This is a genomic window from Streptomyces sp. PA03-6a (assembly GCF_033792765.1).
In the GTDB taxonomy this organism is placed as follows: domain Bacteria; phylum Actinomycetota; class Actinomycetes; order Streptomycetales; family Streptomycetaceae; genus Actinacidiphila.
In genome coordinates, this window is sequence record NZ_JARAVK010000028.1 from 1 (window position 1) to 54,982 (window position 54,982).

At 71.7% G+C, this 54,982-nt stretch carries 56 protein-coding genes and 1 pseudogene; 48 read left to right on the top strand and 9 right to left on the bottom strand.

Annotation, left to right across the window (positions count from 1 at the left end; all coding sequences use genetic code 11):
* Positions 1-236: 236 nt before the first annotated feature.
* Genes PV350_RS09700 through PV350_RS09710 form a run of 3 tightly spaced genes read left to right on the top strand, consistent with a single transcriptional unit; the run spans position 237 to position 3,124 of the window.
* Complete coding sequence (locus PV350_RS09700) at positions 237-962, top strand: lysophospholipid acyltransferase family protein (RefSeq protein ID WP_499514194.1); 726 nt, start codon at positions 237-239, stop codon at positions 960-962.
* Between the two features lie 50 nt (positions 963-1,012).
* Positions 1,013-1,960, top strand: a complete 948-nt coding sequence (locus PV350_RS09705) for an NAD(P)H-dependent glycerol-3-phosphate dehydrogenase (protein WP_500325860.1) — start codon at positions 1,013-1,015, stop codon at positions 1,958-1,960.
* Positions 1,961-1,987: 27 nt separating this feature from the next.
* Complete coding sequence (locus PV350_RS09710) at positions 1,988-3,124, top strand: D-alanine--D-alanine ligase family protein (protein ID WP_500333379.1); 1,137 nt, start codon at positions 1,988-1,990, stop codon at positions 3,122-3,124.
* A gap of 34 nt (positions 3,125-3,158) precedes the next feature.
* Here the strand turns inward: PV350_RS09710 and PV350_RS09715 are convergent, their stop codons facing one another.
* Entirely contained in the window at positions 3,159-3,650 is a 492-nt protein-coding gene (locus PV350_RS09715) for a DUF3515 domain-containing protein (protein WP_500333398.1), read from the bottom strand.
* 23 nt (positions 3,651-3,673) lie between these two features.
* Positions 3,674-3,907: an Lrp/AsnC family transcriptional regulator gene (locus tag PV350_RS09720; protein WP_018562083.1), complete on the bottom strand. Its 234-nt coding sequence runs from the start codon at positions 3,905-3,907 to the stop codon at positions 3,674-3,676.
* 155 nt (positions 3,908-4,062) lie between these two features.
* Here PV350_RS09720 and PV350_RS09725 point away from each other — a divergent pair, with 155 nt between their 5' ends.
* Positions 4,063-5,022 carry a thiamine-monophosphate kinase gene (locus PV350_RS09725; RefSeq protein ID WP_499514196.1) on the top strand — a complete coding sequence of 320 codons (960 nt, stop codon included), beginning with the start codon at positions 4,063-4,065 and terminating at the stop codon, positions 5,020-5,022.
* Between the two features lie 22 nt (positions 5,023-5,044).
* Positions 5,045-5,833: a bifunctional hydroxymethylpyrimidine kinase/phosphomethylpyrimidine kinase gene (gene thiD / locus PV350_RS09730; RefSeq protein ID WP_499514197.1), complete on the top strand. Its 789-nt coding sequence runs from the start codon at positions 5,045-5,047 to the stop codon at positions 5,831-5,833.
* Between the two features lie 94 nt (positions 5,834-5,927).
* Here the strand turns inward: thiD and rpmB are convergent, their stop codons facing one another.
* The gene (gene rpmB, locus PV350_RS09735; protein WP_014628431.1) at positions 5,928-6,113 is read right to left on the bottom strand and encodes a 50S ribosomal protein L28; all 186 of its coding nucleotides are present in this window, start codon (positions 6,111-6,113) and stop codon (positions 5,928-5,930) included.
* 268 nt (positions 6,114-6,381) lie between these two features.
* Between rpmB and PV350_RS09740 the strand changes: the two genes are divergently transcribed.
* The 10 genes from PV350_RS09740 to mutM all read left to right on the top strand — a co-directional run bounded on the left by PV350_RS09740 (position 6,382) and on the right by mutM (position 15,929).
* Complete coding sequence (locus PV350_RS09740; RefSeq protein ID WP_499514198.1) at positions 6,382-8,058, top strand: DAK2 domain-containing protein; 1,677 nt, start codon at positions 6,382-6,384, stop codon at positions 8,056-8,058.
* Positions 8,059-8,214: 156 nt separating this feature from the next.
* Positions 8,215-10,413 carry an ATP-dependent DNA helicase RecG gene (recG, locus tag PV350_RS09745; RefSeq protein ID WP_499514199.1) on the top strand — a complete coding sequence of 733 codons (2,199 nt, stop codon included), beginning with the start codon at positions 8,215-8,217 and terminating at the stop codon, positions 10,411-10,413.
* 95 nt (positions 10,414-10,508) lie between these two features.
* Positions 10,509-11,027 carry a hypothetical protein gene (locus PV350_RS09750; protein WP_499514200.1) on the top strand — a complete coding sequence of 173 codons (519 nt, stop codon included), beginning with the start codon at positions 10,509-10,511 and terminating at the stop codon, positions 11,025-11,027.
* A 70-nt stretch (positions 11,028-11,097) separates the two neighbouring features.
* Complete coding sequence (gene rsmD, locus PV350_RS09755) at positions 11,098-11,679, top strand: 16S rRNA (guanine(966)-N(2))-methyltransferase RsmD (RefSeq protein WP_499514201.1); 582 nt, start codon at positions 11,098-11,100, stop codon at positions 11,677-11,679.
* Between the two features lie 35 nt (positions 11,680-11,714).
* The gene (gene coaD, locus PV350_RS09760; RefSeq protein WP_499514202.1) at positions 11,715-12,194 is read left to right on the top strand and encodes a pantetheine-phosphate adenylyltransferase; all 480 of its coding nucleotides are present in this window, start codon (positions 11,715-11,717) and stop codon (positions 12,192-12,194) included.
* 10 nt (positions 12,195-12,204) lie between these two features.
* Positions 12,205-13,272: an ATP synthase subunit B family protein gene (locus tag PV350_RS09765; protein WP_500333380.1), complete on the top strand. Its 1,068-nt coding sequence runs from the start codon at positions 12,205-12,207 to the stop codon at positions 13,270-13,272.
* A gap of 178 nt (positions 13,273-13,450) precedes the next feature.
* Positions 13,451-13,990, top strand: a complete 540-nt coding sequence (locus PV350_RS09770) for a YceD family protein (protein WP_500333381.1) — start codon at positions 13,451-13,453, stop codon at positions 13,988-13,990.
* A 2-nt stretch (positions 13,991-13,992) separates the two neighbouring features.
* Positions 13,993-14,166: a 50S ribosomal protein L32 gene (rpmF, locus tag PV350_RS09775; RefSeq protein WP_026251550.1), complete on the top strand. Its 174-nt coding sequence runs from the start codon at positions 13,993-13,995 to the stop codon at positions 14,164-14,166.
* A 19-nt stretch (positions 14,167-14,185) separates the two neighbouring features.
* Positions 14,186-14,935 carry a ribonuclease III family protein gene (gene rnc / locus PV350_RS09780; RefSeq protein ID WP_499514205.1) on the top strand — a complete coding sequence of 250 codons (750 nt, stop codon included), beginning with the start codon at positions 14,186-14,188 and terminating at the stop codon, positions 14,933-14,935.
* A 94-nt stretch (positions 14,936-15,029) separates the two neighbouring features.
* Positions 15,030-15,929: a bifunctional DNA-formamidopyrimidine glycosylase/DNA-(apurinic or apyrimidinic site) lyase gene (gene mutM / locus PV350_RS09785; protein WP_499514206.1), complete on the top strand. Its 900-nt coding sequence runs from the start codon at positions 15,030-15,032 to the stop codon at positions 15,927-15,929.
* Here the strand turns inward: mutM and PV350_RS09790 are convergent.
* The gene (locus PV350_RS09790) at positions 15,872-16,330 is read right to left on the bottom strand and encodes a winged helix-turn-helix transcriptional regulator (protein ID WP_499514207.1); all 459 of its coding nucleotides are present in this window, start codon (positions 16,328-16,330) and stop codon (positions 15,872-15,874) included. The two genes, mutM and PV350_RS09790, sit on opposite strands and share 58 nt — an antisense overlap.
* A gap of 111 nt (positions 16,331-16,441) precedes the next feature.
* Here PV350_RS09790 and PV350_RS09795 point away from each other — a divergent pair, with 111 nt between their 5' ends.
* A complete protein-coding gene (locus PV350_RS09795) occupies positions 16,442-17,320 on the top strand; it encodes a phosphotransferase (protein ID WP_500333382.1) in 879 nt (292 codons plus the stop codon).
* Positions 17,321-17,465: 145 nt separating this feature from the next.
* Here the strand turns inward: PV350_RS09795 and PV350_RS09800 are convergent, their stop codons facing one another.
* Positions 17,466-18,377 carry a CAP domain-containing protein gene (locus PV350_RS09800; protein ID WP_499514209.1) on the bottom strand — a complete coding sequence of 304 codons (912 nt, stop codon included), beginning with the start codon at positions 18,375-18,377 and terminating at the stop codon, positions 17,466-17,468.
* A 124-nt stretch (positions 18,378-18,501) separates the two neighbouring features.
* Here PV350_RS09800 and PV350_RS09805 point away from each other — a divergent pair, with 124 nt between their 5' ends.
* The 4 genes from PV350_RS09805 to PV350_RS09820 all read left to right on the top strand — a co-directional run bounded on the left by PV350_RS09805 (position 18,502) and on the right by PV350_RS09820 (position 24,753).
* Positions 18,502-18,783: an acylphosphatase gene (locus tag PV350_RS09805; protein WP_499514210.1), complete on the top strand. Its 282-nt coding sequence runs from the start codon at positions 18,502-18,504 to the stop codon at positions 18,781-18,783.
* A gap of 412 nt (positions 18,784-19,195) precedes the next feature.
* A complete protein-coding gene (locus PV350_RS09810; protein ID WP_319131640.1) occupies positions 19,196-19,384 on the top strand; it encodes a hypothetical protein in 189 nt (62 codons plus the stop codon).
* Positions 19,385-19,559: 175 nt separating this feature from the next.
* Positions 19,560-23,117 (top strand): chromosome segregation protein SMC, encoded by a 3,558-nt coding sequence (smc, locus tag PV350_RS09815; RefSeq protein ID WP_500333383.1) that lies wholly within the window; start codon positions 19,560-19,562, stop codon positions 23,115-23,117.
* Positions 23,118-23,298: 181 nt separating this feature from the next.
* A complete protein-coding gene (locus PV350_RS09820) occupies positions 23,299-24,753 on the top strand; it encodes a sugar porter family MFS transporter (RefSeq protein WP_499514212.1) in 1,455 nt (484 codons plus the stop codon).
* A gap of 93 nt (positions 24,754-24,846) precedes the next feature.
* Here the strand turns inward: PV350_RS09820 and PV350_RS09825 are convergent, their stop codons facing one another.
* Positions 24,847-25,836 (bottom strand): LLM class flavin-dependent oxidoreductase, encoded by a 990-nt coding sequence (locus PV350_RS09825; protein WP_499514213.1) that lies wholly within the window; start codon positions 25,834-25,836, stop codon positions 24,847-24,849.
* A 100-nt stretch (positions 25,837-25,936) separates the two neighbouring features.
* On the opposite strand from PV350_RS09825, the gene ftsY reads away from it, so the two are divergent.
* Positions 25,937-27,163 carry a signal recognition particle-docking protein FtsY gene (gene ftsY, locus PV350_RS09830; protein WP_499514214.1) on the top strand — a complete coding sequence of 409 codons (1,227 nt, stop codon included), beginning with the start codon at positions 25,937-25,939 and terminating at the stop codon, positions 27,161-27,163.
* 73 nt (positions 27,164-27,236) lie between these two features.
* Here the strand turns inward: ftsY and PV350_RS09835 are convergent, their stop codons facing one another.
* Entirely contained in the window at positions 27,237-27,911 is a 675-nt protein-coding gene (locus tag PV350_RS09835; RefSeq protein WP_500333384.1) for a bifunctional DNA primase/polymerase, read from the bottom strand.
* Between the two features lie 233 nt (positions 27,912-28,144).
* Here PV350_RS09835 and nsdA point away from each other — a divergent pair, with 233 nt between their 5' ends.
* From nsdA to ftsH, 7 genes are all read left to right on the top strand, one after another.
* Positions 28,145-29,659 carry a transcriptional repressor NsdA gene (gene nsdA / locus PV350_RS09840; RefSeq protein ID WP_500333385.1) on the top strand — a complete coding sequence of 505 codons (1,515 nt, stop codon included), beginning with the start codon at positions 28,145-28,147 and terminating at the stop codon, positions 29,657-29,659.
* 393 nt (positions 29,660-30,052) lie between these two features.
* A complete protein-coding gene (locus PV350_RS09845; RefSeq protein ID WP_499514217.1) occupies positions 30,053-31,411 on the top strand; it encodes an ammonium transporter in 1,359 nt (452 codons plus the stop codon).
* Positions 31,408-31,746 carry a P-II family nitrogen regulator gene (locus PV350_RS09850; protein WP_018562967.1) on the top strand — a complete coding sequence of 113 codons (339 nt, stop codon included), beginning with the start codon at positions 31,408-31,410 and terminating at the stop codon, positions 31,744-31,746. Before PV350_RS09845 ends, PV350_RS09850 begins: the two co-directional genes overlap by 4 nt.
* 91 nt (positions 31,747-31,837) lie before the next feature.
* Positions 31,838-34,315, top strand: a complete 2,478-nt coding sequence (locus PV350_RS09855; protein ID WP_500333386.1) for a [protein-PII] uridylyltransferase — start codon at positions 31,838-31,840, stop codon at positions 34,313-34,315.
* An 84-nt stretch (positions 34,316-34,399) separates the two neighbouring features.
* The gene (gene ffh / locus PV350_RS09860; RefSeq protein WP_499514219.1) at positions 34,400-35,941 is read left to right on the top strand and encodes a signal recognition particle protein; all 1,542 of its coding nucleotides are present in this window, start codon (positions 34,400-34,402) and stop codon (positions 35,939-35,941) included.
* 74 nt (positions 35,942-36,015) lie between these two features.
* Complete coding sequence (locus PV350_RS09865; protein ID WP_500333387.1) at positions 36,016-36,531, top strand: GNAT family N-acetyltransferase; 516 nt, start codon at positions 36,016-36,018, stop codon at positions 36,529-36,531.
* A 36-nt stretch (positions 36,532-36,567) separates the two neighbouring features.
* The gene (gene ftsH, locus PV350_RS09870) at positions 36,568-38,502 is read left to right on the top strand and encodes an ATP-dependent metallopeptidase FtsH/Yme1/Tma family protein (RefSeq protein ID WP_499514221.1); all 1,935 of its coding nucleotides are present in this window, start codon (positions 36,568-36,570) and stop codon (positions 38,500-38,502) included.
* Positions 38,503-38,532: 30 nt separating this feature from the next.
* On the opposite strand, the gene PV350_RS09875 is transcribed toward ftsH, so the two are convergent.
* The gene (locus PV350_RS09875) at positions 38,533-39,363 is read right to left on the bottom strand and encodes a class I SAM-dependent methyltransferase (protein WP_500333388.1); all 831 of its coding nucleotides are present in this window, start codon (positions 39,361-39,363) and stop codon (positions 38,533-38,535) included.
* Positions 39,364-39,579: 216 nt separating this feature from the next.
* Here PV350_RS09875 and proS point away from each other — a divergent pair, with 216 nt between their 5' ends.
* The 16 genes and pseudogenes from proS to PV350_RS09955 all read left to right on the top strand — a co-directional run bounded on the left by proS (position 39,580) and on the right by PV350_RS09955 (position 51,099).
* Entirely contained in the window at positions 39,580-40,992 is a 1,413-nt protein-coding gene (proS, locus tag PV350_RS09880; RefSeq protein ID WP_499514223.1) for a proline--tRNA ligase, read from the top strand.
* Between the two features lie 190 nt (positions 40,993-41,182).
* Positions 41,183-41,773: a hypothetical protein gene (locus tag PV350_RS09885; protein WP_499514224.1), complete on the top strand. Its 591-nt coding sequence runs from the start codon at positions 41,183-41,185 to the stop codon at positions 41,771-41,773.
* A 225-nt stretch (positions 41,774-41,998) separates the two neighbouring features.
* On the top strand, positions 41,999-42,430 hold the full coding sequence (rpsP, locus tag PV350_RS09890) for a 30S ribosomal protein S16 (protein WP_499514225.1): 432 nt from the start codon (positions 41,999-42,001) through the stop codon (positions 42,428-42,430).
* Between the two features lie 2 nt (positions 42,431-42,432).
* On the top strand, positions 42,433-42,672 hold the full coding sequence (locus PV350_RS09895) for an RNA-binding protein (protein ID WP_450395265.1): 240 nt from the start codon (positions 42,433-42,435) through the stop codon (positions 42,670-42,672).
* A gap of 91 nt (positions 42,673-42,763) precedes the next feature.
* A complete protein-coding gene (gene rimM / locus PV350_RS09900; protein ID WP_499514226.1) occupies positions 42,764-43,288 on the top strand; it encodes a ribosome maturation factor RimM in 525 nt (174 codons plus the stop codon).
* A 4-nt stretch (positions 43,289-43,292) separates the two neighbouring features.
* The gene (gene trmD / locus PV350_RS09905; RefSeq protein WP_500333389.1) at positions 43,293-44,102 is read left to right on the top strand and encodes a tRNA (guanosine(37)-N1)-methyltransferase TrmD; all 810 of its coding nucleotides are present in this window, start codon (positions 43,293-43,295) and stop codon (positions 44,100-44,102) included.
* 133 nt (positions 44,103-44,235) lie between these two features.
* Positions 44,236-44,586 carry a 50S ribosomal protein L19 gene (gene rplS / locus PV350_RS09910; protein WP_105869103.1) on the top strand — a complete coding sequence of 117 codons (351 nt, stop codon included), beginning with the start codon at positions 44,236-44,238 and terminating at the stop codon, positions 44,584-44,586.
* 41 nt (positions 44,587-44,627) lie between these two features.
* Positions 44,628-45,266, top strand: coding sequence for a signal peptidase I (gene lepB, locus PV350_RS09915; protein ID WP_500333390.1), 639 nt, complete (start codon positions 44,628-44,630; stop codon positions 45,264-45,266).
* Positions 45,259-46,383, top strand: a complete 1,125-nt coding sequence (gene lepB / locus PV350_RS09920) for a signal peptidase I (protein WP_499514229.1) — start codon at positions 45,259-45,261, stop codon at positions 46,381-46,383. Before lepB (PV350_RS09915) ends, lepB (PV350_RS09920) begins: the two co-directional genes overlap by 8 nt.
* 61 nt (positions 46,384-46,444) lie before the next feature.
* Positions 46,445-47,197 carry a signal peptidase I gene (gene lepB / locus PV350_RS09925; protein ID WP_500333399.1) on the top strand — a complete coding sequence of 251 codons (753 nt, stop codon included), beginning with the start codon at positions 46,445-46,447 and terminating at the stop codon, positions 47,195-47,197.
* Between the two features lie 43 nt (positions 47,198-47,240).
* Positions 47,241-48,005 carry a signal peptidase I gene (lepB, locus tag PV350_RS09930; protein WP_500333391.1) on the top strand — a complete coding sequence of 255 codons (765 nt, stop codon included), beginning with the start codon at positions 47,241-47,243 and terminating at the stop codon, positions 48,003-48,005.
* Positions 48,006-48,007: 2 nt separating this feature from the next.
* Positions 48,008-48,487, top strand: a complete 480-nt coding sequence (locus PV350_RS09935; RefSeq protein ID WP_499514231.1) for an NUDIX hydrolase — start codon at positions 48,008-48,010, stop codon at positions 48,485-48,487.
* Between the two features lie 39 nt (positions 48,488-48,526).
* Positions 48,527-48,853, top strand: a complete 327-nt coding sequence (locus PV350_RS09940) for a DUF2469 domain-containing protein (RefSeq protein ID WP_018562949.1) — start codon at positions 48,527-48,529, stop codon at positions 48,851-48,853.
* Positions 48,854-48,945: 92 nt separating this feature from the next.
* Complete coding sequence (locus PV350_RS09945) at positions 48,946-49,317, top strand: YraN family protein (RefSeq protein ID WP_499514232.1); 372 nt, start codon at positions 48,946-48,948, stop codon at positions 49,315-49,317.
* Positions 49,317-49,568, top strand: a pseudogene (locus tag PV350_RS09950) (magnesium chelatase domain-containing protein); the annotation flags it as partial. The gene PV350_RS09945 and the pseudogene PV350_RS09950, both read left to right, overlap by 1 nt.
* 40 nt (positions 49,569-49,608) lie before the next feature.
* Positions 49,609-51,099 carry a recombinase family protein gene (locus tag PV350_RS09955; RefSeq protein WP_500333392.1) on the top strand — a complete coding sequence of 497 codons (1,491 nt, stop codon included), beginning with the start codon at positions 49,609-49,611 and terminating at the stop codon, positions 51,097-51,099.
* Between the two features lie 43 nt (positions 51,100-51,142).
* Here the strand turns inward: PV350_RS09955 and PV350_RS09960 are convergent, their stop codons facing one another.
* The gene (locus PV350_RS09960) at positions 51,143-51,724 is read right to left on the bottom strand and encodes a helix-turn-helix domain-containing protein (protein WP_500333393.1); all 582 of its coding nucleotides are present in this window, start codon (positions 51,722-51,724) and stop codon (positions 51,143-51,145) included.
* A 121-nt stretch (positions 51,725-51,845) separates the two neighbouring features.
* Here PV350_RS09960 and PV350_RS09965 point away from each other — a divergent pair, with 121 nt between their 5' ends.
* The 4 genes from PV350_RS09965 (at position 51,846) to PV350_RS09980 (ending at position 54,950) form a co-directional block, all read left to right on the top strand.
* Positions 51,846-52,088, top strand: coding sequence for a helix-turn-helix domain-containing protein (locus PV350_RS09965; RefSeq protein WP_500333394.1), 243 nt, complete (start codon positions 51,846-51,848; stop codon positions 52,086-52,088).
* Complete coding sequence (locus PV350_RS09970; protein ID WP_500333395.1) at positions 52,085-52,282, top strand: hypothetical protein; 198 nt, start codon at positions 52,085-52,087, stop codon at positions 52,280-52,282. Before PV350_RS09965 ends, PV350_RS09970 begins: the two co-directional genes overlap by 4 nt.
* 368 nt (positions 52,283-52,650) lie before the next feature.
* Complete coding sequence (locus tag PV350_RS09975; RefSeq protein WP_500333396.1) at positions 52,651-53,517, top strand: bifunctional DNA primase/polymerase; 867 nt, start codon at positions 52,651-52,653, stop codon at positions 53,515-53,517.
* Positions 53,514-54,950, top strand: coding sequence for a DNA primase family protein (locus PV350_RS09980; RefSeq protein ID WP_500333397.1), 1,437 nt, complete (start codon positions 53,514-53,516; stop codon positions 54,948-54,950). Before PV350_RS09975 ends, PV350_RS09980 begins: the two co-directional genes overlap by 4 nt.
* Positions 54,951-54,982: the final 32 nt, after the last annotated feature.

The following is a 54,982-nucleotide window of genomic DNA, read 5'->3' on the forward strand; positions in this document are numbered from 1 at the left end:
GCCCCCAACCCCCCTTCCCGGCGGCCCGCCTCCGGGTGCACGATCTCCCTGGTACGTGCCCGGGCCCCCTGGCCTCGGTGCTTCCGCCGGGGAGCACCCCGAGGGCCTTTCGCCCTGGCGTTACGGTGGCCCTACCGGCGACACTTGTGCGGCCGCACCGGCCGTACGGTGCCGCCGACCACAGCAGGCCGCGGTCCGGTGATCCCGGGTCGGCGGCGGAACGAGGAGGAGTTCTGGTGTCCCGCCGCAGAATCGGCTTCTGGTACCGGCTCGCAGCCGTCATCGCCAAACCGCCGCTTGTCGTTCTTTTCAAGCGGGACTGGCGCGGAATGGATCACATTCCGGTCGAGGGCGGATTCATCACGGCGGTCAACCACAACTCGTACCTCGACCCGCTGTCGTACGCGCATTTCCAGTACAACAGCGGCCGGGTCCCCCGCTTCCTCGCGAAGGCGCCGCTGTTCAAGCCCGCCTTCGTCGGCGCGATCCTGCGCGGCACCGGCCAGATCCCCGTCTACCGGGAGAGCACCGACGCCGCCAACGCCTTCCGGGCCGCGGTGGACGCCATCAACTCCGGCGAGTGCGTCGCCTTCTACCCGGAGGGCACGCTGACCCGCGACCCCGAGATGTGGCCGATGGTGGGCAAGACGGGCGTCGCCCGGGTCGCGCTGATGACCAAGGCCCCCGTGATCCCCGTCGCCCAGTGGGGCGCCAACGAGGTCATGCCGCCGTACGCGAAGGAGAAGAAGCTCCGCCTCTTCCCGCGCAAGACGCTGCGGGTCGTCGCCGGGCCGCCGGTGGACCTGTCGGCCTTCTACGGACAGGAGGCCAGCGTCGAGGTGCTCAAGGACGCCACCGACACCATCATGGCCGCGGTCAGCGAGCTGCTGGGCGAACTGCGCGGTCAGACCCCGCCCGCCGAGCGCTTCGACCCGCGCAAGCAGAAGGGCGGCACCAAGTGACGACGCGCTGCGCGGTCTACGGCACGGGCTCCTGGGGCACCGCCTTCGCGATGGTCCTCGCCGACGCGGGTGCCCAGGTCACCATGTGGGGGCGCCGCCCCGAGGTGATCGAGGCCGTCAACAGCACGCGCAGCAACCCGTACTACCTGCCCGGGACCGAGCTGCCGGAGTCGATCCGGGCCACCACCGACCCCGCCGAGGCCGCCCGGGACGCGGAGTTCGTGATCCTCGCCGTACCGTCGCAGACGCTGCGCGGCAACCTGGCCGAGTGGCAGTCGCTGCTGCCCCGCGACTCCGTGCTGGTCAGCCTGATGAAGGGCGTCGAACTCGGCACGGCCAAGCGGATGAGCGAGGTCATCGAGGAGGTCGCCAAGGCGGGCCCGGAGCGCGTCGCCGTGCTGTCCGGCCCCAACCTCGCCAAGGAGATCGCCGCGCGGCAGCCCGCCGCGAGCGTGGTCGCCTGCCGTGACGAGTCCGTCGCCAAGCGGCTGCAGGCCGCCAGCCACACCGCGTACTTCCGCCCGTACACCAACACCGACGTCGTCGGCTGCGAACTCGGCGGCGCGGTGAAGAACGTGATCGGCCTGGCGGTCGGCATCGCCGACGGCATGGGCCTGGGCGACAACACCAAGGGCTCGCTGATCACCCGCGGACTGGCGGAGACCACCCGGCTCGGCATCGCGCTCGGCGCCGACCCGCTGACCTTCTCCGGCCTGGCGGGTCTGGGCGACCTGGTCGCGACCTGCTCCTCGCCGTTGTCGCGCAACCACACCTTCGGCTTCAACCTGGGCAAGGGCATGACGCTGGAGGAGACCATCGCGGTCACCCGGCAGACCGCCGAGGGCGTCAAGTCCTGCGAGTCGGTGCTCGACCTGGCGCGCCGGCACGGCGTCGACATGCCCATCACCGAGACCGTCGTCGACATCGTGCACAACGGGAAGCAGCCCGTCGTCGCGGTCAAGGAGCTGATGTCGCGCTCCGCGAAGTCGGAACGCTGACGTCCGGAACGGTAAGGTCAACGCGACATGAGCATTCAGCCTTCTTCCCGCAAGCCGCGCGTCGCCGTCGTCTTCGGCGGACGCAGCTCCGAGCACGCCATCTCGGTCGTCACCGCAGGCGCGGTGCTGAGCGCGATCGACCGCGACAAGTACGACGTGCTGCCGATCGGCATCACCACCGACGGCCGTTGGGCGCTCACCGCCGACGACCCGTCCCGGATGGCGATCGCCGACCGCACGCTGCCCAGCGTCGCGCAGCTCACCGAGTCCTCCGACGGCACGGTGCTGCTGCCGGTGGACCCGGCCAGCCGTGAGGTCGTCTACAGCGAGCCCGGCTCGGTGCCCAAGGTCCTGGGCGACGTCGACGTCGTCTTCCCCATGCTGCACGGCCCGTACGGAGAGGACGGCACCCTCCAGGGCCTGCTGGAGCTCTCCGGCGTGCCCTACGTCGGCTCCGGAGTGCTCTCCTCGGCCGTGGGCATGGACAAGGAGTACATGAAGCGGGTCTTCACCTCCTTCGGCCTGCCCGTCGGCCCGTACGTCGTGATCCGCCCGCGCGAGTGGGAGAACGACCCGGCCGCGGCCCGCAAGAAGGTCGTGGACTTCGCCGCCGACCACGGCTGGCCGGTCTTCGTCAAGCCCGCCCGTGCCGGGTCCTCCATGGGCATCAGCAAGGTGGACGACCTCGCCGGCCTGGACGAGGCGATCGAGGAGGCCCGCCGGCACGACCCCAAGGTGCTCGTGGAGTCGCTGCTGCGGGGCCGCGAGATCGAATGCGGCGTCCTGGAGTTCGAGGACGGCCCGCGCGCCTCGGTCCCCGCGGAGATCCCCCCGGTCACCGCGCACGACTTCTACGACTTCGAGGCGAAGTACATCGACTCCGCCGAGGGCGTCGTCCCCGCGCCGCTGACCGCGGAGCAGACCGCGCAGGTGCAGCGGCTCGCCGTGGCCGCCTTCGACGCGGCCTCCTGCGAGGGCCTGGTCCGCGCGGACTTCTTCCTGCAGGACGACGGCGAGTTCGTGATCAACGAGATCAACACGATGCCCGGCTTCACGCCGATCTCCATGTACCCGCGCATGTGGCAGGAGAGCGGCGTCGGCTACGCGGAACTGGTGGACCGGCTGATCCAGGCCGCGCTGCGGCGCTCCACCGGCCTGCGCTGAGCCGCGAGCAGCCGGGAGCGGTCCGCCGGACCCTTCAGAGTTCGGAGGGGATCGTCGTCTCCACGGCGCGTCCGAGGTCGGTCAGCGGATCGACCTCGGGCGCGTAATCGGCCGGCACCGTCACCTCGACGAAGGTCCTGCGGCCCGTCGTCGTGAAGCGGTAGCCGTCGTCGGTCTTCTCGATGAGCCAGCTCACGCCGTTGACCTCCACCGCGTCCGCGGTGGGGTTGTACGCCGCGCTGCCCGGGGTCAGCATCTCGGGTCGCGGCACGCCGCAGCGCAGCACCACCGTAGGATCCCCCCATCCGGCGGTGAGGTCGGAGACCGGGCTCACCGACCGCTTCGACAGACCGTCGACCTTCGGCGGCAGCGCGTCGTGGAGGGCGCCGCACATCCGGGCGGCGGAGGCGGAGGGCGACGGGACGGCGACCCCGCCCGCGGCACCGCCGGAAGCGGAAATCCAGACCGCCGCCGCGGACGAGCACGCGACGGCGGACAGGGAGACGAGCGCGACCCGGCGGTACATCACCCGCCGAGCCTACAGGGGGCCTACAGATGGACGACCGGACAGGTCAGGGTGCGGGTGATGCCCTCCACCTGCTGCACCTTCGCCACCACGAGGCGCCCCAGGTCGTCGACCGTGTCGGCCTGGGCACGCACGATCACGTCGTACGGACCGGTGACGTCCTCGGCCTGGATGACCCCGGAAATCTTGGAGATCACCTCCGCTACTGCCGAGGCCTTCCCGACCTCGGTCTGGATCAGAATGTACGCCTGTACCACGGAACCTCCAGGGCGGCTACGAGGATCATGTGGGAGGGAACGTCACGGTACCGCGTCGCCGCATGCCGCGGGGAGACCCGCGCGGTACCGGCCGTGCCGAAGCCGTCGCGCAAGCGCACACAGAAGGGGACCGGCCAGGTGAAGGGGACAGTCAGATGAAGGGCACCGTGGGCGAACTGGGGGAGTTCGGGCTCATCAGGGAGTTGACCGCCCGGCTCACCTCCAGCCCCGCCGTCCGGCTCGGACCGGGTGACGACGCCGCCGTGGTCGCCGCCCCGGACCGGCGGGTGGTGGCCACCACCGACGCGCTGGTGGAGGGGCGGCACTTCCGCCGCGACTGGTCCACCGCCTACGACGTGGGCCGCAAGGCCGCCGCGCAGAACCTCGCCGACATCGCCGCCATGGGTGCCGTCCCGACCGCGGTGCTGCTCGCCCTGGTCGTCCCGGCCGACCTGCCGGTGACCTGGCCGGTCGAGCTGATGGACGGCATCCGGGACGAGTGCCAGGTGGCCGGCGCGGCCGTGGTCGGCGGCGACGTCGTCCGCGGTGACACGATCATGGTCTCCATCACCGCACTGGGTGACCTGCGCGACCGCGAACCCGTCACCCGATCCGGTGCCCGCCCCGGCGACGTCGTCGCCGTCACCGGCTGGCTGGGCTGGTCCGCGGCGGGACTCGCCGTCCTCTCCCGGGGATTCCGCTCGCCGCGGGCCTTCGTCGAGGCCCACCGCCGTCCCGAACCGCCGTACCACGCCGGTCCCGCCGCCGCGGAACTCGGCGCGACGGCCATGACCGACGTGAGCGACGGGCTCGTCGCCGACCTCGGCCACATCGCCGCCGCCAGTGGCGTCGCCATAGACCTGTCCTCCGCCGACATCGACATCCCCGCGCAGATGGCCGACATCGGCCAGGCCGTCGGGGTCGACCCGCTGCACTGGGTGCTGACCGGGGGAGAGGACCACGCGATAGTCGCCGCCTTCCCCCCGGACACGAAGCTGCCCGCCCGCTGGCGGGTCATCGGCCGGGTGGTGAAGGCCACCACGGCACCCCAGGTCACCGTGGACGGCGCCCCCTGGGACAAGGCGGGCGGCTGGGACCACTTCGGATCCGAGTAGCGACGGCGACTAGATTCGCCGTATGACGATCCCACCGCGTGTGCTCACCGTCGCCGGCTCCGACTCCGGCGGCGGCGCGGGCATCCAGGCCGACCTGAAGACCATGCTCGCCCTCGGCGTCCACGGGATGAGCGTGGTCACGGCCGTCACGGCGCAGAACTCACTGGGCGTCCAGGGCGCCTGGGACCTGCCGGTGGACGCCGTACGGGCCCAGTTCCGCAGCGTCGTGGACGACATCGGCGTCCAGGCCGTCAAGACCGGGATGCTCTCCTCGGCGGAACTCGTCACCGCCGTCGCCGAACTCCTCGCCCCGCTCGACGTCCCCGTGGTCGTCGACCCCGTCGGCGTCTCCAAGCACGGCGACCCGCTGCTCGCCGCCGACGCCGTCGACGTCGTACGGACCCGCCTGCTGCCGCTCGCCACCGTCGCCACCCCCAACCTGGACGAGGTGCGCCAGATCACAGGAGTCGTCGTGGACGGCGAGCCCGCCATGCGCGAGGCCGCGGCGGCCGTCCTCAAGTGCGGCCCCCGCTGGGTCCTGATCAAGGGCGGCCACCTCAGCGGCGCCGCCGTCGACCTGCTCACCGACGGCAGCCGCGAGCACTGGCTGCGCGCCACGCGCCACGACAACCGGCACACCCACGGCACCGGCTGCACCCTGGCGTCCGCCGTCGCCTCGTTCCTGGCACTGGGCCTGGACGTCCCCGAGGCGGCCCACGCCGCCAAGGAGTACGTCACCGGCGCCATCGCGGCGGGCTTCCCCCTGGGCGGCGGCATCGGCCCCGTGGACCACGCCTGGCGGCAGCGCTGAGGTGAACCGGCGGGAGGGCACAGCAGAAAGCCGGTCCACCACGAGGGTGGACCGGCTCCGGTAGCCGCAAGGCTGCGCTACGACGTCCTATGCGTCAGCGCGCGACCTTGCCGGCCTTGATGCACGAGGTGCAGACGTTGAGGCGCTTCGGCGTCCGACCGACCACAGCACGCACCGTCTGGATGTTGGGGTTCCAACGACGGCGAGTACGGCGGTGCGAGTGCGAGATGTTGTTGCCGAAGCCCGGCCCCTTGCCGCAGACGTCGCAGTTGGCAGCCACGGGTCACTCCAAAGACTTCAGATGCACTAACGGATAAATCCCGGCGGCATCCGGCATCCGTCAAAATGATTGAAGGAAGACCAGTGATGCCGAGGGACGGCCCGGGACAGCCCCAGGCAACCGGAGCAGCATACTACGTCCGCTCCTGTCCCTCGAAATTACCATGGTCAGCGGTACGGGCGGTCGCCCGGAGGGCCCCGGCGCTCAGTACGCTGCGTGCGGACACCTCCCCACCCCAGGTCCCCGGCCGCCCCCGCAGGAGGAACACGTGCCGCCGACGCTCGACCCTCCCGCGGTGCGCGCATGGTGCCGGCTGTCCCTCCAGGCGCTCGGGCGGGCACGCGAGGAGATCGACGCGATCAACGTCTACCCCGTCGCCGACGGGGACACCGGCACGAACCTGTTCCTGACCGTGGAGTCCGCCGCCCAGTCCGTGGACGCCGTCTTCGAGGGCCACGCCGCCTCGGGCGGCGTCCCGGACCTCACCTCGTGCCTGCGCTCCATGGCGCACGGCGCGCTCATAGGAGCACGCGGCAACTCCGGGACGATCCTCGCCCAACTGCTGCGCGGCATGGCCGAGGTCCTCGCCGAGGACGCCGGAGACCTGCGGCCGGCGCTGCGCCGGGCCGCGGAGTCCGCCTACCAGGCCGTCGCGCATCCGGTCGAGGGCACGATGCTCACCGTCGCCACGGCCGCCGCGGAGGCGGCCGCCGCCGTGACCGGCGACGTCCACGAGGTCTCCCGGGCCGCGTACGAGGCCGCCCGCCTCGCGCTGGCGGCAACTCCTCGGCAGCTGGCCGTCCTCGGCGACGCCGGTGTCGTCGACGCCGGCGGCCGCGGCCTCGTCGCCGTCCTGGGCGCCCTCGCGGACGCGGTCTCCGGACAGGCCCCGATGGGCCCGCTCGACGACGCCCTGCGGGTGCCGTTGCCCAGGGGCGCGTCCCAGGTCGTGCCCTACGGCTGCGCCACGACCGGCGGGGACGGCGCGGACCCGCACGCGGTGCCCGGCGGGCCGGACTTCGAGGTCATCTACCTCCTGGAGGCACCCGACCGCGCCGTCCCCGCGCTGCGCACCCGGCTGGACCGGCTCGGCGACTCCCTCGTCGTCGTCGGCGGGGACGGACTGTGGAACGTCCACGTCCACGTCGACGACGTGGGCGCCGCCATCGAGGCCGGGATCGAGGCGGGACGGCCGTACCGCATCAAGGTGACGCACTTCGGCGACCAGGCCCGCGCGCTCGAGCAGGGCCGCCGAGGGGCCACCGGCGGGCGGGGCGAGCGCACGCTCCGGGCCGTCGTCGCCGTGGTGCGCGGTGACGGCCTCGCCGAGCTGTGCGCCCAGGCCGGGGCCACCGTGGTCGCCGTACGGCCAGGGGAGCCGCCCGCGAGCGGCGACATCGCGGAGGCCATCCGCCGCGCACACGCCCGCGAGGTCGTCCTGCTGCCCAACGACGTCGAACTGCGGCACGCGGTGGGCGCCGCGGCCGAACAGGCGCGCACGGAGGGCGTCCGCGTGGCGCTCATCCCCACCCGGTCCGCGGTGCAGGGCATCGCCGCCCTCGCCGTCCACGAGCCCACCCGGCGCTTCGACGAGGACGTCGTCGCCATGACCTCCGCGGCCGGCGCCACGCGCTACGCCGAGCTCGCCGTCGCGGAGGCCCAGTCCTGGACCATGGCCGGCGTCTGCCAGGCCGGGGACGTCCTCGGCCTCATCGACGGGGACGTCGCGGTGATCGGCGGCAACCTCGTCGAGACCGGGATCATCGTCCTGGACCGCATGCTCGCCGCGGGCGGGGAGATGGTCACGCTCGTCATCGGGTCCGACGCGCCCGCGGACCTGGCGGACCGGCTCGAGGCGCACGTCCGTGACAGCCACCTCGCGGTCGACACGGTCGTCTACGACGGCGGCCAGGAAACGTGCCCCCTCCTCATCGGCGTCGAGTAGCCGACCCCGCGTCGCCGCGTGCGGCGCCGTTGCGTGTTGCGGTTGGGGGTTTCCCCGCCGCAGGCGCAAACAACCGGCACACAAACACCCGGGCAGCCCGGCGCAGCCGCCGCCCCCCGGGCCGCAACACAAACTTTGTCGGCCCCGTGCGCAAAGATGGACGCGATGTCTGCTGCCCTTGACGAACCGCTCGCAAAATCCGTCGGCGGCCGCACCGCAAAGGTGTTCGCCGACCACCTCGACCTGCGCACCGTCGGCGACCTGCTGCACCACTACCCACGCCGCTACGCGGAACGCGGCGAGCTGACGCGCCTGTCCGACCTCCCGCTGGACGAACACGTCACCGTCGTCGCGCGCGTCGCCAAGGCGACGAAGAAGACCTACGGCCCGGGCAAGTCGCGCCTCGAGGTGGTCGTCACGGACGGCAGCGGCTCGCTGACCCTGGTCTTCTTCGGCCGGGGGGTGTTCAAGCCGGAGCACGACCTCCTCCCGGGCCGCCGCGGCATGTTCGCCGGCAAGGTGTCGGTGTTCAACCGGGCCCTGCAGCTGGCGCACCCCGAGTACCAGTTGCTGGACGCCGAGGACGGCAAGGAGGCCGTGGACGCCTTCGCCGGCCGGCTGATCCCGATCTACCCGGCGTGCAAGCAGGTCAACTCGTGGACGATCGCGAAGACCGTGGACACCGTGCTGACCTCCCTCGGCGCCACGCAGTGGTCCGGCACGGGCGAGCCGCTGCCCGCCGCGCTGCGGGAGTCGCGCGGGCTCGTGGCGCTGCCGGAGGCGCTGGAGAAGATCCACCGCCCGCGGTCCAAGGCCGACATCATGATCGCCAAGGAGCGCCTGAAGTGGGACGAGGCGTTCGTTTTGCAGGTGGCCCTCGCGCGGCGCCGGGCGGCGGACGACGCGCTGCCCGCCGTGCCGCGCGTGCCGGCCGAGGACGGTCTGCTGAAGGCCTTCGACGCGCGGCTGCCGTTCACGCTCACCGAGGGCCAGGAGCAGGTGTCGGCCGAGATCTTCGCGGACCTGGCGACGGACCACCCGATGCACCGGCTGCTCCAGGGCGAGGTGGGTTCCGGCAAGACGATGGTGGCGCTGCGCGCCATGCTCGGCGTGGTCGACACCGGAGGCCAGGCCGCGATGCTGGCGCCGACGGAGGTGCTGGCGCAGCAGCACCACCGGTCGATCACGGAGATGATGGGCGACCTCGCCGAGGGCGGCATGCTCGGCGGCTCGGACCTGGGCACGAAGGTCGTGCTGCTGACCGGTTCCATGGGGGCCGCCGCCCGCCGCCAGGCGCTGCTGGACCTGGTGACCGGCGAGGCCGGGATCGTCGTGGGCACGCACGCGCTGATCGAGGACAAGGTGGGGTTCCACGACCTGGGGCTGGTTGTGGTCGACGAGCAGCACCGCTTCGGTGTCGAGCAGCGCGACGCGCTGCGGGGCAAGGCCAAGCAGCCGCCGCACCTGCTGGTGATGACGGCGACGCCGATCCCGCGCACCGTCGCGATGACGGTCTTCGGCGACCTGGAGACCTCCGTGCTGGACCAGTTGCCGGCCGGCCGTTCGCCGATCGCCACGCACGTCGTGCCGGCGAAGGACAAGCCGCACTTCCTGTCGCGCGCCTGGGAGCGGGTGCGCGAGGAGGTCGAGAACGGGCACCAGGCGTACGTGGTGTGCCCGCGGATCGGTGACGAGGAGCCGGACCCGAAGAAGAAGTCCGCGGAGGACGAGGCGGAGCGGCGGCCGCCGCTGGCGGTGCTGGAGATCGCCGAGCAGCTGGTCAAGGGGCCGCTGGCGGGGCTGCGTGTGGAGGTGCTGCACGGGCGGATGCAGGCGGAGGCGAAGGACGACGTGATGCGCCGCTTCGCCGCCGGCGAGGTCGACGTGCTGGTGGCGACCACGGTGATCGAGGTCGGCGTCAACGTGCCGAACGCCACCGCCATGGTGATCATGGACGCGGACCGCTTCGGCGTCTCGCAGCTGCACCAGTTGCGAGGCCGGGTCGGGCGTGGTGCGGCGGCCGGTCTGTGCCTGCTGGTGTCCGAGATGCCGGAGGCGACCTCGGCCCGCGCCCGGCTCGACGCCGTGGCCGGGACGCTGGACGGCTTCGAGCTGTCCCGTATCGACCTGGAACAGCGGCGTGAGGGCGACGTCCTCGGGCAGGCCCAGTCCGGCACGCGTTCGTCGCTGCGCATGCTGACGGTGATCGACGACGAGGACGTGATCGCGGCGGCCCGGGAGGAGGCCACCTCGCTGGTCGCCGCGGACCCCGGACTGGAGGGTCAGCCGGACCTGCGCAGCGCGCTGGAGAGCCTGGTCGACGCGGACCGCGAGCAGTACCTCGACAAGGGCTGACGGACCGTCATTGTCAGTGCCCCCTGGGAGAATGGACACAGTCCGCGCCGATCCGCTCGGGAATAGGCGTAGTTGGACCTTTGGGGGCTGATTTCATGTCGTTCCGTCATCTCAACGAACTGCCGCTCGGTGAGAAGGTCTTCCGGATCGAGCTCTCCAGCGACGACGACACCACCGTCACCCTGACCCTGGCCGGCTGGTCCGAGGACGACCCGGACACCCTCCTCGCCTCCGGCACGCTCACGCTGCCGCTGACCGACGTCCCGTCCCTGCGCATCGCCCTCAACCGCGCCCTGCGGGCCCTCGCCCTCGTGGCCGACGTCGCCGAGCCCATACCCGACCGCGACGTGCTGCGCGAGCTGTTCCCGGGGCACGGCGCGCCCTGGGTGCCGCAGCACGAGGAGGAGCTGGTCCGCCGGTTCCACGACGGCGAGTCCATCGCCCGCGTGGCCGCGCGCTTCGGCCGCACGCCCGACTCCGTCCGGACGAAGCTGCGTGAGCTCGGTCACGACCCGCGCCGCCCCGAGCACTGCCCGCCCGACGGCTGCCTGTCCTGGTCGCGCTACGCCTCGCCGGCGCTCGTCGGGGCGGTGGAGGAGCAGGGCCGGGACTGACCTACGTATCGTGGGGGAGCGGCGCCGCGACGGCGCCGTTCCCCCCGCCCACGAGACGAATGAGCCGCAGATGACCCGCGTGATCGCCGGAGCCGCCGGTGGCCGCCGCCTGGCCGTGCCGCCGGGCAACGGAACCCGACCCACCTCGGACCGGGCGAAGGAGGGGCTGTTCTCCACCTGGGAGTCGCTGCGCGGCGTTCTGCACGGGGCGCGGGTCATCGACCTGTACGGGGGATCGGGCGCCGTCGGCCTGGAGGCGCTCTCACGCGGCGCGGCGCACGTGCTGCTGGTCGAGTCCGACCCCCGCGCCGCCCGCGTCATCCGGGAGAACGTCCGCGTCCTCGGGCTGCCCGGCGCCGAGGTGCGGGCCGGCAAGGCCGAGAAGGTGGTCGCGGGACCGTCTCCGGCGGACCCGTACGACCTGGTGTTCCTGGACCCGCCGTACGCCGTCACCGACGACGAGCTGCGCGAGATCCTGCTCACACTCCGTACGCAGGGCTGGCTCGACGCGGACGCCGTCGCCACCGTGGAGAGGAGCACCCGAGGCGGGGAATTCCGCTGGCCCGAGGGGTACGAAGGGATCAGGGCCCGGCGGTACGGCGAAGGGACGCTTTGGTACGGTCGCGCCGCCGACGTCACCGACGCGTCATGAACCACCCGCAGAACCCTCAGAGCGAGGAGTCACCGTTGCGCCGCGCAGTCTGTCCGGGGTCCTTCGACCCCGTCACCAATGGACACCTCGACATCATCGCCCGAGCCTCGCGCCTGTACGACGAGGTCTACGTGGCCGTGATGATCAACAAGTCGAAGAAGGGCCTCTTCTCGATCGAGGAGCGCATCGCCCTCATCGAGGAGGTCACCGCCGGGTACGGCAACGTGCGCGTGGAGGCCTTCCACGGCCTGCTGGTGGACTTCTGCAAGCAGCGCGACATCCCCGCCATCGTGAAGGGCCTGCGCGCGGTCAGCGACTTCGACTACGAGCTGCAGATGGCCCAGATGAACAACGGGCTGTCCGGCGTGGAGACCCTTTTCGTCCCCACCAACCCCACCTACAGCTTCCTGTCCTCCAGCCTCGTCAAGGAGGTGGCGCAATGGGGCGGCGACGTCGCGCACTTGCTGCCCCCCGTCGTGCTGGAGGCCCTCAAGAAGAAGCTCGCGCAGCAGTAGAGTCTGGAAGGTGGACGTCCAGAAGAAGCTCGACGAGATCGTGGCCGCCGTGGAGGCCGCCCGGTCCATGCCGATGTCGGCCTCCTGCGTGGTCAACCGTGCCGAGTTGCTCGCCATGCTCGAAGACGTACGGTCGGCGCTGCCCGACTCGCTCTCCCAGGCCCAGCAGTTGCTGGGCGGGCGGGAGCAGATGGTCGAGGAGGCCCGGGCCGAGGCCGGCCGGATCATCGGCGCCGCGCACGCGGAACGGGGTTCGCTGATCTCCGACACCGAGATCGCCCGCCGCTCGCAGCAGGAGGCCGAGCGCATCGTCACGGAGGCGCAACGCGAGGCCACCGAGATCCGGGCCGAGGCCGACGACTACGTCGACAGCAAGCTCGCCAACTTCGAGGTCGTGCTGACCAAGACCATCGGCTCGGTGGACCGCGGCCGCGAGAAGCTGCTGGGCCACGGCCCGGCCCTCGACGAGAACGGCTACCCATACGCGGACGAGGACGACGCGCCGGAGCGCAGCGGCGACCCCGAGACGCTGCGCCGCCGCGCGGACGAGTACGTGGACGCCAAGCTGGGCGCCTTCGAGGCGGTGCTCAGCAAGACCCTGGAGGCCGTCGGACGGGGCCGCCTGAAGCTGACCGGCCACCGCCCCATGGACGAGCTGGGCGCCCACGACGCGGACTCCGAGGGCCAGGTCCCCGGGCAGTCCGACGCCGAGTACCTCGCGGGCCTGGCCGCCCCCGTGGCCCCCGGCGACTACCAGTACGACCCGAACGCGGTCCAGCAGCCCGACTACGGCTACCAGCAGCCGGACCCGTACCAGCAGCAGGTCCAGCAGCCGGACCCGTACCAGCAGCAGGGCCAGTACGCCGACCCGTACGCCGCCCAGCCGCAGCAGGCCTACTACGACCCGAACTACGGCTGGCAGCAGCCGCAGCAGACCGGTTACGAGCAGCAGCAGTACATCCCGCAGCAGCACCAGCAGGGTCAGGGCGCGGCGCTGGACGAGACGAGCTTCTTCGACACCAGCATGATCGACCTGAACCGGCTGCGTGAGCTGGAGCAGGAGCGCGGTTTGGGCTGAGCCCGGGGGACCGGTATCCTGATCCCTCAGCCGTGTGATCCCCGGCGCTTTGGCGTGCCCGCCGTCGTGACGACGGGCACGCGCCGAACCGAAGAAAGCAGGAGCCCTGAACACCCGCCTCGACCACCGCAACCCGCTCGTGTTCGACACGCACGAGCTGGGTCGTCGTCCTGGGGCGATGAAGAAGGTCTCCCGCTCGGTGCCGGCCCCCAAGGACATGGGCATCGAGGTCATCGGTGTCCGCGAGGGCACGGAGATCGAGCTGGACCTCCGCCTGGAGTCGGTGATGGAGGGGGTGCTCGTCACGGGCACCGTCCGTGCACCGCTCTCGGGGGAGTGCGTAAGGTGTCTGGAGCCGCTCGAGCGCGAGCTCGAGACGGAGTTCCAGGAGTTGTACTCCTACCCCGACGCCGACACCCGGACCGGTGGGCACCACGGTGCCGCCGACGCCGGTGACGACGCCGAGGAGGAGGACACTCTCTTCCTCGAGGGCGACTTGTTCGACCTCGAGCCCGTGCTGCGCGACGCGGTGGTTCTCGAACTGCCGCTGCAGCCGGTGTGCCAGGACGACTGTCCCGGTCTGTGCTCCGATTGCGGGGCGCGGCTGGCGGACGACCCGGACCACCACCACGAGGTCACCGACATCCGTTGGGCGGCCCTGCAGGAAATCCAGCTGAGCGGTGCCGAGGACGGCGCCGACGAGAACCAGGAGAAGTAGCCGTGGCTGTTCCCAAGCGGAAGATGTCGCGCAGCAACACGCGCCACCGCCGTTCGCAGTGGAAGGCTGCGCCCGTGAGCCTGGTGGCGTGCGAGCGCTGCCACGAGCCGAAGCAGCAGCACATCGCGTGCCCGAGCTGCGGCACCTACAACCGTCGTCAGGTCCTCGAGGTCTGATCGGCGGGTGAGGGGCTCCATGTCGTCAGACGGCGCAACGTCGACGGACGCCGGTAAGGCAGCCTCGTCCCCCGCGGTTCTGGAAGGGCGGCTCGGGTACACACTCGAACCCGCCCTTCTGGTGCGTGCGCTGACCCATCGCTCGTACGCGTACGAGAACGGCGGTCTGCCCACCAACGAGCGCCTGGAGTTCCTCGGGGACTCCGTGCTCGGCCTGGTGGTCACGGACACGCTCTACCGCACCCACCCGGACCTCCCGGAGGGCACGCTCGCCAAACTGCGGGCCGCGGTGGTCAACTCCCGAGCCCTGGCCGACGTCGGCCGTGGCCTCGACCTGGGCAGCTTCGTCCGCCTCGGCCGGGGCGAGGAGGGCACGGGAGGCCGGGACAAGGCGTCGATCCTCGCGGACACCCTCGAGGCGGTGATCGGGGCGGTCTACCTGGACCAGGGCCTGGACGCCGCGTCGGAGCTGGTGCACCGGCTCTTCGATCCACTGATCGAGAAGTCCTCCAACCTCGGGGCGGGACTGGACTGGAAGACCAGCCTCCAGGAACTCACCGCGGGCGAGGGCCTCGGTGTCCCGGAGTACGTGGTCTCCGAGACCGGACCGGACCACGAGAAGACCTTCACGGCTGCCGCCCGCGTCGGTGGTGTCGAGTACGGCACCGGCACCGGCCGCAGCAAGAAGGAAGCAGAGCAGCAGGCCGCCGAGGCCGCTTGGCGCGGGATCCGCGCCAAGCGCGACGCGAACGGCACTGTCGCGAGCTGAACCCGTCAGGCCCGTCCGGCCGGCCCCCGAGGCCGACCGGGCGGGCCTTCCGGTTCCCCGGACGGGGAACCGCCTTCCGAGAGGAGCGCACCGCGTGCCGGAGCTGCCCGAGGTCGAAGTCGTACGCCGCGGTCTGGACCGCTGGGTCAGCGGCCGCACCGTCGCCCGGGCCGAGGTGCTGCACGCCCGGGCCGTGCGCCGCCACCTCGCCGGCGGCGCGGACTTCGCCGACCGGCTGGAGGCGCAGACCTTCGGTCCCGCCCTGCGCCGCGGCAAGTACCTGTGGCTGCCGCTCCAGGACTCCCCGCTCGCGCTCCTCGGACACCTCGGCATGAGCGGCCAGCTGCTCGTCCAGCCCGAGGACGCGCCCGCCGAGACCCACCTGCGGATCCGGATCCGCTTCGAGGACGACCTCGGCACGGAGCTGCGTTTCGTCGACCAGCGCACCTTCGGCGGCCTGTCGCTGCACGAGTGCGTGCCCGGCGACCCCGAGCGGCTGCCGGTCCCCCTGTCGCACATCGCCCGCGACCCGCTCGACCCCCGCTTCGACGACGCGGCCTTCCACACCGCGCTGCGCCGCCGCCGCACCACGATCAAGCGGGCGCTGCTCGACCAGTCGCTGATCAGCGGGGTCGGCAACATCTACGCGGACGAGGCGCTGTGGCGCACCAGGCTGCACTACGAGCGGCCGACCGCGACCCTGACCCGGCCGGTCACCACCGAACTGCTCACCCACATCCGCGAGGTCATGACCGACGCCCTCGCCGCCGGCGGCACGAGCTTCGACAGCCTGTACGTCAACGTCAACGGGGAGTCCGGCTACTTCGACCGCTCCCTGGACGCCTACGGCCGCGAGGACGAGCCCTGCCGCCGCTGCGGCACCCCGATCCGCCGCCGTCCCTGGATGAACCGGTCGAGCTACTTCTGCCCGCGCTGTCAGCGACCGCCGCGCGGGCCGGGCGGCACGTCCGCCGTCATCGTCCGCCCGTCGTAGCGCCGCTGCGCCGCCAGCACCTCCGGCATCCGCGACTCCACGAGGCCGATCAGGGCGAGCAGCCGCTCGGCCGTGTCCCGGCCCAGCGGTGTGAGGCTGTAGTCGACCCGCGGCGGGTTGGTGGGCCGCGCCTCGCGGTGCACCAGCCCGTCCCGTTCCAGCGCGTGCAGGGTCTGGGAGAGCATCTTCTCGCTCACTCCGTCGACGCGGCGGCGCAGCTCGTTGAACCGCAGTGCCCCGTGGACCAGCGCGCCCAGCGTCAGCGAGCCCCAGCGGCCGGTCACGTGTTCCAGCGTGGGGCGCGACGGGCACGAGCGGGCGAACACGTCGAACTCCGGGTTCGCCGCCCCGGCACCACCGCTGCCGCCGGTGGCGTCGCCGGCCCGTACGGACGTCTCCATGGGCGTGAGCGTACTCGTCCACAGCGCCACCCGTGGGGTTGCGCTTCCCCTCGGTGAGTTACGGCCCCGAACCCCCGGCGTGGCCGGGGCCGTACGGCGCACAATGGGCGGATGCTTCCCGACGGCCCGCCCGCTCCGCCCGCCCCTGCCGCCACCTACGCCGAGACCGCCGAGCCGCAGCCGGAGATCCCCCTGATCGGCGGTGACGTGACCGAGGGCGTCGTCCGCGTCGGCGACACCGTCCGCCGTCCGACCGGCGCCCACAGCCCGCTGGTGCACGCCCTGCTCCGTCACCTGGAGGACGTCGGTTTCCCCGGCGCGCCGCGCCTCCTCGGCATCGATGCCGCCGGCCGGGAGGTGCTGACCTACGTGGCGGGGGAGGTCTCCGGACGGCCGCGGCCGTCCTGGATCGCCGACGAGGACCGCCTCGTCTCGGTCGGCCGCCTGGTCCGCGCCTACGACGACGCGGTAGCCGGCTTCAGCCCACCCAGCGGCGTCCAGGCCCCTGCCGGTCCCGCCCCGCACCCGGACATGCCTCCCGCGCCCGCGCATCCCGCCGAGGTGATCGGGCACATGGACTTCACGCCCGACAACATCGTCTTCCGGGCCGGCCGGGCCGCCGCGCTCATCGACTTCGACCTGGCCAGGCCGGTTCCCAGGGTCGAGGAGATCCACAACGCGATGCTCTACTGGGCCCCCATCGGCGACCCCGCCGACGCCGACCCCCACCTGCGCGACGTGGACGCCCCCCGCCGCTGCCGCCTCCTCGCCGACGCGTACGGCATGTCCGGCAGGGACCGCGGCCGCTTGCTGGAGGTCGCCGTGCTCCGCACCCGCCGCGCGTGGTTCTCCATGAAGCGGATGGCCGAGACCGAGGGCGGCGGCTGGGCCCGCATGTGGCACGAGGGGGTCGGCGACCAGATCAAACGCCGCGAGGCCTGGCTGGAACGCCACGGCTTCTCGATCGAGGCGGCACTCACCGCTCCATAGGGCACGACGCACACCGCGCCCGAATCCCGGGCGCCATCTGCTCCGGGAGGCTGCCGGGCCGTCCTCCGGCGGCGTCTCCTTCTCGACCACGCCCACCTGTACGTGCCCGGAGCCGTCGGCGCTCAACGGAGCGCCGACGGCCGGCTCAGTAGCCGAAGTCCTGCGTCCACCAGGGGCCGCCGTCGCCGAAGACGGCGCCGACACCGATCGTCTTGTAGTCGCAGTTGAGGATGTTGGCGCGGTGCCCCTCGCTGTTCATCCAGGCGTCCATGACCTCCTGGGCCGTGGCCTGGCCGCGGGCGATGTTCTCGCCGCCGAGGTCCTTGACGCCGGCCTGCGCGGCGCGGTCCCAGGGGTCGTCGCCGTCGGGGTCGGTGTGGTCGAAGAAGGCCCGGGCGGCCATGTCGGCGCTGAAGTCGGAGGCGAGCTCGGAGAGCTTCTTGTTGTCGCGCAGCGGCTGGCAGCCGGCGGTGGCGCGGACGGTGTTCACCAGGGCGAGGACGGAGACCTCGGCGACGCTCTGGTCGCCGTCCTGCGCCTCGTCGCCGCCGCCCGGCACGAGGGTGGCCGCGGGCGGAGAGGGGACGGTGGCCGGCGCGGAGGACGCGGAGGGCTGCGGAGCGGTGGGGGTCGCGGCGCCGTCGTCCGGGGCGGAAGTGGAGGCGGAGGGGGTCGGCGTCGCGGTGGTCGCCGGTGCCGACGGGGCGGCGGGGGGCGCGGTTGTACGGGCGTTGCCGCGGCTGGCGGGTGCGGAGGTGTCCCGGTCGGCGGGGATGGCGCCGACGTCCTGGGGGCTCGCGGTGTTCGGCAGCCCGGCGGCCTGGACCTGGCCGGGAGCGTCGTCGTGGTACGAGAACCCGCCGGAGCCGTCCGGCGAGGGCAGCAGCCCGCTGGAGACGCCGATCGCACCCACGGCCAGCGCGGCGGACGAGGCCAGCAGCCCGGTCCGCACCGGGTTCTGCTTGCGCCGCCGGGCCCTGCTGCTCTGCCCGCGGTGGCGCGGCGCCTCCTCCGAGAACGGCGCCGGCTCAAAGGCTTTACGGCTGTGGCGGCCCATCCGGTGCAGTCCTTTATGTCGACGGTGTTCACCCGAACGGGTGAGTCCTGTTGCGGCGCGACTGTACCGAAAGACAGGCGGGGCAGGTGTGAACCCTGGGCAACTGGCGGGTTAGCGTGCTTTTATGAACGACGCTGTCCGACTCACCGCCTGGGTGCGAGGCCGCGTGCACCAAGTGGGTTTCCGCTGGTGGACGCGGGTGAACGCACTGGAGATCGGCGGACTCGACGGGTATGTGAGCAATCTCTCGGACGGCCGTGTGCAAGTCGTGGCCGAAGGCGAGCGGTCGCGCTGCGACGGTCTGCTCGACTGGCTGCGGACCGGCGACACGCCCGGACGCGTCGACGGCGTCACCGAAATCTGGGGCGAGCCGCGCGGCGGTTACGACGGCTTCGCGATCCGCTGACCCACCGACCCGCACACCGCCCCGTCCTCGCAGGTGAGGGGTGAGGTGACAGATCAACGGCAATCTCACGTGGCAAGAGCGACAAGGAGGTTGCCATTTCGCGCACCGCGTGCGAGGCTGCCGACATCGAGGACGCGGTGATCTTCGGGGAGCGGTCAACGGCCCTGTCCTCCACGCCACGCGGGACGCCCGCGGCGCCCTCTCGCGCCGTGTTTTCTTAGGCGCACCCGACGCCCGGGCTGTGATCGTGTTGACCGTCTAACTATTTGGTGAGACGCTGGAAGCCCCGCGCACCGCAGCTGTAGGCATGGCAAAGGGCAGCTTCGGCGCACACGGCGCGGGTGCCTATAACCCCTCACTCACGACCCACACCGCTCCCCGGTCGGTCACTCAGCGTGGAGGACCATCCATCATGGCAAAGGCGCTTCTCGGTTACGTCGGCGGCCCCGACCCTCGACTCCTCGCCGAGATGCGAAGGCTGCAGCAGCGTGTCCAGGACCTGGAAACCGAGCTCGTACGGATCCAGGCCGAGAACGATGCGCTGGCCGCTGCCTCGCACGAGCTCGTCGACGTACCTCACGCGGAGCCGGTTCTCGCCTGACCCGGCCTTTCGGCCGGTCAGGGGAAACGACTCCGTTTGGGAATGTGCAAGGGACGCCCCGGCGTCCCTTCGTCGTTTGCCGCCCCGTTCGCCCTCCCATGATCTCCGCCCTTGCATTGCATGTGCCCCCCGCATTCCTCGGTGAAACCGGGAGCGGGAGGTAGAGTCCAGCGGCGTGCACCTCAAGAGCCTGACCCTGCGCGGGTTCAAGTCATTCGCCTCGGCGACGACCCTGCGATTCGAACCCGGAATCACCTGTGTCGTCGGCCCGAACGGTTCCGGCAAGTCCAACGTCGTGGACGCGCTGTCCTGGGTCATGGGCGAACAGGGCGCCAAGTCGCTGCGCGGCGGCAAGATGGAGGACGTCATCTTCGCCGGCACGACGGGACGGCCGCCGCTCGGCCGGGCCGAGGTGTCGCTCACGATCGACAACAGCGACGGTGCCCTCCCGATCGATTACGCCGAGGTCACCATCACGCGGATCATGTTCCGCAACGGCGGCAGCGAATACCAGATCAACGGCGACACCTGCCGGTTGCTGGACATCCAGGAACTGCTCTCCGACTCCGGTATCGGCCGCGAAATGCACGTCATCGTCGGCCAGGGACAACTGGATTCGGTGCTGCACGCCGATCCGATGGGCCGCCGCGCCTTCATCGAGGAGGCGGCCGGGGTCCTCAAGCACCGCAAGCGCAAGGAAAAGGCGCTGCGCAAGCTGGACGCCATGCAGGCGAACCTGGCCCGCGTCCAGGACCTGACCGGTGAGCTGCGCCGTCAGCTCAAACCGCTGGGCCGGCAGGCACAAGTCGCCCGCCGGGCGGTGGTCATCCAGGCCGACCTGCGCGACGCCCGGCTGCGACTGCTCGCCGACGACCTGGTCACCCTGCGGAAGGCCTTGCACGCCGAGGTCGCCGACGAGGCCGCGCTCAAGGAGCGCCGCGACGCCGTCGAGGCGGAGCTGGCGGCCGCGGTACAACGCGAGGCGCGGCTGGAGGAGCAGGTCAGGGCCCTCGCGCCGCGGCTCGCCGACGCCCGGGCCACCTGGTACGGGCTGTCGCAACTGGCCGAGCGGGTGCGCGGCACCATCGGCCTGGCCGAGCAGCGCGTACGTCATGCCACGGCGCAGCCCGCCGAGGAGCGGCGCGGCCGCGATCCGGAGGACATGGAGCGCGAGGCCGCCCGCATCCGCGAACAGGAGGCGGAACTCACCGACGCCCTGGAGGCCGCCCAGCGCGCCCTGGACGACACGGTCGACCACCGGGCCGAGCTGGAACGCCGCCTCGCGGAGGAGGACAAGGCGCTCAAGGCCGCCGCCCGCGCCATCGCCGACCGCCGCGAGGGTCTGGCCCGGCTGCAGGGTCAGGTCAACGCCGCCCGTTCCAAGGCCGGATCCGCCGAGGCCGAGATCGGCCGGCTGACCGCCGCCCGCGACGAGGCGCGCGAGCGTGCCGAGTCCGCGCAGGAGGAGTACGAGGAACTCCGCACCCGGGTCGAGGACCTGGACGCCGACGACTCCGAGCTCGACGAGCGCCTCGAAGCGGCCAAGGACGAGCAGGCCGGCGCCGACGAGGCCCACTCCGCCGCCCGCGAGGCCGCCACGACCGCCGAACGCCGGCGGGCCGCCCTCGCCGCGCGCCACGACGCACTCGCCCTCGGCCTGCGCCGCAAGGACGGCACCGGCGCCCTGCTCGCCGCGGGCGACCGCCTGGCCGGGCTGCTCGGCCCCGCCGCCGAACTCCTCGCCGTCGCCCCGGGCCACGAGGTAGCGGTCGCGGCCGCGCTGGGCGCCGCCGCCGACGCCGTCGCCGTCTCGGGACCGTCCGCCGCCGCCGAGGCGCTGCGGCTGCTGCGCAAGGACGACGCGGGACGCGCGACGCTGCTCCTCGCCGGTGACGCCGCCCCGCAGGAGTCCGCCGAGGTGCCCCCGGGCGCGCGTGCGGCGGCCGCGCTCGTCGGCGGTCCCGACGAACTGCTCCCGGCCGTGCGCCGTCTGCTGCGGGACCACGTCGTCGTGGAGAGCCTCGCCGACGCCGAGTCACTGGTCGCCGCCAACCCGCGGTTGACCGCGGTGACGGCGGAAGGCGATGTCCTCGGCGCCCACTTCGCCCACGGCGGCTCGGCCGGTGCCCCCAGCCTGCTGGAGGTGCAGGTAGCCGTCGACGAGGCCGCCGCGGAGCTGGAGGCACTGGCCGGGCGCTGCGAGGCGCTCGCGCAGGAGCAGGCCGCCGCCAAGGAACGCCGGTCGGCCGCCGCCCGGGTGGTCGACGAGCTGACGCAGCGTCGGCGGGCCGCGGAGAAGGAGAAGTCGGCCGTGGCCCAGCAACTGGGCCGGCTGGGCGGCCAGGCACGCGCCGCGGCGGGGGAGGCGGAACGTTCTGCCGCCGCCGTGGGCCGCGCCGAGGAGTCCCTGGCGGCCGCCATAGAGGAGTTCGAGGAGCTCTCCTTCCGGCTGAGCGAGGCGGAGGCCGCCCCCGCCGAGGAGGAGCCGGACACCTCCGTGCGGGACCGGCTGGCCGCCGACGGCGCCAACGCCCGTCAGACCGAGATGGAGGCGCGGCTCCAGGTCCGTACCCACGAGGAGCGGGTCAAGGGCTTGGCCGGCCGCGCCGACGGCCTGGACCGCGCCGCCCGCGCCGAGCGCGAGGCCAGGCAGCGGGCCGCCCGGCGCAAGGCGCGTCTGGAGTACGAGGCGCAGGTCGCCTCGGCGGTGCTGAAGGGCGCGCACGGCCTGCTGGCCTGCGTCCAGGTCTCGCTGGGGCGCGCGGACGAGGAACGCGGCGCGGCCGAGCGTGCCAAGGCCGAGCGCGAGGCGGAGCTGGACACCGCGCGCCGCCAGGGCCGGGAGCTGAAGTCCGAACGGGACCGGCTGACCGACTCCGTCCACAAGGGCGAGGTGCTGGGCGCCGAGAAGCGGATGCGGGTCGAGCAGCTGGAGGGCAAGGCGCTGGAGGAGTACGGCGTCGAGCCCGAGGGCCTGGTCGCGGAGTACGGGCCGGACCAGCTCGTGCCGCCGTCCCCGCCCGCCGAGGGCGAGGTGCTGCCGGAGGACCCGGAGCACCCGCGCAACACGCCGCGCCCGTACCACCGGGGCGAGCAGGAGAAGCGGCTGAAGGCGGCGGAGAGGGCGTACCAGCAGCTGGGCAAGGTCAACCCGCTGGCGCTGGAGGAGTTCGCGGCGCTGGAGGAGCGGCACAAGTTCCTCTCGGAACAGCTGGAGGACCTGAGGAAGACCCGGGCCGACCTGCTCCAGGTGGTGAAGGAGGTGGACGAGCGGGTCGAGCAGGTCTTCACCTCCGCGTACCACGACACGGCGCGCGAGTTCGAGGGCGTGTTCTCCCGGCTCTTCCCCGGCGGCGAGGGCCGGCTGATCCTCACCGACCCCGAGAACATGCTCACCACCGGTGTGGAGGTGGAGGCCCGGCCGCCGGGCAAGAAGGTCAAGCGGCTGTCGCTGCTGTCGGGCGGCGAGCGCTCGCTGACCGCCGTGGCGCTGCTGGTGTCGATCTTCAAGGCCCGGCCGAGCCCGTTCTACGTGATGGACGAGGTCGAGGCCGCGCTGGACGACACCAACCTGCAGCGGCTCATCCGCATCATGCGTGAGCTGCAGGAGAGCTCGCAGCTGATCGTCATCACCCACCAGAAGCGGACCATGGAGGTCGCCGACGCGCTGTACGGCGTGTCCATGCGGGGCGACGGCGTGTCGAAGGTCATCAGTCAGCGCCTCAAGGACTGACTTCACGTTGTGAACGAATGCAGGGGATCTCTGGGAGATCCTCTGCTTCGTTGCGTCGAAATGGGCGGGTTTGACTTTGAAGATTGTAGGAATAAGGTCTGCAATGTTGTTTTAGCGTTCGAGTGATGGTGACTTGGGGAGTCCCGGCACTCGTTGCTCCTGCCCCCCACCTGAGGGCTCAATGCAGAGTCCGGGAGATTCACCAGTGACCACCACCGCACCGAAGTCCCAGGCGGCCGGCCGCTCCGGCGGCCATGCCGACCACCTCGGGCACGTCATCTTCATCACCGCGGCCGCCGCCATGGGCGGCTTCCTCTTCGGCTACGACAGCTCCGTCATCAACGGGGCCGTCGAGGGCATCCGCGGGAAGTACGACATCGGCTCGGCCGCGCTCGCCCAGGTCGTCGCCATCGCGCTGATCGGCTGTGCGATCGGCGCCGCCACCGCGGGCCGCGTCGCCGACCGCATCGGGCGCATCCGCGTCATGCGGATCGCCGCCGCGCTCTTCACGGTCAGCGCCGTGGGCTCCGCCCTTCCCTTCAGCCTCTGGGACCTGGCGCTGTGGCGCGTGGTCGGCGGCTTCGCCATCGGCATGGCGTCGGTGATCGGCCCCGCCTACATCGCCGAGGTCGCGCCCGCCGCGTACCGCGGCCGGCTCGGTTCCTTCCAGCAGGCCGCGATCGTGATCGGCATCGCCGTCTCCCAGCTCGTCAACTGGGGCCTGCTCCAGGCCGCCGACGGTGACCAGCGCGGTGACCTGCTGGGCGTCGAGGCGTGGCAGGTCATGCTCGGCGTGATGGTCGTGCCCGCCGTCCTGTACGGCCTGCTGTCCTTCGCGATCCCCGAGTCGCCCCGCTTCCTGATCTCCGCCGGCCGGACCGCCGACGCCGAGAAGGTGCTGCGCGACGTCGAGGGCGAGCACACCGACACGGGCGCACGGGTCGCCGAGATCCGCGAGCACATGCGCAGCGAGCACCGCTCCCGCTTCAAGGACCTGCTCGGCGGGCGCTTCGGCTTCGCCCCGATCGTGTGGGTCGGCATCGGGCTGTCGGTGTTCCAGCAGCTCGTCGGCATCAACGTGATCTTCTACTACTCGGCCACCCTCTGGCAGTCCGTGGGTGTCGACCCGAGCAGCTCGTTCTTCTACTCCTTCACCACGTCGATCATCAACATCATCGGCACCGTGATCGCGATGCTGTTCGTCGACCGGATCGGCCGCAAGCCGCTCGCCCTCATCGGTTCCGTCGGCATGGCGGTCTCGCTGGGCCTGGTCGCCTGGGCCTTCTCCCACAAGACCGGCACCGGCGGCCACATCAGCCTCCCCGGCACCGAGGGCGCCGTGGCACTCGTCGGCGCGCACGCCTTCGTGCTCTTCTTCGCCCTGTCGTGGGGCGTCGTGGTGTGGGTCTTCCTCGGCGAGATGTTCCCGAACCGGATCCGCGCCGCCGCGCTCGGCGTCGCCGCCTGCGCGCAGTGGATCGCCAACTGGGTGATCACGGCCAGTTTCCCCAGCCTGTCGGACTGGAACCTGTCGCTGACCTACGTGATCTACACGGCCTTCGCCGCGCTCTCCATCCCCTTCGTCGTCAAGTTCGTCCCGGAGACGAAGGGCAAGACCCTGGAGGAGATGGGCTGACCGGCCCCGCCCGCTTCCGCCGCGCCGCCCCCCTGGTGCCCCTCCGGGCCCGGGGGCGGCGCCGTGCGCCGGGCCGCTCGCGGCCGGGCCCGGTCAGTCCTTGAGCCGGGGCAGTACCTGCTCCGCGAACAGGCGCAGGCTCCGCCAGCCCTCCTCGACCGGCATGCCCCCGCACAACGGGTGCAGCACGAGGGCGGCGGCCGGGTCGGTGCTCGCCTCCGCGAAGGCGACGCACTCGTCGGGGGTGACCACGCGGTAGACGCCCTCGCGGCGCAGTTCCTCCGGGGAGGCCGCGCTGGAGCGCACCGCCGAGCGGATGCCGGCGGACTGCCAGGAGGCGTAGGTGGCGGCCTCGTGGAACAGGTGCCGCCCGTACTCGGCCCAGGTGCGGTCGGGGTCCTCGGACAGGTGGAGCAGCGGCACCTGCGGCGGGGGCATCAGGCACCAGCCCTCGGTGCGGTGCTCGGCGAGCTGCTCCCGGTAGTACGTCTCCAGCTCCGGGAGGTGGGCGCTGGGGAAGAACGGCAGGCCGAACCGTGCCGCCCGGCGCGCCGCGGCACGCGAGCTGCCGCCGACGATCAGCAGCGGGTGCGGGGAGCTGTGGGGGCGGGGCGTGACCCGGACGGTCCGGCCGCGGAAGACGAAGGGCTCACCGGTCCACGCCGTGAGCAGCGTCTCCAGCAGCTCGTCCTGGAGGGCGCCGCGCCGGTGCCAGTCCACCCCGAGGGCCTCGTACTCCTCCGGGCGGTAGCCGATGCCGGCGACGGTGACCAGCCGGCCGCCGCCGACGTGGTCGAGCACCGCGAGGTCCTCCGCCAGCCGCAGCGGGTCGTACAGCGGTCCGATCAGCGCGGAGACGGTGACCGCGATCCGGCGGGTCGCGCCGAGGACCGCCCCCGCGAAGGTCAGGGGCGAGGGCAGCCAGCCGTCGGGGGAGCCGTGGTGCTCCTCGGTCTGGAGGGTGGCGACGCCGTGTTCGTCGGCGTACGCGGCCATCTCCAGGGCGGCCCGGTAGCGGTGGCTCAGCGCCCCGGGCGCGGCCGCGGGGTCGACGAGGTTGAAACGTACGACAGTGGCGGGCATGCGCCGACGTTAGCTGACGAACCGTCAGATGAACAGAGTCACGGACGCCCGCCGGGTGGCTCCCGGGAGGGCGCGCCGCGTGACCGATACTGGACGGGTTATGGAAACCGTCATTCTTGCCGTAGTCATCGCCCTGGTCGTGATCCTGGCGGCCGGCGGGCTGGTGGTGGGCAGCCGCCGCAGGAAGCAGCTGCCCCCCGCACCGCCCACCGAGCAGCCGACGATCACCGCGCCCCCCGCCGAACCGCAGATCGGCGACGAGGCGGAGGCCCCGCGGGACGAACCCCGCCGGACCATCGAAGAGGTCGAGCTCCCCGAGTCGGAAGACGCCTCCGCCGGCGGCGTCCTCGTCGAGGAGCGCCCGGCCGCCCCCGAGATCGAGCGGCCCGAGCCCACCGCCGGCCGTCTGGTGCGGCTGCGCTCCCGGCTCTCGCGCTCGCAGAACGCGCTCGGCAAGGGGCTGCTCACGCTGCTCGCGCGCGAGCACCTCGACGAGGACACGTGGGAGGAGGTCGAGGACACCCTGCTCACCGCGGACGTCGGGGTCGCCCCCACCCAGGAACTCGTGGAGCGGCTGCGCACCCGGGTGAAGGTGCTCGGCACCCGCACCCCCGCCGACCTGCGGCAGCTGCTGCGCGAGGAACTGCTGACCCTGATCGGCACGGATCTGGACCGCACGCTCCACACGGACGGGCTGCCGAACGGGGACGGGGCCGACCAGCCGGCCGTGCTGATGGTCGTCGGCGTCAACGGCACCGGCAAGACCACCACCACCGGCAAGCTCGCCCGGGTCCTGGTGGCCGACGGCCGCAGCGTCGTGCTGGGCGCCGCCGACACCTTCCGTGCCGCCGCCGCGGACCAGCTGCAGACCTGGGGCGAGCGCGTCGGCGCCCGCACCGTGCGCGGTCCCGAGGGCGGCGACCCGGCGTCGGTCGCCTTCGACGCGGTGAAGGAGGGCATCGCCGAGGGTGCGGACGTCGTGCTCATCGACACCGCGGGCCGGCTGCACACCAAGACCGGCCTGATGGACGAGCTCGGCAAGGTCAAGCGCGTCGTGGAGAAGCACGGCCCGGTGGACGAGGTCCTGCTGGTCCTGGACGCCACGACGGGTCAGAACGGACTGGTGCAGGCCCGGGTCTTCGCCGAGGTCGTCGACATCACCGGCATCGTGCTCACCAAGCTCGACGGCACCGCCAAGGGCGGCATCGTCGTCGCCGTCCAGCGCGAGCTGGGCGTTCCGGTCAAGCTGATCGGCCTGGGCGAGGGGGCGGACGACCTCGCGCCGTTCGAGCCCGAGGCCTTCGTGGACGCGCTGATCGGCTCGTAGCCGGCGGCGTCCGCGGACGAGCGGACATGTGGACAAGGGGCGCACTCCCACGAGTGCGCCCCTTGCTCGTTGTTCACGCGTACGCGCGGTCCCGGTGGCAGACGTACGCCAGCGTGCCGAGCAGCAGCCGGGCCTCCGGCGGCTGGCGGGCGGCGTCCAGCGCCGGCGGCCGCACCCAGCGGACCGGGCCGAGGCCGCCGAGGTCGGAGGGCGGGGCGGTCACGTGGTCGCCCGGCCCGAGGCAGCGCAGGTCGAGGTCGGCGTCGTCCCAGCCCATGCGGTACAGCAGGTGCGGGAGCTCGGCGGCGGCCCCCGGCGCGACGAAGAACTGCGCCCGGCCGTCCGGGGTGGCGATGACCGGGCCGAGACGCAGCCCCATGCGCTCCAGGCGCACCACGGCGCGTACGCCGGATCGTTCCGCCACGTCGATCACGTCGAAGGCGCGTCCCACGGGGAGCATCAGCGCCGCGCCCGGCACGCGCTCCCAGGCGGCCACGGCCTCCTCGAGGGTGGCCCCGGCCGGCACCTCGTCGGCGAACTCCAGTGCGTGGGCGCCCGGTGCCTTGCACCCCGGGTCACCGCAGGAGCACTGCCCGCCCCCGCGCGTGGCGCGCGCACCCGGCGCCACCGCCCATCCGCACAACCCGGTGTACTCCGCCACGGTGGTGCACGCCGAGGCGTGCGTCCGGCGGCGCGCGCCGGAGCGGATGTGTCGCATCTCCCGCATGCTGCCGATCGTGAAGCCCATGACACCCCCAACGGGTCGCAGTTGCCGATGGTTACGCCCGTGCCTGATCGGCATGTGTCAAGTGAATCGCGCCGTGTGCACATGTAGTTCATTCGAAGGGGTGGCGAATGGTGGCGTTTTCGCTGGAGGCATCGCCGGATGGGTGATCGTAGGATTACTTTCGGTTTGCAAGCCCCGGAAGTGTGCGGGCCGGCGGGTATGCCGGAGGCAAGACTCGTAGGACACTGAGGCACATGGGGGCCAGGCAGGCAACGGCCCTCATCCCCGGAGGTGTTGGGCGACGGAATGGGGGCGTCACGGTGGGCGGCACACAGGACAAGCAGCCCAACGCGCAGTTGACCTCTTGGTTTGTGCGCAGCGGCTGGTCCAAGGGCGAACTCGCCCGTCAGGTGAACCGCAGAGCACGCCAGATGGGCGCGCTGCACGTCAGCACGGACACCTCACGGGTGCGCCGCTGGCTGGACGGCGAACAGCCGCGCGAACCCATCCCGCGCATCCTGTCCGAGCTGTTCTCCGAACGCTTCGGCACCGTCGTCCCGGTGGAGGACCTCGGCCTGCGCCCCGCCCACCAGCCGCCCGCCGCGACCGGCGTGGACCTGCCGTGGGCCGGGCCGCAGACGGTCCAGCTGATCAACGAGTTCTCCCGCAGCGACCTGATGCTCGGCCGCCGCGGCTTCCTCGGGACCTCCCTGGCGCTGGCCGCCGGCCCCGCCCTCGTCGAGCCGATGCAGCGCTGGCTGGTGCCCACCCCCGCGTCCGGCGCCGACGTCCCCCCGCCGCGCGAGTCCGGCGGCAGGGTCCGGCTCTCCGAGCCCGAGCTGGAGCTGCTGGAGGCCACCACGGTGATGTTCCGGCAGTGGGACAACCAGTGCGGCGGCGGCCTGCGCCGCAAGGCCGTGGTGGGCCAGCTGCACGAGGTCACCGACCTGCTCCAGGAGTCCCATCCGCAGTCCGTCGCCAAGCGGCTCTACCGCGTCACCGCGGAGCTCGCCGCGCTCGCCGGCTGGATGTCCTACGACGTCGGCCTGCACCCCACGGCGCAGAAGTACCTGGTCCTGGCCCTGCACGCGGCCAAGGAGGCGGACGACCGCCCGCTGGGTGCCTTCGTCCTGTCCAGCATGAGCCGCCAGATGATCCACCTGGACCGGCCCGACGACGCACTGGAACTCATCCACCTGGCGCAGTACGGCAGCAGGGACAGCGCGACCGCCACCACCCAGGCGATGCTGTACGCGATGGAGGCCCGCGCCTACGCCAACATGGGCCAGGTCAGCAAGTGCCACCGCGCCGTGCGGATGGCCGAGGACTCCTACACCGACTCCCGCCCCACCGAGGACCCGGACTGGATCAGCTTCTTCAACGAGGCCGAGCTCAACGCCGAGAACGCCCACTCCTACCGTGACCTGGCGTACGTGGCCGGCCGCAGCCCCACGTACGCCTCGCTGGCCCACCCGGTGATGCAGCGGGCCGTCGAGCTCTTCTCCCAGGACACCGTCCACCAGCGCGCCTACGCCCTCAATCTGATCGGCATGGCCACCGTGCACCTGCTCCAGCGGAGCCCGGAGGAGGCCGCCGGCCTCACCGTCCAGGCCATCGACGTCGCCAAGCACGTGCGCTCCGAGCGGGTGAACACCCGCATCCGCAAGACCGCCGACACCGCGCTGCGCGACTACGGCAAGATCGCCGAGGTCGCCCAGCTCAGCGAGCGCCTGGCGTCCGACCTCCCCGAGGTCGCCGGGACCGCCTGACCCGGCGGTCCACCCCGAACCCCGGCCGCGGCCGGCCATCCCGACAGCCCGACTCGGCTCCCCCATGCCAGGTCAACCGGGTGGCCCGCCGCGGCCGGTCCTCGTTCACCGACCCGTCCGTTCGACGGCGTGGCGAGGTTTGTACACCCCGGCCCGCGCGGCACGTATACAGCTCGTCGGCCCGCCCGAGGGGTCACGGAGTCGTGACGGCGTCGTCATGGCGGCGCCCGCTGGGGTGGCGGTTCATCCCGACGTAACACGGACGACTTCTTCGTCACGGTTCCGAAACACCCGATGGCGTCGACGGAAACCCGGCTGGGACAACCTCATGGCGAAAACCGGCCCATCGAGCCCACTTCCCGCACGGGCCGTTCGGATGACGAGGAGACGCCGATGGCAGCAGGCTTCTTGACGCTTGCCGCAGATACGCCCACGCTCGACAGCGGTAGCACGGCGTTCATGCTGCTGAGCGCAGCGCTGGTGCTCGTGATGACCCCCGGTCTCGCCTTCTTCTACGGCGGCATGGTGCGGGTCAAGAGCGTGCTGAACATGCTGATGATGAGCTTCATCGCCATCGGCATCGTCACCGTGCTGTGGACGCTCTACGGTTTCACCGTCGCATTCGACTCCGGCAACGCCTTCTTCGGCGGCTTCGACTGGGCCGGCATGCGCAACATCGGGATCTCCCAGCTGTGGGACGGCTACACCATCCCGGTCTACGTCTTCGCCGTCTTCCAGCTGATGTTCGCGATCATCACGCCCGCCCTGATCAGCGGCGCCCTCGCGGACCGGGTGAAGTTCACCGCCTGGTCGCTCTTCGTGGCCCTGTGGGCGACGGTCGTGTACTTCCCGGTCGCCCACATGGTCTGGGCGTCGGACGGCTTCCTCTTCACCCGCGGCGTGATCGACTTCGCCGGCGGTACGGCGGTGCACATCAACGCCGGTGCCGCGGCGCTCGGCGTGATCCTCGTCATCCGCAAGCGCGTGGGCTTCAAGAAGGACCCGTTCCGCCCGCACAACCTGCCGCTGGTCATGCTCGGCGCCGGCCTGCTGTGGTTCGGCTGGTTCGGGTTCAACGCCGGCTCGTGGCTCGCCTCCGACGGCGTCGCGGCCGTGGCCTTCACCAACACCCAGGTCGCCACCGCCTCCGCGATGCTCGGCTGGCTCGCCTACGAGAAGATCAAGCACGGCTCCTTCACCACCCTGGGCGCCGCCTCCGGCGCGGTCGCCGGTCTGGTCGCCATCACCCCGGCCTGCGGCTCGGTCAGCCCGCTCGGCGCGATCGCGGTCGGTGTCATCGCCGGTGTGGCCTGCGCCGCCGCGGTCGGCCTGAAGTACAAGTTCGGCTACGACGACTCCCTCGACGTGGTCGGCGTCCACATGGTCGGCGGCATCGTCGGCTCCCTGCTCATCGGCTTCTTCGCCACCGGCGGGGTCGGCCAGACCGCCAAGGGCGTCTTCTACGGCGGCGGCTTCGACCAGCTGTGGAAGCAGTTCCTGGGTGTCGGCGTGGTCCTGTTCTACTCGCTGATCGCCTCGGCGATCCTTGCCAAGCTCATCGACCTGGTGATCGGATTCACCGTCAGCGAGGACACCGAGGTCGCGGGCATCGACCAGGCCGAGCACGCGGAGACCGGCTACGACTTCGCGGGCGTGGCCGGCGCGGTCCGCTCCGCCCTCTCCTCCCTGGACAGCAGCAGCGGCAGCGGCACCCAGGTGACCGACGCCCCGTCGAAGAAGGTGGACGCGTGAAGCTCATCACCGCGGTCGTGAAGCCGCACCGGCTGGACGAGATCAAGGAGGCGCTCCAGGCCTTCGGCGTCCAGGGCCTGACGGTCACCGAGGCCAGTGGCTACGGCCGCCAGCGGGGCCACACCGAGGTCTACCGTGGTGCCGAGTACACCGTGGACCTGGTGCCCAAGATCCGCATCGAGGTGCTCGTCGAGGACGGCGACGCCGACCAGCTGATCGACGTCATCGTCAAGGCCGCCCGCACCGGCAAGATCGGTGACGGCAAGGTCTGGAGCATCCCGGTCGAGACCGCCGTACGGGTCCGGACCGGGGAGCGCGGTCCGGACGCGCTCTGAGGACGCGGGGGCGCGGCCGGGACTCCGGCCGCGCCCTTTCGCACCACCGAACCCGAGCAGTTCCACCGCACGGCCTGCGACTGGAGACAGTGTGACGGAGAACGTCGACGCGAAAGCCCACGACGGACACGCCCCTGCAGGCTATGCGGCGGCCCGGCTGGCCCTCCTGAACGGCGAGGGCCCGTCCGGGCCGCCGCGGCGCAAGGCGCTGGCCTCCCTGACCGACGCCTGGCTCGCCGACCTCGCCCGCGGCGCGGCCGACCGGACCGGGGCGCGGGGCTGGTCGCTGGTCGCCGTCGGCGGCTACGGCAGGGGGGAGCTCTCCCCGCGCAGCGACCTCGACCTGCTGCTGCTCCACGACGGCTCCGCCGGGCCCGCGGACGTCGCCGGCCTCGCCGACGGGATCTGGTACCCGGTCTGGGACCTGGGCGTCGCCCTCGACCACTCCGTCCGCACCCCCGCCGAGGCCCGCAAGACCGCCGCCGAGGACCTCAAGGTCCAGCTCGGCCTCCTCGACGCCCGCCACATCGCGGGCGACGCCGCCCTCACGGCCTCCCTGCGCACCGCGGTGCTCGCCGACTGGCGCAACCAGGCGCCCAAGCGGCTCCCCGCGCTCCACGAGCTGTGCCTGGAGCGCGCCGAACGCCACGGCGAGCTCTCGTACCTGCTGGAGCCCGACCTCAAGGAGGCCCGCGGCGGGCTGCGCGACGCCACCGCCCTGCGCGCCGTCGCCGCCTCCTGGCTCGCCGACGCGCCCCGCGAGGGCCTGGAGGACGCCCGGACCCGGCTGCTCGACGCCCGGGACGCCCTCCACCTGGTGACCGGCCGCGCCACCGACCGGCTGGCCCTGCAGGAGCAGGACCAGGTGGCCGGCGCACTCGGCCTGCTCGACGCCGACGCGCTCCTGCGCCAGGTGTACGAGGCCGCCCGGACCGTCGGCTACGCCTTTGACGTCACCTGGCGCGAGGTCGGCCGGGTCCTGCGCTCCCGCCAGATGCGGCCCCGCCGCCGCGGGCTGCTCGGCCGCTCCCGTCCCGAACAGAGCACGAACGGGCCCGAGCGCACCCCGCTGGCCGACGGCGTCGTGGAGCACGAGGGCGAGGCCGTCCTCGCGCTCACGGCCAGGCCCGAGCGCGACCCGGTGCTGCCGCTGCGCGCCGCCGCGGCCGCCGCCGAGCACGGCGTACCGCTGTCGCTGCACGCGGTCCGCCGGCTGAGCGTGGCCCAGGCCACCCGGCCGCTGCCGGTGCCGTGGCCCGCCGAGGCCCGCGAACAGCTCGTGACGCTGCTCGGCGCGGGGGAGTCCACCGTCCAGGTGTGGGAGGCACTGGAGGCCGCGGGCATGATCACGCGGCTGCTCCCCGACTGGGAACGGGTCCGCTGCCGCCCGCAGCGCAACGCGGTGCACATCTGGACCGTCGACCGGCACCTCATCGAGTGCGCGGTGCGCGCCTCGCGCCTGACCCGCCGGGTGGGCCGCCCCGACCTGCTGCTCATCGCCGCCCTGCTGCACGACATCGGCAAGGGCTGGCCAGGCGACCACTCCGAGGCCGGCGAGGTCATCGCCCGCGACGTGGCGGCCCGCTTCGGCTTCGGCCGCGCCGACGTGGAGACGCTGGCCCTGCTGGTCCGCCACCACCTGCTGCTGATCGAGACCGCGACCCGGCGCGACCTGGACGACCCTGCCACCGTGCAGAGCGTCGCCGAGGCCGTCCGAGACTCCGAGACGCTGGAGCTGCTCCACGCGCTGACCGAGGCGGACGCCCTCGCCACCGGGCCGGCCGCCTGGAGCGCCTGGCGGTCCTCACTCGTCGGCGACCTGGTCAAGCGGGTCGCCGCCGTGCTGGTGAGCGGGGCGGTGCCCGGGCCCGCCGACCCCGAGCCCACCGCGGAGGAGGAGCGCCTGGCGGTCGAGGCGGCGCGCACCGGGGGCCCGGTCATCGCGCTGCACGCCCACGCCGAGCCCGACCCCGACGGGGTCCCGCGGACCGCGGACGGCGAACCCGAGCCCGTCGGCGTGGAGCTGCTGCTCGCCGTCCCCGACCGGCCCGGGCTGCTGGCGGCGGCGGCGGGCGTGCTCGCCCTGCACCGGCTCACCGTCCGGGCCGCCGACCTGCGCGCGGTCGACCCCATCCACCAGGGCCCGGTGACCCTCCTGCGCTGGCGGGTGGCCGCCGAGTACGGCTCGCTGCCCGAGGCGGCACGGCTGCGCAACGACTTCGCCCGGGCCTTCGCGGGCTCCCTCGACATCGAGGCACGGCTGGCGGAGCGGGAGTCCGCGTACCCCCGCCGTCGCGGGGTCACGCCCCCTCCGCCCCGCGTCACCGTCGCCCCCGGCAGCTCCAGCGCCGCGACCGTCATCGAGGTCCGCGCCCACGACGCCCCGGGGCTGCTGCACCGCATCGGCCGGGCCCTGGAGTCCACCGGCGTGAACGTCAGGTCCGCCCGGATCAGTACGCTCGGCGCCAACGCGGTGGACGCGTTCTACGTCACGGACACCGAGGGCGATCCGCTTCCCGACGTACGGGCGGCCGAGGTCGCCGACGAGGTGGAGCGGGCCCTGCGCTGACGCGGTGGAGACCATTCGCGGCCCGGGCGGATACCCTTGAGGACGACCTATCACCCGCCCCCGACCTGAGGATCCGCGACCGACGTGTTCGACACCCTTTCCGACCGCCTCGCAGCGACGTTCAAGAACCTCCGGGGCAAGGGCCGCCTTTCCGAGGCGGACATCGACGCCACCGCGCGCGAGATCCGCATCGCGCTGCTGGAGGCGGACGTCGCGCTGCCGGTGGTGCGCGCCTTCATCAAGCAGGTCAAGGAGCGGGCGACCGGGGCCGAGGTCTCCCAGGCGCTGAACCCCGCCCAGCAGGTCATCAAGATCGTCAACGACGAGCTCGTGGGCATCCTCGGCGGTGAGACCCGCCGGCTGCGGTTCGCCAAGCAGCCGCCGACCGTGATCATGCTGGCCGGTCTGCAGGGTGCGGGCAAGACGACGCTGGCCGGCAAGCTCGGCCGCTGGCTGCAGGGCCAGGGCCACGCCCCGCTGCTGGTCGCCGCGGACCTCCAGCGTCCCAACGCCGTCAACCAGCTCCAGGTCGTCGCGGAGCGGGCGGGCGTCGCGGTCTTCGCGCCGGAGCCCGGCAACGGTGTGGGCGATCCGGTCCAGGTCGCCAAGGACTCCCTCGACCACGCCCGCACCAAGCAGTACGACGTCGTCATCGTCGACACCGCCGGCCGCCTCGGCATCGACGCCGAGATGATGCAGCAGGCCGCGGACATCCGCGACGCCGTGCAGCCCGACGAGATCCTCTTCGTCGTCGACGCCATGATCGGACAGGACGCGGTCAACACCGCCGAGGCCTTCCGTGACGGCGTCGGCTTCGACGGCGTGGTGCTCTCCAAGCTCGACGGCGACGCCCGCGGTGGTGCGGCGCTCTCCATCGCGCACGTCACCGGCCGCCAGATCATGTTCGCCTCCAACGGCGAGAAGCTGGACGACTTCGACGCCTTCCACCCCGACCGGATGGCCTCGCGCATCCTGGGCATGGGTGACGTCCTCAGCCTGATCGAGAAGGCCGAGCAGACCTTCAGCCAGGCCGAGGCCCAGAAGATGGCCGAGAAGCTGGCCAAGGGTCCCAAGGAGTTCACCCTCGACGACTTCCTCCAGCAGATGGAGCAGGTCCGCAAGATGGGCTCGATCTCCAAGCTGCTCGGCATGCTCCCGGGCATGGGCCAGATCAAGGACCAGATCAACAACCTCGACGAGCGCGACGTGGACCGCACGGCCGCGATCATCAAGTCGATGACCCCGGGTGAGCGCCAGGACCCCACGATCATCAACGGCTCCCGCCGCGCCCGCATCGCCCGCGGTTCGGGTGTGGACGTCAGCGCCGTGAAGAGCCTGGTGGAGCGGTTCTTCGAGGCCCGCAAGATGATGTCGCGGATGGCGCAGGGCGGTATCCCGGGGATGCCCGGCATGCCGGGGCTGGGCGGCGGCGCACGTCAGAAGAAGCAGCAGAAGAAGGCCAAGGGCAAGCGGCAGAGCGGCAACCCGCTCAAGCGCGCCGAGCAGGAGAAGGCCGACGCCGCCCGTCGCGAGCAGCAGCAGGCCGGTGGCGCCTTCGGCCTGCCGGCCGGCCAGGACGGCCAGAACTTCGAACTGCCCGACGAGTTCAAGAAGTTCATGGGCTGACCCAGGCCCGTGTCCGTACGGCGGCGGCGCCCCCTGCGCAGGGGGCGCCGCCGCCGCGCGTGCATCATGGACCCATGCGCGTACACATCCGTCCCCCGGAGCCGGCCGACGCCCCCGCCTACCGGGAGGCGGTGCTGCGCTCCGCCGAGCACGTCGGCCGGTGGAACCCGGTCGAACCCGACGGGCTGCCCGAACTGCTGCGGCGCCAGGGGCCCGTGCTGCGGACGTTCCTAATCCTCGACGAGGAGAGCGGCGGGATCGTCGGCAAGTGCAACGTGGCCAACATCGTCATGGGGCGCTTCCGCAACGGCAGCCTGGGCTACGACAGCTACGTGCCCTTCGCCGGGACCGGGCGGATGAGCGAGGGCCTGCGGCTGGTCGTCGACCGCTGCTTCGCCCCCGAACCGCGGGGCCTGGGCCTGCACCGGCTGGAGATCAACGTGCAGCCGGAGAACGAACGGTCCGTCGCCATGGCCAAGCGCCTCGGTTTCCGCCACGAGGGCTTCACGCCCCGGATGCTCTACCTGAACGACGCCTGGCGCGATCACGAGCGCTTCGCGCTCACCGCCGAGGAGTGGCCGGGGGTCTGAGGGGCGCCGGAGCGGCACTGTCCTTATTGTCGGGATATGGGCAATCCCGTACCGCCCCGGCAGAATCCGGACGATCCATGGCGGACGGAGGGCGCGCCAGCCTCGCCGCCCACCCGGCGACGGCGCCGCATGGGCGGCTGGGGCGGCATGATCCTGACGGCGCTCGTCGTCTTCCTCATCACCGACCTGGTGCTCTCGTTCTTCACCGGGTCCCGGCCGACCACGATCTCGTACACCGAGTTCAACCGGCAGCTGGCCACGGACAACATCTCGAAGATCTACTCCAAGGGCGACTCCATCGAGGGGCAGCTCAAGAAGAAGCAGGACGTGCCGGGGGCGGACGAGGGCACGTACATGCAGTTCAAGACCCAGCGGCCGGTCTTCGCCGACGACGACCTGTGGGCGACCCTGACGAAGAACAAGGTCACCGTCACCGCCGAACCCGTGGTCCAGCAGCGCGGCCTGCTCTACAACCTGCTGCTCTCGCTCGCCCCGGTGCTGCTGCTGGTCCTGCTCTGGCTCTACGTCTCCCGCCGGATGAGCAAGCTCGCGGGCGGGCTCGGCGGCCTGGGCGGCCTCGGCCGCAGGGCCCCGCCGACGCCGGTCGTCCCGGAGGCGGGCCGCCGCACCACCTTCGCCGACGTGGCGGGCATCGACGAGGTGGAGGCCGAGCTCAACGAGGTCGTCGACTTCCTCAAGCGCCCGCAGGCCTACCGGGCGCTCGGGGCGCGGATGCCGCGCGGCGTGCTGCTCGCAGGACCGCCCGGCACCGGAAAGACCCTGCTCGCCCGGGCCGTGGCCGGCGAGGCCGACGTACCGTTCTTCTCCGCCTCCGCCTCCGAGTTCATCGAGATGATCGTCGGGGTCGGCGCGGGCCGGGTGCGCGAGCTGTTCGCCGAGGCCCGCAAGGTCGCCCCGGCGATCATCTTCATCGACGAGATCGACACCATCGGCCGTGCCCGCGGCGCCGCGGGCGGCATCGGCGGCCACGACGAACGGGAGCAGACCCTCAACCAGATCCTCACCGAGATGGACGGCTTCTCCGGCTCCGAGGGCGTCGTCGTCACGGCCGCCACCAACCGGCCCGACGTCCTCGACCCCGCCCTGACCCGGCCCGGCCGCTTCGACCGCGTCGTCCACGTCAGCCCGCCCGACCGTACGGGCCGCGAGGCGATCCTCCGCATCCACCTGCGCCAGGTCCCCCTGGAGGGCGGCATCGACCTGACCGCGGTGGCCCGTGCGACGCCGGGGATGACGGGCGCCGAACTCGCCAACCTCGCCAACGAGGCCGCGCTGCTCGCCGTCAAGCGCGGCAAGGGCGCCGTCGGGCAGGGCGAGCTCTCCGACGCCCTGGAGAAGGTGCAGCTGGGCGCGGCACGCCCGCTCGTGATCCCCATCGAGGAGCGCCGCCGTACCGCCTACCACGAGTCCGGGCACGCCCTGCTCGGCATGCTGCACCCGGGCGCCGACCCCGTACGCAAGATCACCATCGTCCCGCGCGGCCGCGCCCTCGGCGTCACCCTCTCCACCCCCGACTCCGACCGCTACGCGTACACCGAGGAGTACCTGCGCGGCCGGATCATCGGCGCGCTCGGCGGCATGGCCGCCGAGCACGTCGTCTTCGGGGTGATCACCACCGGCGCCGAGAACGACCTGGAGCAGGTCACCAACGTCGTCCGGGGCATGGTCGGCCGCTGGGGCATGAGCGAGAAGGTCGGCCCGCTCTCGGCGATCCCGGCCGACTCCCAGCAGCCCTACGGACTGTCCGCCGCCCCCGCCACCCTCGACGTGATCGACGCCGAGATGCGCAGGATCGTGGACGAGTGCTACGGGACGGCCTGCCGGCTGCTGGGCCGGCACCGCGAGCAACTGGACGCCCTCGCGGAGCGGCTGCTGGAGGCCGAGACGCTGGAGGAGGACGAGGCCTACGAGGCGGCGGGCATCCCACGGCTCGCGAAGGCCGTCGAGTAGCCGCCGTACGGTCGCGCGGGAACGCTGCGGCTACACGCGGGCCACCAGGTAACGGAACACGTTCTCCATCCGGACCGTGCCGTCGCCGCGCCGGTACGCGTGCAGCGCCTCGCGCAGCTCCTTGCGCACCTGGTCCTCGTCGGTGGCCGCCACGGCGGCGTCGAAGAGCCCGGTCGACACCAGGCCGCGCACCGCGCTGTCCATGTCGGGGTAGCCGAACGGGCAGGACACCCGCCCCGAGCCGTCCGGACGCAGCCCCGCATCCCGCGCCAGCTCCTCCAGGTCGTCACGGCCGCTGAGCCGGACCGCGGCGGTGGTGCCGCGCGGCTCGGCCAGCCGTGCCGCGACCCGCAGCACCCGCCCGGTGGCGCAGCGCTCGGGCGGCCCCCAGCCGGCCAGCACGACCGGGGTGCCCCGCTCGGCCAGGCCCGCCGCGGCGCCGAGCGCCGGGACCAGCGCCGCCGGCGCCGTCCCCGGGTCGAGGGCGGTGACCATCGTGAACGGTGCCCCCTCCGGTACGGGGACCTCCTCCGGGCCGCCCGCCACGAGCCGCGTGCGCCCGCCGCGCGACCGTGCAGGCGCGCCCCACTGCGGCTCGGGCAGCAGCCGCTGCCGGGCCAGTTCGAGGCGCCGTTCGTCCGGATCGCACCCCGTGACCGCCGCGCCCCGGGCCGAGGCCATGAGCAGCGCGAGTCCCGATCCGCACCCGATGCCGAGCAGCCGGGTGCGGGGGCCGACCTCCAACCGCTCGTGCACCGCCTCGTAGAGCGGTACGAGCATCCGCTCCTGGATCTCCGCCCAGTCACGCGCCCTGCCGTCGGTCCGGTGTGTCCGTGGGTGCCGTGCGAGCGTAGGTGTCATCGAGCGCCCCAATCAGCCGCGTCGCCGTCTCGCCGAAAGCCTTCCTCGTACGCCCCCCGGTTACGCCGCGCACCGTCTTCGTCACGCCGCGCATGCCCCCGGAGCCAGCCAACTCCCCTTCCGGGCCGTAGTCCAGAGGTTTGAAGGTGAGGATTGGGCCGATTCCCGACCCCGCCGATTCACGTCCGGTGCCGCTGTCCCCGTACCATCTGCGGCATGGCAAAGGCTCCCGTACTCACACCCCAGGCGGACGACTTCCCGCGCTGGTACCAGGACCTGATCAACAAGGCCGAGCTGGCCGACAACGGCCCGGTGCGCGGCACCATGGTCATCCGGCCGTACGGGTACTCGCTGTGGGAGCGGATGCAGCAGGAGATGGACGCGCGGATCAAGGAGGCGGGTGCCCAGAACGCGTACTTCCCGCTCTTCATCCCGCAGTCCTACCTGACCCGGGAGGCCGAGCACGTCGAGGGCTTCGCGCCGGAGCTGGCCGTGGTCACCCACGGCGGCGGCAAGGAGCTGGAGGAGCCGGTCGTCGTCCGGCCCACCTCCGAGACGATCATCAACGAGTACTTCTCCAAGTGGGTGCAGAGCTACCGCGACCTGCCCCTGCTCATCAACCAGTGGGCCAACGTGGTCCGTTGGGAGATGCGCTCGCGGCTCTTCCTCCGTACGAGTGAGTTCCTGTGGCAGGAGGGCCACACCGCGCACGCCACCTACGAGGACGCCCGCGACTACGCCGCGATGATCCACCGCGACGTGTACGGCGACTTCATGACCGACGTCCTCGGCATCGACGTGGTCCTCGGCCGCAAGACCGCCCGCGAGCGCTTCGCCGGCGCCATCAACACCCTCACCCTCGAGGGCATGATGGGCGACGGCAAGGCGCTGCAGATGGGCACCAGCCACGAGCTGGGCACCAACTTCGCCAAGGCCTTCAACACCTCCTACCTGTCGAAGGAGGGGCAGCAGGAGCTGGTCTGGCAGACCTCCTGGGGCGTGTCGACCCGCATGGTCGGCGGCCTGATCATGTCCCACGGCGACGACAACGGACTGCGCGTGCCGCCGCGGCTGGCGCCGGTGCAGGCCGTCATCCTGGCGATCAAGGGCGACGACGCGGTCGTCGCCAAGGTCCGCGAGATCGGCGACCGGCTCAAGGCCGCCGGCGTGCGGGTCCAGGTCGACGTGCGCACCGACACCCCGTTCGGCCGCCGCGCCGTGGACTGGGAGCTCAAGGGCGTCCCCGTCCGCGTGGAGGTCGGCCCGCGCGACCTGGAGAACGGCACCGCGATGCTCGCCCGCCGCATCCCCGGGGGCAAGGAGCCGGTGGCGATCGACGAGCTGACCGCGCTGGTGCCCAAGGCGCTGGAGGAGGACCAGGCCACGCTGCTGCGCCAGTCCCGCGAGCGCCGCGAGTCCCGCACCGTGGACGTCAAGACGATCGCCGAGGCCGCCGAGGCCGCGGCCACCGGCTGGGCCCGCATCCCCTGGGCCGACCTCGGCCCGGAGGGCGAGGCCAGGCTGGCCGAGCAGGGCGTGTCCGTGCGCTGCCTGCTGACCGAGGACGGCCAGGTTCCGGAAACGGACGACGCGCCGGGTACCGCGGCGATCGTCGCGCGGGCATACTGACCGTCAACTGACTGAAAAGCGACGTACGTAATCGGCAGTACGTCCACGCTTGAGGCGGGTGCGTGACTTCTCCACTGTCCTCCGCACCCGCCCTCAGCCGTACGCATCATCCGGAACTGACTAGTACGTGCAAAATATTTGGGATGGCCCGGTATCGGAACACAGGGCGCCCCCGGCTCGTTGTCACGACGTGAGCACGACACCACCAGTCCTCGCCGCCGAGCTGGCAGTCGCATGGGCCGACATTCAACGGCACCATCCCGAACTGCCCGACCTGGCCGCCCCCGAGTCCCTGATCGGAGAGTCCTCGTCCGCGTGCGGCACGGAGCTCTCCTTCGAGCGCCTGCTGCACGAGGCCGTCCACGGAGTCGCCGCCGCGCGCGGCGTCCGGGACACCTCGCGGGCAGGCCGCTACCACAACCGTCGATTCCTGGCCATCGCCGACGAGCTCGGCCTGGACCACTCCGAGGAGCCGCACCCCAGCAGCGGCTTCTCCCTGGTCCAGCTGCGCCCGGACACCAAGAAGCGCTACCGGGCGACGATCGACCGGTTGCAGCGCGCGCTCAGAGCGCACACCGTGGCGACCGCCGCCGACACCGCCCGCAGTTTCCGCGGGCCCGCCGCCCGGCACGGGTCCTCGGGCGGAGGCGTACGGGTGAAGGCGGTCTGCGACTGCGGACGCAACGTCCGGGTCGTGCCGTCGGTCCTCGCGCAGGCGCCGATCGTCTGCGGGGCGTGCGGTACGCCGTTCCGGATTCCGGAGGCCGCGGCGGTCGCGTGAGCGCCCGCCGCGGCACGGGGGCGGCACCGTACGGGGACGGCGCCGGTGGGGTCACCGGCGTGCGGCGGCATGCCCGCCGTATGGCAGAATGGTCAGCTGAGCACTCGGCAGCCGTGCAGGACCCCTCTCTCCTTCGGCTGACGCGTCCGTCGGGCAACCGGCTCCACAACCCCACGTGGTGGTCCGGCCTGCCCAACCACGTCAACTCCAGGAGAACCCACTCCCGTGGCAGTCAAGATCAAGCTGAAGCGTCTGGGCAAGATCCGTTCGCCTCACTACCGCATCGTCGTCGCCGACTCCCGTACCCGCCGTGATGGCCGGGCCATCGAGGAGATCGGTCTGTACCACCCCGTCCAGAACCCGTCGCGCATCGAGGTCAACGCCGAGCGCGTCGCGTACTGGCTGGGTGTCGGCGCGCAGCCGACCGAGCCCGTGCTCGCCATCCTGAAGAAGACCGGCGACTGGCAGAAGTACAAGGGCGAGCCGGCCCCGGCCCCGCTCCTGGTCGCCGAGCCCAAGGCCGACAAGCGCGCCCTCTTCGAGGCCGCCGCCAAGGACGCCGGTGACGGGTCCAAGGGCGAGGCCATCACCCAGAAGGCGAAGAAGTCCGACAAGAAGGACGAGGCCGCCGAGGCGGCCGAGTCGACCGAGGCCTGATCGTGCTCGAGGAGGCCCTCGAACACCTGGTCAAGGGCATCGTCGACAACCCCGACGACGTGCAGGTCGCCGAGCGCACCCTGCGTCGGGGGAAGGTCCTGGAGGTCCGGGTGCACCCCGACGACCTCGGCAAGGTGATCGGCCGCAACGGCCGCACCGCCCGCGCCCTGCGCACGGTCGTGGGCGCGATCGGCGGACGCGGTGTCCGCGTCGACCTCGTCGACGTGGACCACGTCCGCTGAGGTACGCAGCACCGGCACGGGCCGGGGGTGGCACTTGGGCCGCCCCCGGCCCGTGGCCGTATCCGACACGTGAGCACAGGAGCGCGATCAAGTGCAGCTGGTAGTGGGACGCATCGGTCGCGCCCATGGCATCAAGGGCGAGGTCTCGGTGGAGGTGCGCACCGACGAGCCGGAACTGCGGCTCGCCCCGGGCGCCGTGCTCGTCACGGACCCGGCGTCGGCCGGCCCGCTCACCGTCGAGACGGGCCGGGTGCACAGCGGCCGGCTGATGCTGCGCTTCGCCGGCGTGAAGGACCGCACCGGCGCCGAGGCGCTGCGCAACGTCCTGCTGATCGCCGACGTCGACCCGGACGAGACGCCGGAGGACCCCGAAGAGTTCTACGACCACCAGCTGGTCGACCTCGACGTGGTCACCGCCGACGGGACCGAGGTCGGCCGGATCAAGGAGATCTCCCACCTGCCGTACCACGACCTGCTGGTCGTCGAACGGCCGGACGGCAGCGAGGTCATGGTGCCCTTCGTCGCCGAGATCGTCCCCGAGGTCGACCTGGAGCAGCAGCGCGCGGTCATCACGCCCCCGCCCGGCTTGCTGGACGAGGCCGAGGCGGAGCAGTAGGCCCATGCGCATCGACGTCGTCACGATCTTCCCCGAGTACCTGGAGCCGCTGAACGTCTCCCTGGTCGGCAAGGCCCGGGCACGCGGTCAGCTGGACGTGCGCGTCCACGACCTGCGCCAGTGGACCCACGACCGGCACAACACGGTCGACGACACCCCCTACGGCGGTGGCCCGGGCATGGTCATGAAGCCCGAGCCGTGGGGCGAGGCCCTGGACGCGGTCCTGGAGTCGGGGGAGGGCGATCCCGTGCTGGTGGTCCCCACCCCGAGCGGCCGCCCCTTCACCCAGGAGCTCGCGGTCGAGCTGTCCGCGAAGCCCTGGCTGGTCTTCACCCCGGCCCGGTACGAGGGCATCGACCGGCGGGTCATCGAGGAGTACGGCGAGCGGCTGGACGTCCGCGAGGTCTCCATCGGCGACTACGTCCTGGCCGGCGGCGAGGCCCCGGTGCTGGTGATGGTGGAGGCCGTGGCCCGGCTCCTGCCGGGCGTGCTGGGCAACGCAGAGTCGCACCGCGACGACTCCTTCGCCCCCGGTGCCATGGCCGACCTCCTGGAGGGCCCGGTCTTCACCAAACCCCCGGTCTGGCGGGACCGCGGAGTGCCGGAGGTGCTGCTCAGCGGCCACCACGGCAAGGTCGCCCGCTGGCGCCGGGACGAGGCCTTCCGCCGCACGACGCAGAACCGCCCCGACCTGATCGAGCGTTGCGACCCGGCCGCCCTGGACAAGAAGGACCGCGCGATGCTCGCGGCCCTCGGCTGGGTGCAGGGCGAGGACGGCCGATTTGGGCGACTCCCGGAGTCCGTGGAAGAATAGGCGGCTGCTGCCTTGCGTCCGGCGTGCGCCCCTGCCACAGGGGGACATGACGCCCGTCCGACGCGGAGGCGGTCGGATCACCACCACTACTCCCGCCGATGACCTGTGGCATGGGCGAAGAAAGCAGACGAACATGTCCCACCTGCTCGACTCCGTCGACGCCGCGTCGCTGCGCAGCGACGTCCCGGCCTTCCGCCCCGGTGACACCGTCAACGTCCACGTCCGCGTGATCGAGGGCAACCGCTCCCGTATCCAGCAGTTCAAGGGCGTTGTCATCCGTCGCCAGGGCGCGGGCGTCCGTGAGACCTTCACGGTCCGCAAGGTCTCCTTCAGCGTCGGCGTCGAGCGTACCTTCCCGGTGCACAGCCCGATCTTCGAGAAGATCGAGCTCGTGACCCGCGGTGACGTGCGTCGCGCCAAGCTGTACTACCTCCGTGAGCTGCGCGGCAAGGCCGCGAAGATCAAGGAGAAGCGCGACAACTGAGTCCGCCCGGCATATGCGGGGCCCTATAGGCTCTGCGCCTGATGGACACAGAGGTACACCTTCCGGAGCGCGACCGCGCCGATCCCGCCGAACAGCGGGCTGAGCGGTCGCGCTTCGGCGTACGTACACAGCGGTACGCGCTGCTCGCCCTGGCGGCCGCCGCCGTGGTCGCGCTGGTCAACGTCTTCGTGGCCCAGCCCTTCGAGATCCCCAGCGGGTCGATGGAGAACACCCTGCGGGCAGGGGACCGCGTGCTGGTCAACAAACTGGCGTACCGTTTCGGCGAGGCGCCCGCCAGAGGCGACGTCGTGGTGTTCGACGGCGAGGGATCGTTCGTCCAGGACTCCGGCGGGACCGACTACGTCAAGCGGGTCATCGGTGTCGGTGGGGACCGGGTGACCTGCTGCGACGAGCGGGGCAGGATCACCGTCAACGGGCGCCCGCTGGACGAGACCTATCTTTACCCCGGGGACACGCCGTCCCGGGTAGCGTTCGACATCGAGGTTCCGAAGGGGAGGCTGTGGGTGATGGGTGACCACCGTGCCGACAGCCGGGATTCCCGTGACCATCTGGGCGACCCCGGAGGGGGCGCCGTTCCGGTGGACAAGGTGATCGGCCGTGCCGAGGTGACCTTCTGGCCGCTGGGCCGCCGCCGCTCCCTGGACGGCGCCCATGGGTAGCCGCGGGCGGGCGAACGCCGGCCAGCCGAGCCGTGCCGAATACCTGGGCGAGGAGCCGGCGGGCCCGCGCAGGGGCGGCGGCCGGGCCGACCGGCGCAAGCTGGCGCGGAAGGTCAAGCGCAGGCGGCGGCGTTCCGCGGCCAGGGAGATACCCCTGCTCATCGGGGTCGCGCTGCTGATCGCGCTGGTGCTCAAGACCTTCCTGCTGCAGGCCTTCGTCATCCCGTCGGGCTCGATGGAGCAGACGATCAGGATCGGCGACCGTGTCGTCGTCGACAAGCTCACGCCGTGGTTCGGCTCCCGGCCGCAGCGCGGCGACGTGGTCGTGTTCAAGGACCCCGGCAACTGGCTGGAGGGCGAGCAGGCCCAGTCCGGCGAGGACCCGGTGGTCGTGAAGCAGGTCAAGGAGTTCTTCACCTTCATCGGGCTGCTGCCGTCCGCGGACGAGCAGGACCTGATCAAGCGGGTGGTCGCGGTCGGCGGCGACACGGTGAAGTGCTGCGACGCCCAGGGGAAGATCACCGTCAACGGGACCCCGCTGGACGAGCCCTACATCCATCCGGGCAATCCGCCGTCGGAGATCAAGTTCACGGTCAAGGTCCCGCCGAACCGGCTCTTCGTGATGGGCGACCACCGGTCCAACTCCGCGGACTCCCGCTTCCACCTCAAGGACGCCGGCAACGGCACCGTGCCGGAGAACCTGGTGGTGGGCAGGGCCTTCGCCGTGGCCTGGCCGATGGGGCACTGGGCAGGGCTGAAGGAACCGGCGACGTACTCCGGCGTCGCCGCGCCGGGGGGTTCGGGCGCGTCTGCCGCGAGGGCGGGCCCCGGAGTGGCAACATCCAACAATCGGCAAGGAATGACCCCGCTCCCGACTCCTGCGGAACTCCCGCTCGTTATGGGGGTGGTGGGCTTGCGCCGCATATGGCGCGGGCGGCAGCGCGCAGCAAGCGGAGTAAGGAGTGGATGTGGGGGACCTGGTGGTCGGCGCAAGGTCCGGACGCGGAGAGCCGGAGGATCGGGACCCCACGTCGGGCGGCTCGGCGGGCGACGGCGAGGCGCCGCTCGGAAGGAAAGGCCCGGACGCGGGCGCGGAAACCTCCGAAGAGGCGAGTGACACGAAGGGCCGTGAAGGCGACGCGGGCAAGAAGCAGCAGCAACGTTCGTTCTGGAAGGAACTGCCGCTGCTGATCGTCATCGCGCTCGCGCTGGCCTGGCTGATCAAGACCTTCCTGCTGCAGGCCTTCTCCATCCCCTCGGCGTCGATGGAGAACACCCTGAGGATCGGCGACCGGGTCCTGGTCGACAAGCTCACGCCCTGGTTCGGCTCCGAGCCCGAGCGCGGCGAGGTCGTCGTGTTCCACGACCCGGGCGGCTGGCTCGGCGAGACCGTCCCGGTGGACACCAACCCGGTGACGACCGCGATCCAGAAGGGCCTGAGCTTCGTCGGCCTCATGCCGTCCGCGGAGGAGAAGGACCTGATCAAGCGGGTCATCGCGGTCGGCGGGGACACGGTGGAGTGCAAGGGCACCGGCCCGGTCAAGGTGAACGGCAAGGCGCTGGACGAGCCGTACATCTTCCCGGGGAACACCCCCTGCGGTGACCGTCCCTTCGGCCCGATCAAGGTCCCGGACGGTCGCATCTGGGTGATGGGCGACCACCGGCAGGACTCCCTGGACTCCCGTTACCACCAGAACCTGCCGGGCAACGGCACGGTCTCCGTGGACGAGGTCGTCGGCCGCGCGGTCGTCGTGGCCTGGCCGATCAGCAACTGGTCCACCCTCCCCGTGCCCAGCACGTTCGACCAGCCCGGCATCAATGCGGCGGGAGCGGGTCTGCCGGCCGCGGGACTGCCGGCGGCGGGCGGACTGGCCGGTTCGGTGCCGCTGGTGCTGTGGCGGCGGCGCCGTCTGATCAACCGGGCCGGGTGAGAGGGCTGCCCCCGGTCCGTACCGCCGGGTAGGGTGCGGACGCATGAGCACGAGCACACGCACGGGCACGCGGACGGCGACGGGGCGAGCAGGCGAACAGGGCGGCGGGCGGACCGGACGGATAGTCTCCGGTCTGGCCGTCGCCCTCGGCTGCGTGCTCTTCCTGGGCGGTTTCGTCTGGGGTGCGCTGGTCTACCGGCCGTACACCGTCCCCACCGGATCCATGACCCCGACCGTCGACGCGGGCGACAAGATCCTCGCCCAGCGGATCGACGGCTCCGAGGTGCGGCGCGGGGACATCGTGGTCTTCACCGACCCGCTGTGGGGCGACGTCCCCATGGTGAAGCGCGTCGTGGCGGTCGGCGGTGACAAGGTGGCCTGCTGCGACAAGCAGGGGCGGCTCACGGTCGACGGCAAGCCGGTCGACGAGCCGTTCCGGCTCGACCCCGAGGGCCCGGCGTCGCCGACCTCCTTCTCGGCCACCGTGCCCCAGGGCAACCTGTTCATGATGGGCGACAACCGGGCGACGTCCGAGGACTCCCGCTTCCGCCTCGGCGACGCCGACAACGGCTCCGTGCCGCGCAGCACGGTGTCCGCGCGGGTCGACGGTGTGGCCTGGCCGCTCGGCCGCGCGGGCATGGTCGCCAGGACCGGCGCGTTCGCCGCCCTGCCGGGCGACGGGCCCTCGGGCCCCGGCCCGCTGCGCACGGTGGGCGTGGCGCTCGCGGCCGGCGTGGTCCTGATCTTCGCCGGTGCGGCCTACGGCCCGGTCGCGGACCGGGCCCGGCGGCGGAGGGTGGCGCGATAACGATGCGACGGCGCGCGGCCCGGGTCGTCCTTCTGGACCCCTCCGACCGGATCCTGCTGCTCCACGGGTACGAGCCGGAGGACCCGTCCGTCACCTGGTGGTTCACCCCGGGCGGTGGCGTCGAGGAGGGCGAGAGCCTGGACGCCGCGGCGCACCGCGAGCTGGCGGAGGAGACCGGGATCACCACGGCCCTGCTCGGGCCGGTGCTGTGGGAGCGCTCGTGCGCCTTCGACTTCGACGGCCGGCGCTGGGAGCAGGACGAGTGGTACTACCTGGCCCGCACCGACGACGTCCGGGTGCACCCGGCCGGTCTCACCGAGCTCGAGCAGCGCAGCGTCGACGGCCTGCGATGGTGGACCTGTGAGGAACTGCTCGCCTCGCATGAGACGGTGTACCCGACCAGGCTCGCCGAGCTGCTGCGCGCATTGCTCGACGAAGGTCCCCCATTGTCCCCGATTCACCTGGGGACGGAGCGTGACTGACGCACAATGGGGGGACGTACGGCTGAAGGGGAACATGCCATGAGCGCCGAGGACCTCGAGAAGTACGAGACCGAGATGGAGCTGAAGCTCTACAGGGAGTACCGGGATGTCGTCGGCCTGTTCAAGTACGTGATCGAGACGGAGCGTCGTTTCTACCTCACCAACGACTACGAGATGCAGGTGCACTCGGTCCAGGGCGAGGTGTTCTTCGAGGTCTCCATGGCCGACGCGTGGGTGTGGGACATGTACCGGCCGGCGCGCTTCGTGAAGCAGGTGCGCGTGCTGACGTTCAAGGACGTGAACATCGAGGAGCTGAACAAGGCCGACCTCGACCTGCCCTCGGACGACTCCGGCTTCAACGGCTGAGCCGGCCGGGGCCGGCGGGTTGTCCACAGGCCCCGATCAAGATCATCTCTCGGGCGCCACCTCCCTCACAGTGAGTGACGGAGGTGGTACCGATGAATGCCCGAGGAGCTTTCGGACGTTACGGCGAGGAACTGGCGGCACGGTCTCTGACCGAGGCCGGGATGACCGTGCTGGAGCGGAACTGGCGGTGCAGGCACCGCGAACGGCACGGCGAGATCGACATCGTGGCGGCGGACGGCGACGCGCTCGTGGTGTGCGAGGTGAAGTCGCGCGCGGAGTCCTGCGGTGAGCACCCGATGGCCGCCGTCACCCCGCGCAAGGCGGAGCGGCTGCGGCTGCTCGCCGAGTGCTGGCTCGCCGACCACGGCGGACCTCCCCCGGGCGGGGTGCGGATCGATGTGGTCGGTGTGGTGCTGCCGCCCCGGGGCGCCGCCCGCGTCGAGCACGTGCGGGGGGTGGAGTGATGGGCTTCGCCCGGACGTGTTCGGTGGCGCTGGTGGGTGTGGAAGGCGTCGTCGTCGAGGTCCAGGCGGACCTGGAGGCGGGGGTGGCCGCGTTCACGCTGGTGGGGCTGCCGGACAAGAGCCTGAGCGAGAGCCGTGACCGGGTTCGCGCCGCCATCGTGAACAGTGGCGAGACCTGGCCGCAGAAGAAGCTCACGGTCGGCCTCAGCCCGGCCTCCGTCCCCAAGGGCGGCAGCGGCTTCGACCTGTCAAGGCTAGCGCTGAGACTGTTTTAAGCCCTACCCTCAGAGCATGACGACACCCCCACCACGCCGCCGCATGTGCATCTACTGCCGCATCAGCGACGACCGCGAAGGCCGGCAGAACGGCGTCGAACGCCAGGAACGCAAGTGCCGCGCCCTCGCCGACCAGAACGGCGACGAGATCGTCGAGGTGTTCGTCGACGACGACCGCAGCGCCTACAGCGGCAAGCCCCGCCCCGACTACATCCGCATGCTGCAGTACCTCCGGGACGGCCACGCCGACGGCGCCTACGCGCTCGCCCCCACCCGCTTCTACCGGCGCCTCGACGACGGCCTCGACTTCTTCCGCCTCATCGCCGAGAAGGGCCTCGAGGTCGCCACCGTGAAACAGGGGCGCTACGACCTGTCCACCGCGGACGGCCGGCGCGACGCCCTCCGCGCAGCTGTGGACGCCCAGCACGAGTCAGAGCAGATCAGCGAGCGCGTCCGCGACGCCAAGGCCGACAACCTCGTCAAGGGCGAGTACCGCGGCGGCCCTCGCCCGTTCGGGTACGAAGGCGACGGCGTCACAGTCAAGGAGAGCGAGGCCGAGCACGTCCGGGCCGCCACACACGCGGTCATTGCCGGGGATAGCCTCCGCGCCATCTGCCGCGACCTGGCCGCCAAAGGCGTCCGTACCGTGCCCCGCCGGTACAAGCAGGCCGATGGAAGCCGGGGTGAGCCCGAAGACCGCGAGTGGACGCCGGCCGAGCTCCGCAAGATGCTGCTCCGCCCCCGCAACGCCGGGCTCATGGAGAACAAGGGCGAGATCGTCGGCAAAGCCTCCTGGGATCCCCTGGTGGACGAGGAGACGTGGCGGGCATGCAAGGCCGTCCTAGAGCGTCCAGAGCGCCGTACAACGACCAGCAACGGCCGGGTGTGGCTCGGCTCCGGCCTGTACCGCTGCGGCAAGGACGGCTGCACCGAGACCGTCCGCTGCTCCACCTCCGGCACAGGCAGCGGCCACGTGCACCAGCCGGCCTACCGATGCCGCACGATGAAGCACGTCACCCGTACCGCCGTCACCCTCGACCAGTACGTCACCGACCGGGCCATCGCCCGCCTGTCCCGACCCGACGCCGCACAGCTGCTACTGCCGCCCGCAACGGCGGGGGAGGGGCGCGAGGAGCTGGCCAAGACCGCCAACGCGCTACGCGCCAAGCTGGACGGCTACACGCAGGACTACGCCGCCGACCTCATCACCCGGCAGCAGTTCCTCGACGGCACCGCCCTCACGCGCAAGCGGCTCGAGAAGGTCGAGGCGCAGATGTCGGCGCGGGCGCAGCGTTCCGTCCTTGAGTCGCTGCCCCTCGGTACTCCTGAGGTTGAGCAGCTTTGGCTCACGTTCCACCTGGACAAGCAGCGGGCCATCATCGACGCGATCATGACCGTGACGATCCTGCCCGCCAAGCGTGGCCGCCCGCCCGGCTACAAGCCCGGAACCGGCGCCACCTACTTCGACGAACGCGCCGTCCACATCCAGTGGAAACACGAGAGCTGACCGTAAAGAGAAGGCCCGCACCGAATGGTGCGGGCCCTCGTGATTACTGCCTACGGCTGGCGTTGGGGTGGGAGCTCTCAAGGGCTAGGCCCTCCTTGCGGGCCCTGTGTAGCCACCCTCGCACGGTAGCTGGTGAGACCCCGTGCTTATCGGCCAGCGTCTGGGTGGGATTGGAGGATCCGGACTCCTCGAGCGACTTGTACTCCTCGGCCATCTTGGCCAAGTGCAGGAGCCCATTGCGCCTGCGTAGCTCGTTCCCGCCCGTGGCATTGACCAGCTCGGGAAATAGCTTGTCGACCAGCGCGCCCGCCAGGTAGCCGGGCTGCACTTGCTGCCCATAGGGGCCGCCGGCGACGAGTTGTCGTTCAGCAGCTGCCCTCGCCGCCTTCTCCCAGCGGGCGGCCGGCAAGTTCTTGAGGGGCACCTCGAGGCCATGAGTCGAGTGGACTTCGTAGCTCAGTACGACGAGTGGGCGGCCAGGAACGAGGCCGAACTTGAAGATGACGAATGCCTGCGGGTCCTCATCCCAGACGTGGACGTCAACGGTGCGGGCGTCGACGCCGGTGATGGACCAGATCTCCGGGTCCTGAGCTTCGACCCTGAGTGCGGGTGTGCGTGCGGGCATAGGGCCATCGTCGTGGACCCAGGGATGCGAGTGCAACACCCGAGGCCATGTGTGCGTTGCGTGATCCAAACACCGGCGGCCAGGTGTTGCAAACACGTCGTCTTTAGTGTTGACTACCGCTATGGACATCGAAGCCCTTCAGCGGGTTTCCGAGGTACGTCTATTGCTGGCATCCGGTGAAGCCCGAGAAATCAGGCAGAGCCTTCGCATGTCGCTGCGGGAAGTCGCCGCAGCTCTCGACACGACTCCGGGAACGGTGTCGCGCTGGGAAGCCGGCCGGGTGCAGCCCAGGCCTGCGGCAGCGCTCAAGCTGGCAGACGTTCTCGGCCTGAACCCCGCACGGAACAAGGCGAGGGTCGCGTGAGCGCCGCCGAGCAGCCCCTCACATGGGAGGAGCGCAAGGCAGCCGAAGCGCTGGAACGAGGCGACACCGTCGAAGCCGAGCGCTGGATGCGCGTCAAAGCCGACGTCGACCTGGCGCCCCCATTGAGCCCCGCACAGATCGCGAAACTCCGCGTCCTGCTCGCCACCGAAATAGAGCGGGCCCAGGCCGCCTAATCCACGACCGCAACCGTCCCGCGAAGGGCCGCCTAGCGGCACCCGCATCCTTCGCCTTCGCGAACGGACAAATCAATGAGTGAAACGGAAAGGGCCCGGTCCGCATCCGGGCCCCTCACCAAAACCGCTTCCACAACAACTCCGAGTGTACCGACCGGCCGTGGCCGACAGGGAGCCCTCTTCCCCGGTTCCAACGCAATACCGGTCGTCCGGCCCGTGGTCGTCACCACCCGAGGCCGCCTTGAGACCGCCGTCCGCTGCCCCAACTGCAGCGACTGGCACCGACACGTCGGCCTCGGCAAACGCCGCGGACCCTGTGGCGCCGTCTACCGAATCCAACCCCGCCGAGCCCAGACCAGGAGCGACCAGTGACACCCGTACAGACGCCCCTAGACGGCGCTCTGTGGCTCGTGGCCCACGGCTTTGCCACCTTTCCGGCCGACCACCCGGGGCTCCCGCAATGCGCTGGCGTTGGGCGCGGCCATGACCCGGCCACCTGCACGGACCGTGGCAAGCACCCCGCTGTCGCGTTCTCGAAGGTGAACACCCGAGATGAGCGACAGGTGTTCCGGTGGTTCGAGGACAGCAGTCGGAATGTGGCTGTCGCCGTCGGGGCCAGCCACGGGCCGGACAACGCCCGGCTCCTGGTCGTCGACTCCGACCGGCCTAACGCCATCGAGGACACTGCAGCCGCTCTCGGTTACAGGCACACGCCCACCATGCGGGTACTCACCAGCAAGGGGCACCACGACTACTACTGGGCCCCCGCCTCAGCAGGGCTGGGCAACGGACTCGGCGCCCTGCGCGGCAAGTTCGATGGCGATGTCCGCGCGGGCAACGCCTACGTCATCAGTGCAGGCTCGGTGCACGCTACCGGGGTCCTGTATGAACTCGCGGACCCAGAGCAGCCGCCCGTGCCCCTGCCGGCCTGGCTCCTGAGCGCCCTGCAGCGGCCCCCGGTAGCCGAGGGGGCAGCGACCATCCCAGCGCCCCGGCTCAGCGGCGCACGACGCATGTTGGCGTTGGTTCAGGTCGTCCTCGAGTCGAAGCCCGGGGAGCGCAACAGCCGCCTTTACTGGGCCGCCTGCCGGGCTTTCGAGCACGTCCGTGAAACCGGCGCTGATCAGCGCGCCGTGGCCTCCGCCCTTTCCGACGCCGCGCAGCACATCGGTCTCACCGAAGGTGAAGCACGTCAGACGATCACGTCTGCATACCGAACGGGGATCGCCCGGTGAAAGACCAGTCGATCGAGGAACAGGCGCGCCAGATCATGGAGGCCAACGGGCTCCCCGCCCCAGTCGACCTCCCGAACACCAGGCACCGCGGGCACCTGAGGATGGCAGAGCGCTTCGTTGCCGAACACGAAGGCTCACTCCGCCACGTTCACGGCATCGGCTGGCACCGGTGGGACGGTGCACGATGGGGCGCCGACGACCAGCGCGCCGACATCGAGGCCGCCGTCGACACCGTCAAGACTGCCCTTCGCGAACTCGGCAAGCTCGACGGCCAGGAACGCGATGAGCTGTACCAGGACGCCCGTAAGTCCGAGTCCGCATCGGGCATCGAAGGCATGCTCAAGATTGCCGCCGCCCTGCCGCCGATCTCCGTCTCGTCCCGGGCCCTTGATGCCGACCCGCACCTGTTCAACACCCCCGACGGCACCATCAACCTGCTGACGGGACAGACGACGGAGAACAGGCGGAGCGACCTGATCACCAAGGTCTCCGGCGGGTCACTCGCGACCGAGGCGGACGAGGAATGGGAGGCGTTCCTCAAGCGCATCCTGCCCGACGACGACGTTCGGGAATTCGTACAGCGCCTCTTCGGGTACGCGATGCTCGGCAAGGTAACCGAACACGTGATGCCCATCTTCACCGGGACCGGGGCCAACGGTAAGGGCACACTGCGTGATGCCCTCGCCTCCGCCTTCGGGGACTACGCCATCGAGGTTGACCCCGCGATGCTCATGGAGTCCAAGCACGAGCGGCACGGCGCGTTCAAGATGCGGCTGCGTGGCGCCCGGCTGGCCTTCTGCTCCGAGACGGAGAAAGGCCGGCGGTTTGCCGAAGCCACCATGAAGCGCCTGGTCGGCGGCGACCCGATCGAGGCCAACCTCATGCACAAGAACCCCATCACGTTCGACCCGTCCCACACCCTCGTCATGCTGACGAACCACCTGCCGGCCGTGGCCGGAGACGACCCCGCCGTGTGGCGCCGGATCCTCGTTGTGCCGTTCGACGTAGTGATCCCCGAGGAAGAGCGCGACGCCTCCCTGCCCGACCGCCTAAAGGGTGCCGCCTCGGCCGTCCTCGGCTGGGCATACCGCGGCTGGCTCGACTACCAGGACAAGGGCCTGGACCCGCCCGAGGCCGTTCGCGCCCGGACGCTGGAGTACCAGAACGCCAGCGACGTCCTCGGCCGCTTCCTTGACGAGCGGGCAATCAAGAACCCGCACGCCGGGGTCAAAGCCCGGGAGTTGTTCAGCGCGTGGTCCACGTGGTGTCACGGCAACGGATACCAGGGCGTCGATCTGCCCGGCAGTGAGGTGACGTTCGCCGAGTCGATGGGCCGTCGCGGCTTCGAGAAGCGGAAGCGCGGCGGCGTGATGACGTACCTCGGTCTGATGCTCGCCGGAAAGGACTCCGACGAGGAGGAAGAAGGGCCCTGACCTGCGGAAGGGAGGGTTAGGGAGGGATATCC

What these genes read in the sequence shown, in the direction of transcription:
- PV350_RS09705 (WP_500325860.1), top strand. Translation starts at nt 1,013, where the DNA reads ATGGTCCTCGCCGACGCGGGTGCCCAGGTCACCATGTGGGGGCGCCGC.
- PV350_RS09710 (WP_500333379.1), top strand. Translation starts at nt 1,988, where the DNA reads ATGAGCATTCAGCCTTCTTCCCGCAAGCCGCGCGTCGCCGTCGTCTTC.
- PV350_RS09715 (WP_500333398.1), bottom strand. Translation starts at nt 3,650, where the DNA reads ATGTACCGCCGGGTCGCGCTCGTCTCCCTGTCCGCCGTCGCGTGCTCG.
- PV350_RS09725 (WP_499514196.1), top strand. Translation starts at nt 4,063, where the DNA reads ATGAAGGGCACCGTGGGCGAACTGGGGGAGTTCGGGCTCATCAGGGAG.
- thiD (WP_499514197.1), top strand. Translation starts at nt 5,045, where the DNA reads ATGACGATCCCACCGCGTGTGCTCACCGTCGCCGGCTCCGACTCCGGC.
- recG (WP_499514199.1), top strand. Translation starts at nt 8,215, where the DNA reads ATGGACGCGATGTCTGCTGCCCTTGACGAACCGCTCGCAAAATCCGTC.
- PV350_RS09750 (WP_499514200.1), top strand. Translation starts at nt 10,509, where the DNA reads ATGTCGTTCCGTCATCTCAACGAACTGCCGCTCGGTGAGAAGGTCTTC.
- rsmD (WP_499514201.1), top strand. Translation starts at nt 11,098, where the DNA reads ATGACCCGCGTGATCGCCGGAGCCGCCGGTGGCCGCCGCCTGGCCGTG.
- PV350_RS09770 (WP_500333381.1), top strand. Translation starts at nt 13,451, where the DNA reads ATGAAGAAGGTCTCCCGCTCGGTGCCGGCCCCCAAGGACATGGGCATC.
- rnc (WP_499514205.1), top strand. Translation starts at nt 14,186, where the DNA reads ATGTCGTCAGACGGCGCAACGTCGACGGACGCCGGTAAGGCAGCCTCG.
- PV350_RS09790 (WP_499514207.1), bottom strand. Translation starts at nt 16,330, where the DNA reads ATGGAGACGTCCGTACGGGCCGGCGACGCCACCGGCGGCAGCGGTGGT.
- PV350_RS09795 (WP_500333382.1), top strand. Translation starts at nt 16,442, where the DNA reads ATGCTTCCCGACGGCCCGCCCGCTCCGCCCGCCCCTGCCGCCACCTAC.
- PV350_RS09800 (WP_499514209.1), bottom strand. Translation starts at nt 18,377, where the DNA reads ATGGGCCGCCACAGCCGTAAAGCCTTTGAGCCGGCGCCGTTCTCGGAG.
- PV350_RS09805 (WP_499514210.1), top strand. Translation starts at nt 18,502, where the DNA reads ATGAACGACGCTGTCCGACTCACCGCCTGGGTGCGAGGCCGCGTGCAC.
- PV350_RS09810 (WP_319131640.1), top strand. Translation starts at nt 19,196, where the DNA reads ATGGCAAAGGCGCTTCTCGGTTACGTCGGCGGCCCCGACCCTCGACTC.
- PV350_RS09820 (WP_499514212.1), top strand. Translation starts at nt 23,299, where the DNA reads ATGCAGAGTCCGGGAGATTCACCAGTGACCACCACCGCACCGAAGTCC.
- PV350_RS09825 (WP_499514213.1), bottom strand. Translation starts at nt 25,836, where the DNA reads ATGCCCGCCACTGTCGTACGTTTCAACCTCGTCGACCCCGCGGCCGCG.
- ftsY (WP_499514214.1), top strand. Translation starts at nt 25,937, where the DNA reads ATGGAAACCGTCATTCTTGCCGTAGTCATCGCCCTGGTCGTGATCCTG.
- PV350_RS09835 (WP_500333384.1), bottom strand. Translation starts at nt 27,911, where the DNA reads ATGGGCTTCACGATCGGCAGCATGCGGGAGATGCGACACATCCGCTCC.
- nsdA (WP_500333385.1), top strand. Translation starts at nt 28,145, where the DNA reads ATGGGGGCCAGGCAGGCAACGGCCCTCATCCCCGGAGGTGTTGGGCGA.
- PV350_RS09845 (WP_499514217.1), top strand. Translation starts at nt 30,053, where the DNA reads ATGGCAGCAGGCTTCTTGACGCTTGCCGCAGATACGCCCACGCTCGAC.
- PV350_RS09865 (WP_500333387.1), top strand. Translation starts at nt 36,016, where the DNA reads ATGCGCGTACACATCCGTCCCCCGGAGCCGGCCGACGCCCCCGCCTAC.
- ftsH (WP_499514221.1), top strand. Translation starts at nt 36,568, where the DNA reads ATGGGCAATCCCGTACCGCCCCGGCAGAATCCGGACGATCCATGGCGG.
- PV350_RS09875 (WP_500333388.1), bottom strand. Translation starts at nt 39,363, where the DNA reads ATGACACCTACGCTCGCACGGCACCCACGGACACACCGGACCGACGGC.
- proS (WP_499514223.1), top strand. Translation starts at nt 39,580, where the DNA reads ATGGCAAAGGCTCCCGTACTCACACCCCAGGCGGACGACTTCCCGCGC.
- trmD (WP_500333389.1), top strand. Translation starts at nt 43,293, where the DNA reads ATGCGCATCGACGTCGTCACGATCTTCCCCGAGTACCTGGAGCCGCTG.
- rplS (WP_105869103.1), top strand. Translation starts at nt 44,236, where the DNA reads ATGTCCCACCTGCTCGACTCCGTCGACGCCGCGTCGCTGCGCAGCGAC.
- lepB (WP_500333390.1), top strand. Translation starts at nt 44,628, where the DNA reads ATGGACACAGAGGTACACCTTCCGGAGCGCGACCGCGCCGATCCCGCC.
- lepB (WP_499514229.1), top strand. Translation starts at nt 45,259, where the DNA reads ATGGGTAGCCGCGGGCGGGCGAACGCCGGCCAGCCGAGCCGTGCCGAA.
- lepB (WP_500333391.1), top strand. Translation starts at nt 47,241, where the DNA reads ATGAGCACGAGCACACGCACGGGCACGCGGACGGCGACGGGGCGAGCA.
- PV350_RS09935 (WP_499514231.1), top strand. Translation starts at nt 48,008, where the DNA reads ATGCGACGGCGCGCGGCCCGGGTCGTCCTTCTGGACCCCTCCGACCGG.
- PV350_RS09940 (WP_018562949.1), top strand. Translation starts at nt 48,527, where the DNA reads ATGAGCGCCGAGGACCTCGAGAAGTACGAGACCGAGATGGAGCTGAAG.
- PV350_RS09945 (WP_499514232.1), top strand. Translation starts at nt 48,946, where the DNA reads ATGAATGCCCGAGGAGCTTTCGGACGTTACGGCGAGGAACTGGCGGCA.
- PV350_RS09955 (WP_500333392.1), top strand. Translation starts at nt 49,609, where the DNA reads ATGACGACACCCCCACCACGCCGCCGCATGTGCATCTACTGCCGCATC.
- PV350_RS09960 (WP_500333393.1), bottom strand. Translation starts at nt 51,724, where the DNA reads ATGCCCGCACGCACACCCGCACTCAGGGTCGAAGCTCAGGACCCGGAG.
- PV350_RS09965 (WP_500333394.1), top strand. Translation starts at nt 51,846, where the DNA reads ATGGACATCGAAGCCCTTCAGCGGGTTTCCGAGGTACGTCTATTGCTG.